The following is a 42174-nucleotide window of genomic DNA, read 5'->3' as shown; positions in this document are numbered from 1 at the left end:
ATAACCTACTTTACACTACCTGCTATTATATTTCTTTGTTATATTTTATGTAGACTCTTTGATTAACCTTAAGTTACCACATATAGTGTGTAATTACAATATTAGAATTTTATTAGTCTATTGATTATTTTGTGCTTCTTATGCAATTTTAACCAACTAAATATCACCAGTAAAACTCTACAGATACATTATGTTAATATAATATTATAGGAGGTAATATAATGGACAATAATATCATTATTTTGACAACAGGAATATTCGTTACAATTGTTTTGATAAGTTTCTATAGATATAAAAACATCCTAATATTTAATAAATATTTTTCACTAGACCTATATGAAGGATATAACTTAGATAAAATCTATCACATCAAGATAACAGGTAAAATTATCCCACAGGTTACATACCTAGACATTCCCTTTGATAGCATATCCATTAAAATTAGAACAAAGGCCATAGTTGGAGAAATACATCATAACAATATCTCAATAGAGCTCATATCCCCTAAGGATCGAAAAAGGGTGATATATCTCATTAAGAAAAGCTATATTCAAGCAGTTAAAGCCTATATGAAGGAAATTCTGAAGAATAACAAAGAAGAAATAAAACTGATTAAGCTTTCAGAAAAGCACCGACCTAAGGTTAGCAAACTAGCCTGCAACACCTGCAAACACAAGGTTCAATGCAAAATCACCTTCAATGTATGTAACTATCAAAGGGAGGCCAATGATCCTATACTGAAGAAGGGAATCATTATAGACTGCCCATCAGTAAAAGCTGGTATAAATAATCTCCATAATCATAATTAGTAAAGCCTGCATTCAAGATGCAGGCTTTTTGATTGAAACAAAGTATTCAAGATGCAGACTTCTTAATCCTATTATAATTTCTGTCCTTGAATTCCGATTTTTATTTTTGTAAGCTCCACTGCTTTACCAGATCTTCTTATGGCTGTTTCTGCTGCCATAACAATCCCTTGACAGCATGGAACCTCCATATAAGCTACTGTTACAGATTTTAGATTGTTCATCTCAATAATTTGAGTAAGCTTATCTACATAAAACTCAAGATCATCAAGCTTTGGGCATCCTACAACTACAGCTTTGTTCTTTAATAAATCTAAATGGTAGTTGGGATATGCAAAGGGTACACAATCTGCTGTAATTAGAAGGTCTGCGTTTTGAAAATAGGGTGCATTAACAGGTACAAGCTTTAACTGTACAGGCCATTGCTTTAATTGGGGTTTTATTTTAATCTCAATATCACCACTTGAAACCCCTTCAGCCGCAGTAGCTTCTGAATCCTTTGAAAAATTCATCATTCTGCTGCCTGGGCAACCGCCCCCATGGTGACTATGTCCATGATGACCTTGATGATGATTATGATTACTTTGTTGCTGAGGTGTAAAGGTTTTTCCTTGACTCTTTAGAAGCTCCTCTACAGCCTCCTCATCAAACTCGTCTGCTTCCCTTTCAACAATTTTTAAAGCATCCTCTGGACAATGTCCTAAACAAGCCCCTAATCCGTCACAGTAGATATCACTTACCAGTTTTGCTTTTCCGTCTATTATTTGAATGGCTCCTTCTGCACAATTAGGAACACATAGGCCACATCCGTTACATTTTTCCTCGTTAATCTCGATTATTTTTCTAATAGCCATTTTAACTCTCTCCTTTTTATTTTTATCTTAAGTATATATTACTGTAAAGAAGTCTATAAGTATGTGATAATTCGCACAAAAAACCGTGAAGTACATCACATTTCCGTTAAAGCTACTTTAACATTTTACCACAAAGGGGACAAAACCGTACATCATCTTCGAATTCTTCTCTGCAGCTACTACAATAGTTGATGTTTTTTATGCTCCTAATTAATTTTTCTATGCTTTCTATCTCATTTTCCATAGCTTCTATGTTATGAATTAGCTCCACCACCTCTGATCTTGATACCATATTCATTTTTCTGAATCTACTATATACATAATGTCCTAGCTCCAATAGCTTTTCTTCAATTTCTTCCTCTCTTTTCCTAATACTCATGTTTAGTTTGCTTACCTCCATCATTTGAGAGGAGAGTTTGGAAATGGATTGGGTTGTCTTGGACATTGATTTTGATATTTTATCTATAAAGGCCATCTATATTACCTCCTTTCTATATAAATATTCTCCTTGACCTTAAAGGGTGAAGGAGAAGGAAAATGAAGAATTGAGAATTAAGAGTGAAGAATTATAAAAACAAAACAAGGTTGAAGTTAAACTTTAACTTCAACCTTGTTTTAAAGTGTTTTCAATGTTTAAAGAGTTAATGTTGTAGATGAACTTTAGCAACGCATATTTCCAGACTGTTCAAAAGACCATAGATTCTAGGCGCAAGAAAAACCAGCCCCGGAGCTTATATAGTAATAAGTGAGGAGCTGGTTTTTTGAAGTAACAACGAAGATGTGGGTTTTTCAACAGTCTGATTATATTACTAATGTTCCGTCCTCTTGCTCAACCATCAATAATATCCTTACTTGGTCCCCTGTATCGGCATCTATATAGATTAGAAAGTTGTCTTCACCAAATTGAACTTTAAATTCATAGCAAAGAACTTCTTTGTTGCCATTGGTTGGAATGATGGCTAAACGAGTGCTTTCTATTTCTGCTGAACTAGATAGCCTCTCCTGGGCCTCTTCCTCAGTTAACTCAGGTTCGCCTATATTTCTGTCATGATGATTCACTAGGTATCCCTCTGTTTCAAAGCCTATGACATCTCCATTATCCAAGGCTACCTTAACCTTCATTAGGTCTGTATAGATAATTACATCCTCTTCCTTAGTAGCAAAATTGATAACCATTTCACCCTCTGCTGCCATAGCATAGGTTGCCACCATATTCTTATATCCCTGCTCTTGAAGAAATTCCTCCGCTATATCCATAGCCCTTTCTCTATCTAGCTTACTTTCCCCAATACTTCTTGGATTTAAATACCATATGATTTTACCACCAATTTTACTGACAGCCGCGGAAATCTCGCCATTATCCTCATTTCTATCTGCCCTTAAATAATAGCCATGAATTTTTGTATTTTCTATATCACCAATGATCCTAGGAGTGTCAATATCTGCCTTCTCACCAAAGGTCTCCTCAACAATCCTTATGGCATCTTCCTCTGTGATCTCTTCTCCTGTCAATTTGGGCTTTATGTCCTTCATATGGGCAGAAAAGGGGCCATCGTAGATTAGCTCAGGATAATCCTGCATTCTTTCTTCAAAATTGATAAGGTTCATATCCTTCATCTGATCACTTACTTTTTCTAAGTCTCTATTTCCTACTCTTCTTAAATCTCCAAAATTTACTCCTCCTGAAACCACCTTTTGCTGCATCTCAAACAATTCCTGAGCAAGATTGTTTGAATAATTTTGGAGTTCCTGCAGGGTATTCATTTCCTCATCAGATAAAACATAACCATCCAAAGCCTTATTGGCCATGGCAGTACAATAATCCCCTACCTGACTTAGAAACTCTTCTGTTTTACGGATGGTAGCATGATGAAAGGGAAGCTGAGTTAGCTTTTCTTGAGCTATATAAGCTTGCATATAGGTACCACTTAAGTATTTAGCCATATCTTTACTGGATCCAGAAATCATAGCCTTAGATAAGTCCACCTGTAGATTTTCAACATGCCCGATCATTTCATAAAATTCCCTCTGGAATTGCATGTCTAGGTATGTATGATAATCGATTTTCTCTCTGTATTGATAAAATCCCCAAACACCAACAATCACCAGAGCTAATAGCAATACTAAGGGTAATGTATACTTCCTCATATTTCTCCTCCTTTAATGGGCAAAAACATGCTTGCCTATTCTAAGTGTGATTTTTCTAGTCCAAATCCATCTGCTGGTGGCAGTGGCAGGATTCCAGAAATAAATAGCGCCTCCAGTAGGATCCCATCCATTTAAGGCATCTCTGGCAGCCCTAAAGGCTTCATCATTGGGTGCTTGATTTATGGCTCCATTTTTTGTTGGTTCAAAGGCACAGGGCTGATAAACTACTCCTGCCATTGTATTTGGAAAGGCTGCATTCCTAATTCGATTCAGAATAACTGCACCAACTGCCACCTTTCCCTCATAGGGCTCTCCTTTAGCCTCGGCATGGATCGTTCGGGCCAATAGGTTGATATCATCGCTTCTAGAAACCCCTCCGCCGGTTGGTGTGGTAGGTGCTGGGGTTTGTCTAGCCATTCCCAAGGCTGCCCTTGTTTGAGGCCCAACCACGCCATCAGGACTTAAGCCATTGGCTCTTTGAAAGGCTATTACTGCTTCGTAGGTTTGCTGTCCATAAATACTACTAATAGGTCCATCATAATAACCCCATCTTTGTAATCTGGTTTGCAGTTCTCTAACCTCATTGCCTCTTGAGCCCCAAGCTAGGTTCTGGGCCTTTATTCCATTGAAAACCATACTAATGCTTATAAAAAACACCAGTATAATGATTGCTACTGTAAAACCCTTTCTTTTCATCTAATAACCTCCCATTACTTAATAGATAGAATCAATAAAGTTAATCATATTTTTATCTTTAATGGGTGAATTTATCCATGAAAAAAACAGATGCTTTAAACAACATCTGTTTTATGGGTTGATACTTTTTATAAAATTGAATGTTAAATAACAATTTACATAATTGAAGAATGAAGAACTTAGAATGTAGAATGTACGTAGAAATTCTGAACTAAATTTCTATTTCATACTTTAATTATCAGTAATTCCTTTAAATAATTAGTTCTTAATTCTTAATTGTTTTTAAATTACAATCCCAAAAGGACGCTGGCGACATTAAAATATACCACCAAGGCAAGGGCATCGACGATGGTTGTGATTAATGGACCTGCCATGATGGCGGGGTCAAGATTCAGCTTTTTAGCAACTATAGGGAGGGTTCCTCCAACTGCCTTGGCCATTACAACGGTTACTCCTAAGGTAAAAGAAACAATAAAGGCTATAGTCACATCACTTCTTACCAATATCAACATTCTTAGCATATTTGCAAGGGCTAGGGTGAAGCCTACAACAACACTAACCCTAAGCTCCTTCCATAAAACCTTCAGATAATCAGTAAGCTCTACTTCTCCAAGGGCTATCCCCCTTATGATCAGTGTAGAGGATTGAGAACCTGCATTACCAGCAGTGTTCATAAGTAGAGGCATAGCAGCAGCCAGCACTACAAAGGATTGCAATATATTTTCAAATCGAGTAATGACAGTGCCCGTTAAGGTAGCAGCGATCATCAGGATCATCAGCCATAAAATTCTTTTCCGGGCCAGTGCAAATACTCCAGTTCTTAGGTACTCCTCTTCATTGGGAGACATAGCCGCCATCTTTTGAAAGTCTTCAGTGTTTTCTCGATCTATAACATCTACGATATCATCAATGGTTATAATTCCTACAAGACGATTCTCTGTATCTACTACTGGAATTGTGATTAAGTCGTATTTTTTGAAAAGAGATGCTACCTCTTCTTGATCATCAAGGGTTGAAACAGAAACAATATCCTGATTCATTATATCTGAAATTAATAATTTTTCATCGTATAATACCAGTTTTCTTAATGATACGATTCCTTCCAGCTTACGCTTATCATTAATAACATAGCAGGTGTAAATAGTCTCCTTATCTACTCCCGTTTTTTTAATATGAACTAATGCATCCTTTACCGTCATTTCCTTCTTTAAATCCACATACTCTATGGTCATTAGACTGCCGGCAGAATTTTCTGGGTAATTAAGAAATTGGTTGATAAGCTTTCTTTCTTCTTCCGTTACATTTCTTAATATTTTCTTAACTACATTAGAAGGCATTTCCTCCAAAAAGTCTATCATATCGTCGAAAAATAGCTCCTCTATAATTTCGTTCAGCTTTGTTTCATGAATTGCCTCAACAATATCCTTTTGTAAATGAGATGATAGAAAAGAAAAGACATCTGTTGCAAGATCCTTTGGAAGTAATCTAAAAACAATGATGCCGTCCTTTTTATCAAGCTCATCAATAATTTCAGCAAGGTCAACAGCCATCATATCCTTAAGTTCTTCCCTAAGGACTGAGAACTTTCTCTCGGCTATTAGCTCAAAAACTCTTTCATACATTATACTCACCCCTCTAAAATATAAAAATTACAAGAGGAATACTCCAGTTGTGGTGGTAGTATTCTTCCTCTGTTCTTCTGTGCTTTTACCAATCCGCTGGGGGAAGGAATCCAATTCCACCACCTCCTTTAAATGTATTAAAAGTTAATTTTATCTCGTCGCATATTGACGTTTAAGATTAAGCCGATTGCCATCATATTGGCTAGCATAAAAGTACCCCCATAGCTAACTAAAGGCAAGGGTTTACCAGTTACCGGCATTAGTCCTATGGTCATGGCAATATTGGCGAAAATATGAAAGGCCAGCATAAAGGTATTCCCTATAACAAGGTATGCACCAAAATCATCCTTTGCTTCTCTGGCAATAGCAATGCATCTAAATAACATGATTGCATATAGTAATATCAACACTGCCACCCCAATAAACCCTAATTCTTCTGCTATAACGGAAAAAATAAAATCGTTGTGTCTTTCCGGCAGAAAGCCGTACTGAGTCTGACTTCCCTTAAATAGACCTTTTCCAAAAATCATACCAGAACCAACAGCAAGCTTTGACTGTAGAATATGGTAACCGCTTCCCATAGGATCCATTTCTGGATTCATAAATACCAAAATTCTCGTTCTCTGATAGTCCTCAAGTCCCATCCATATAAAGGGTAGGCTAATAATGCCCAACAAACCGCTTATTAAAATATGCTTATACCTTAGACCTGCAACAAAGAGCATACCAAAGGAAAAAAACGCAAAGGCCATTGTTGTTCCGAGATCTGGCTGAATCAATATCATCACCATCGGCACTGCCACAAAGGCTCCAATTTTTAGAATTGTTGATACCTGGTGGATGGTATCCTTATTATCCACAATAATCTTGGCAAGGCATATTATAATTCCTATTTTAACGAAATCTGCCGGTTGAAACTGAAAGCCTGCAATTCTTAACCAACGATTAGCTCCCCAGGTTTCTTTACCCTTACCAAAAATAAGCACCGCCAGCAACAGTCCATTACAAAGAATATAAATTGGTATATAAAACCTTGCAAAGGTATTGTAATCAAAAAACATGATGAAAATAATGGCAATGATTCCTAAAATAATGGATGATATCTGAGTCTTAATAAAGCCTTGGCTACCCCCTACATAATTATGGGTTGCACTACCGATCATTAATACACCAATCACACATATTAAAGCTATAACAACGATTAATGTAAAATCTATTTTTTTAATCAATCTTCCATCAATCTTCATAGGAGTCCACCTCACTTATATACCCAACTACAGAGAAATAAATAGTTTTTCATGCATTAACTAAAAAACACCATTACAGATAATGGTGGGAGGATATACTAAATATGGCAAATAATAATATTCATTTATCATTATATTCACCTAATAAGTATCCTTACAACCCCCATCTTTAATAGGAATTTCAAAAAACCTTTATGCAGTAAAAAACATCCTTAACATTATTAGTTTACTTTAATTTATACCCCTTTGCAACCCTATTATTATTTCTAGTTATAGCCATAAATTCTTTCTAAAAAATAAAAGCGAAGCTTTACGCTTCGCTTTTATTTTTGGTGTAGGTTAATTATCTACCCATATTTCTTTCAGCATACTCTACTAAACGCTTAGTAATTGTTCCACCTACATAACCATTTTGTCTTGAAGATAAGTTACCTTTGTCGATTCCATCGTAGTTAGAAATACCCAATTCACTTGCTATCTCTATTTTCATTTGATTTAGTGCTTGTCGAGCTTCGGGAACTACGATAGTGTTTCTACCTGTTCTGTTTACATTAGTAGTTGTTCCTGTTTGACTAGTTGCATTAGGATTCATTTAACGTTCCTCCCTCAATTTTTTTTTTTTTGTAGCTGTCGTTAGCTACACTAGTATTATTTGTAGTAATGAGGGTTTTACACATTGTAATTTTTACTACACATTTCAATTTTTTAATGACTTTACACATTATGGTTTAGATGTAAAACTATAATCGAAATTAAATATTACTGCTATCTATCTGGTATTTTCAAAAAAAATTTTGTTTTATTAGCAAAAAATCATTATATATAGTCCTTTAGAGTTTCAATACTATTGATGATAATGGTTTTGCTTCCAACTAAGGTTATTACTCCGTGATCCTGTAACAAACTCAGCTTCCTGCTTATTGTTTCCCTTGTAACACCTATAAAATTGGCCATATCTTCCCTAGTTAATGGTATATTGATTTCAACGGAATTTTCTCTTTCATGACCAAATTCTTTAGATAGATCCAGGAGCATTTGGGCTATTCGAGATTCCACTTCCTTTGTTCCAAGGCTCTGAACTAACTTTTCTAATTTTAATAGCCTACTTCCTACGTTTTCCAACAGCTTAATGGAAATACTATGACTAGAATCTAGAAGCTGCAAAAAATCGTTTCTTCTTATAAGACAGATCTCCACATCTTCTATAGTCTCAACATTATAATTTGCTTCTTCTGCCTTAATAAGGCAAAGCTCTCCAACAAAATCTCCTACACTTAATATGTATAATATTTGTTCTTTACCCTCTCGAGTATATTTAAACACCTTTATTTTTCCCTGATTTATTATATATAACCCTTCAATTATATCCCCTTGTAAAAAAATCATTTCTCCCTTACTATAGCTTCTTCTATTGATTAACTCAGTTATTCTACTCTGTTCTTTTGAATCTAAACCAGCAAATAAAGGAACCTTACTAGTACATCTTCCATGAAGACAGCTTTCACAATTGCATACACTTTTCACCTTTAATCCTCCCTCATTTATTTCACTTTATTAATTCTCTTTAATTATTCATTATTATTCTATCATTCTCTATAGAAAATTTCACTTTTTTAAAAGCTAATTGGATATTCAGCAAAAAAATAACCAGAGATCATCTGGTTATCAATAATTTCAAACTTAATTTTAAAGACTAAAACTTAAAGGATCCTGTTCCTCCCAGTAATACGATAAATAGGACAAACACTAGGATTAGATTCTCATCTAACTTGCCCCAGAAGGTGCCTGCGTTTCCAAATAAAAATATTAATACAATGATAAGTATAAGCCAGCTGTTATTTCCCTTGCCAAAGCTTCCAAAATTACCTAAGAATGAGCTTAGAAAATCATTTTTCTTAACCTCTGTCATTCTATATTCACTCCCTTTTTATAATATAAAGACCTTTATTGATATAATATGAAGGGAGTTCAATAATGTGATAACTATTTTACTAATTTTCTTCACTTACCAGATAAATATCCTTTATTAATTCTTGTAACTTTCCTTGATGGATTACATAGTATCCCTCTTGGGTCATGTAGCCAGGTAGTATATGGGAATGAATACTTTCCTTGGTCATAGTAGCTACTGCAGTAGACAGTTTTGCAATCTCTGATACAGATAAGCTGGTATCAACATGTCTAATTGCCGTTGTAAAAACCACCGGCAGCTTATAGGAGAAGGATTGGTTTATTGCCTCCTTCATAAAGCTTTGTATTTCCTTTAGTCTGCCGACATCATCCCCACGACTATAGACATCTCCTTCGTTTCCTTTAATATATCGAATATATTTTAAGCTATCTCTCCCATTTAACTTATGGGTTCCTGGCTTAAAGTCAATCACCAAAGCCTGATAGGGATCCTCATATCGCATAGGTTCCTTTATGGTTACAGTAACACCGCCAATAGAGTCTATAATACTCTCAAAGCCTTTATAGTCAACGACAATGTGATGATCTATTTTAACATTCTCTAGAAGATCAGCCACGGCTCCCTTTAAGCCTGCAATTTGAGCACTTCCATAAACATCCTTTAATTTATCAATATTGCTATGGTTTCCACCCTTTAATCTATAGTGGGTATCTCTAGGTAAAGTAAAGACATCCACTTTGTTTTTATCTAAATTATAGGAGGCAAAAATAATGATATCCGTTTGATTTTTTTCAACACCTGCAATGACAAAGTTTATAATCTCATCCTCCGTTGGTGTGACAGGCTGATTACTAATTTGATTATCTTCTTCTTTGATATTGTTATGGACTTTTACATTTTCTTGACTAGGGCCTCCATCTCCAGATAACGCGGTATAACTTATAAAGGCTGATAAGAAAGCCAAGGTTATACAAGCAGTTATAAATATTAAGGCTTTAACGAATCCCTTTTTCATATGTATCTCCCCTTCAGTAGACTCTAAAAAAAGCAAATTATCATTTTTATTATACCATAGGAAGTCGATTTTTGTATTACAAAAAAAAGAGCTATTTAGCTCCTTTTAACATCTCTTGTTGATAAATTCTATGGGCACTATATAGCTTATTAAAGCCAATTATGGCAGTTTGAATTTCCTCACATCGGGGTTCCCATACAGTAATCCTTTGAAAAAAATTAATATATTTGTCCCATTTCCTATTTTTAAGTTGAATAAGCCTCCTATTGATGAATATGGCCATCACAAACAACAATAGGGTAATAAGTAACGAATCAATTTCAAGAAGGAACATAAGGGAGTAAAGGATTATAAAAACACTTACTAAATTGGTTCCACAGCGTTTGTTAAACCTAGAAGAGCTGGTAACTAGCTCCTCAGTTATGATTCCATGGTTTATATAACAATTGATGACCTTGTGCTCTGCACCATGATAGCGTAGTAGCCTTGCTATTTTCCTTCCAAACAATAATACCATAAATATGGAGGGGATAATGAAGTACCACTTGTTTACCTCTGTACTTAAAGTTGACGGTATTTGTAGAATACCCTCCAATGAGTAAAATAGAATCGTGAATAGGATTAAACACTTCATCTTTATATCAAAAACCATCCACTGATAATGCAAAATAGAAAGGAACTTGAATAATTTGAATTTCTCCAATCTTTTTAACCATCTGGGGGTCAATATCCAATTAATTTTAAGCTTCCTTTGATTATTTTTTAGTATGGTCTTTACCTTAAAGGTATCTCCAAAAAAGGTTACTCCATTTATGTGGGCAAAGCCGCCAATTTTCATTAGTATCCCATCCCTCATTTTATTATACCTTCACAATACATAATTATAGCAAATTACTACATTTAAAGGTATGTAATTTCATTTACTTTTTAATTATATGCCATATATAAAAATTGTATAAGTTCTAAAATATTCTTTATTTATTTTGAGTAGGGGTATAATAATGTTAAATAGGAGGTGCCTTATATATGAGCTCTATAAATGTATTGGTTGATGAGCATAAGAAAATACTACGTATGCTGAAGGTTGTTAGAACATTATCCCTACATACCTTTAATACCAAGGAAGTATATGATCAAGATTTCTATCTGGCAATAGACTTTATAAGAAATTATGCCGATAAGTTTCATCATGGCAAAGAAGAGGATATTTTATTTGACTACATGTCCTCAGAACTGGGCCAAGCTATTAAAATAGGACCTATTTATGGTATGCTGGCGGAGCATGACTTAGGCCGTTTATTTATCAAAAGCCTAGAGGATGCCCTTAAGGCTGCTGAAGCTGGTAATGAAGAGGCTAAAGTAGATATAGTAGCAAACGCCATTTGTTACACCGACCTACTCCATAGGCATATTGATAAGGAGGATAATGCCATCTTCACCTTTGCAGCATCAAAGCTTTCTAAGGAGAGTCTTGATAAAATGAATAAGGATTTTGAAGCTGCAAGGGATCGGTTAAAAAGCGATGAGGTGGAGAAAAAATACACCTCCATACTGGAAGACTTAGAAAACTACGTAAACAAGCTGTGATTATTTTGACTATCAAAGAAGGTAGATATTATTAAATATCTACCTCCTTTATATTTTACAGGCTATTAGCCCACTTTCCACAGCGGTCTCCCCACATGGCAACCACTTGTTTTTCCATTTCAACCTTTATAACTTCACATTTATTTGAACAGCCTCCGCATTCAAAGGCTGATGGTTCGAAGCTTAAATCAGTAGCCTCGAAGCCTCTAAATTTTGTTGGGCAATTGGATTCTTCAACATACTCTCTGGCCAGTATTGCTGCTCCTATGGCACCCATGATATTGTGATGCTTTGGTATAATTACCTCATGGTTAATTTCCTTTTCAAAGGCGGATTTTATACCCTTATTGGCTGCAACTCCTCCTTGGAATACAAAGGGAGCCTCTAGTTTCTTACCTCGGCCAAGATTATTAATATAGTTTCTCACCAAGGCCTCACAAAGCCCTTTTATGATTTCTGCCTTTGAAAACCCAAACTGCTGCTTAGCAATCATATCTGATTCAGCAAATACAGTACACCTTCCTGCAATCCTTACGTCTCTTTCTGCTGTGAGGGCTAAATCACCAAACTCCTCAATAGGGATTCCCAAACGCTCTGACTGATGATCTAAAAAGGATCCTGTTCCAGCTGCACATACTGTATTCATGGCAAAATCCACAACCATTTGGTTTTCTATTATGATAATTTTTGAATCTTGTCCACCTATTTCAAATATGGTTTTTACATCAGGTACAACATGGGCAGTAGCTGTAGCGTGGGCAGTAATTTCATTTTTGATAACATCTGCACCAACCATTGTGCCTATTAGCTGACGTCCACTACCAGTACTTCCTACACCCCTAATCCTTCCATCCTTAGGAAAGGCTTTATGTAATTCCTTTATCCCCTTCTTAACGGATTCTAATGGTTGTCCATTGGTTCGAGTATAGGCACTATAAAATACTTCCCCCTCTTTATCTATTAAAACAATATTGGTGCTGACGGATCCTACGTCTATCCCAAGAAAGAATTCCTTCACCTATTTCATCCTCCAAATCATGATATTTTTTTCATCCTCTTACCTCGGATTAAATCTATAAATGCCTCTACTCTAGTTAAGTTATTTGCTGTTCCTGTTTGTTCATCAATGGATAGGGTTAATACCGGTATATCATACTGTTGAGAGATTTTGGGGATAATGCTTTGAGACACCAGCTCAGGTAGACATCCGAAGGGCATTAAATGAATTACCCCATCAAAGCCCCTTTCACCATAGTCGGCAATATGACCAACCGTCTGCTTGGCATGACCTCCAATATTGATGGGTATGAAGGGCTCCCCTGCTTTTATGATGTCAACCTCATGAGTTTTGTTGATGAAGCTGGGTAGTGCATTATAGGCAACCCATTGAGATAGATATTGAGACCTTTCTACCTCTGCACCCATGTTCCCCAAAAGCTCCTCCATTTTCATATTTATTGAGGCTTCCATAACAACATAAATTTCGCCAACAATTCCAATCCTCAGTTTTCGATCTTCCTTCACCTCATAGGTTTTTATGTCAGCTAGTCTTTTCCTTCCTTTATCATAGGCAGCCATAACCTGGACCTTATTTCTTACTGTATCAAAATCCTTTTGAATGCTTTCCCATACCTTCGTGGTTTCTCCTCTTTTTACTTCATAGGCCCTAATACGCTGAACTTCCTTTTCAAGAATATCCAACTTATTGATCATTAAATAAACCAACCATAAGGATTTTATAACCTTGAGCCAAGAGTTTTTATCCTTAAGCTTTTTAATATTTGAATAGAACTGTTTAAAGTCTCTAAACATGGAATTAAAGACAATAAAATCTACTGTATGGCCCTTTTCCTCTAGAATACGTCTATGGACCTGCTCATAAAAACCTGCCCTACATGGGCCATGTCCACCGGAGGTTACTAATACCTCAGCTCCTGCTTCAAGGGCTTCAATATAGCTCCCCATAATTACTTTCAGGGGAAAGCAGGCAAACTCTGGGCTATATTTCACTCCAAGGTTTATTGTACGCTGACTAGGCTTTGGTGGCATAATAACCTCATGTCCCAGCAGCTCCAGTAGCTTTTTATAAACGATGGTGGTGCCCATGTATGGAAATGATACCTTCATTAGCTATGCACCTCTTCTTGTTTTCATTTTTTTTCTTTTTATCATATCAACAAAGGCTTCTATCCTTGTTTGTAGATGGTTTTCGCCAGAATGCTCATCCACTCTAATGGTCATAAAGGGCTTTGCATAGTTGGTTGAATCGATTTCCAAAAGCTTACCGAGCATAGAATCTGGGCCACAACCAAAGGCAGTTACATGGATTACTCCATCAATCTCCTCATCCTCGTAAAAGGAGTATCCGGCTGCTAAAAGTTTGTCGCTAAAGGTCCAGAAAAGATTTTTTGACATTTTTTTAAGCTGTTTATTTAAATCCTTCTCCTCCATCATCTCAAAGGTCTTTATACTAACATCCATACTTTGAAGCTTCTTTACTAAATCCATACTAATGTATGGATCATATAAATTGTAAACGTATCCTAGAACCCCAATTTTTACAGGATTTCTGTTAGTGGCTGTTATGTGATTTTCTGGCTTGTTTAATATCATATCAGCGGCTTCTTGGGCTGTATGACCCCTTAAGGAGGAGTTTCTAAATTCCAACCAAACCTTTTCAGCTTTCCCTAAAGCCAGTTTATTGGCCTTTGGAGAGACACCAAACCTTTCTTCCATAAATTTAAAGTTTTTATATTCTGCTATGTTATCATTTTGTGCGTGAATCATCGGGATTAGCATTTTGTCTTCTACTCCATCAAAGGAGTGTCTAATCATATCTGGTAAGCCCATAAATTTAGGGCAAAAATATTGACCCTTTAATATAGACACAAATCTGGGTGCATAGATATAATCTACCCCCATATCTAATAGCTTTATAAAATGTCCTATATATGCCTTTACTGGCACACATAGCTCTGGTACTGAGTTTTTCACTCCCAAATCGATAATTTCCTTTGAAGTATCTGGGGTAGTTACAACCTCTATTCCCAATTCTTCAAAATAAATTTTCCATAGGGGATAATAATAAAAATACAACAAACTCCTTGGTATTCCGATCTTCACCCTGCTAACCTCCATTAATAGGTATTTTCTTTATTGTCTATCTTATTTGATGGCAAAATTGCCATATCCTATGTGTAAGAATATATAGATATTCCACATAAAATTTCTTAATCCTCCAATTACAAAAGTTAAATTTTTATAATGAATCTGGCAATTTAATGGCATTTATTGTATCTGAAACTTGTATTCATCACTAGCTATTAATTATATTAGCAATTTTTATAAATATTTCTGATTCTATTAAATCTCTTGTTGCCCTCTGAGAGTTTGTTGCCCGATTTAATTCTTCCTGAGATAATGCATAATCATTGGCTCCAATTATGACTTCAGGAAGGGGTAATATTTCATATACGGGTTTCCCCTTACTATAGTATTTATGAACCCATGTAGGTGTATAGGTTAGTTCTTTTAACCTAATGTCCTGGGTAGTGATGTTCTTAGATAGAGTTACGTTAACAATTATTCCATCCTCAGTTCTAGGATTTCCAATGGTTTCTAGCCTCTGGTTGGATATGAAATTCCCCATTGAATAGACCACCACCGTTTCATGTTCTCCATCTTGGGTTTTAATAATTTCAATTGGTTGAATTACATGGGGATGACTTCCAAATAGGATATCTACGCCATAATTGGCAAGCTCTTTGGCAATCTCCCTCTGATAATGGCTTGGCCTTTGATGGTATTCATGACCCCAATGGATGTAGAATACAATTATTTCTGCACCCCTTTCCTTTAGGATCTCTATCCTCTCCTTCATTAAAGGCAAATCCTCCTGTAACCTCTCATAGCTAAAGGTATCAATCAAGGCTTCGGCTTCACTAGAAAGTAGGATACCATTAATGGCTGGTCGCCCTCCAACCATTGGAGTTTCATAGGTATAGGCTGTTAAACCAACCTTTATCCCCTTGATATCTATTATGGCAAAGCCTTCCTCGTCAGCAGTTCTTCTAGTACCAAAGGTTAATAAATTCCTTTCCTTTAAAACTTCAACAGTTCTTATGATACCCTTTTCTCCTGTATCATAGGTATGATTATTTGCAGTGGCCAAGCCATCAAAGCCAGCAGACTTAAGGGCATCTGCAAGGGCATCAGGAGTATTAAAGGCTGGATATCCTGCATATTCCACCTCCGGCCCCCTAAAGGTTGTCTCTAAATTCCCCAGGGCAAGGTCTGCTTCTCTAAGATAGGGTGCAACATACTGAAAGTTGTTGTGAAAATCATAGTTGCCAGTTATAGGATTAAACTGAGCCGGGATTTGGGGACTATGGACCATAATGTCCCCTACACCGCTAATTTGTATTTCAATGGTTTCGGGGGGATTGTATACCCTTGGCTCCCTTATTTCTTCAGGCTTTTCTGGTTTTTCCAACTCTTCTACTGATATCTGTGGATTATCTGTAGGAATTCTTTCTTCTTGTCTCCACCAGATATACAAAGAAGCAAAGGCTATAATCAAGGTTAATGACAATATTGCCAACCTACTCTTCTTCATATGACAGTCTCCTTATGGTATGATTTATCTGACTGTTATATCATAGTTGGTAAATTTTAACCACAATGGCTACTTTATCTATATTTTTTCCAGCATCATCTAATAGCCGCCTGAAAAACACCCCTTCATTTAAAGTCTTTATAATGTACCACTATAATAGACGAAATTTTTATCAAAAAGTCTTCAAAAAAAAATCCCTATTGGGATTTTTTTATATTAAATTGCCTTTGGCTTTGTATGTCTTAAGGTTCCGATGGTTTTTTCAAGGGCTTCCTTTATCTCCTGTAGAGTAATTAGCTTGTCGGTGGCTTCCTGCTGATCTATTCGATCTATGATGGTTTGAAGGTCAACTTCAGCATAATATAATGCCTTTTTATGAATTTCAGACATCTTATCCTTATAAAGACTTATGATTCTTAACTCTCTTCGATCTTTGGTATGAATCAGCCATTTGATTCCATAGTAGGATCCAAAGCCCAATAAAATTGTAAATAGAATCCCCGATAAATAGCTTTTCTTATTTCCTTTAAGCCTTCCGATACCCATAATTCCCGTAATTAGTCCTAAGGGACCTAGTCCTCTAAAGGAACCCGAAAAATATAGGGCAGTTAGGGGAATTCCAATTGCAGAAGCCTTTGCCAAGGTGGACTTCACGAGGCTTCTTTTCGGTCCTTCTCCTTCATGATAAAAGTCTTCATCCTTTTTTAATTCCTCTTCTATAAATTGAAGCTGTTCCCTTGTTATCTCAAATAAAATAATCATCTCATCAAGGAGCTGGTTTTCTTCTTTGGTTTCGACATAATCCGCTTCTTTAATAATTAGTAAGTCCTTTATTAAAGAAAACCTTAGAATATTCCTTTCTTGATCTGATAAGTCCGTTAATACCGAATTAGCCAATAGCTTTATATTCTCCTTGTTTTCAGAAAAAATAAAATCAATCAGATTTTCCCTCTTTCCTGAGGGAAGCTTGATATTTGCTATAAGTCTATAAAAGGCAGCCATTTTTAATTGATTGATTTCTCCATCTACGATAACCATCAAGGAAAGTAGCTTACAGTAGTCTAATTTTATTTTAGATGGTAGCTTTTCTAATGGTCTTATAGTTAGTTTTCCCATACCTTCACCCCTTATATCACACTATATGTTTATAGTTTTCTTTTATCCCATTTATACTTTACTAATCATTTTTTAATGTAGGCAACTTAGTTTAAATATTAGAGTTTTTTATTAGTCTAGCTTACCCCCCTCAATTTTTAGATCACCCTTTGAGTAATGGCAGGCAGCCGAGATAGCCAGTGTTATTCCCTTAGCGATGGCCTTCAGTTCCATAGCTGGCATACCCTCCTTGTTTATAACTTGCTGAGGAATAAAGGGGATATGAATGAATCCTCCTTTTATGGGTAGCTTTTCTGTGGCGATATGATGAAGGAGCCCGTACATTAGATGATTACATACAAAGGTGCCTGCAGTATTTGATACGGTTGCTAAAATATTATGCTGTGAAATTTCATGAACTATCGCCTTTATAGGTAGAGTTGAAAAATAGGCAACAGGCCCTTCCTTATATATAGCCTCATCAATTGGCTGATTACCTTCATTATCAGGAATTCTAGCATCATTTATATTGATTGCAACCCGTTCAATGGAGATTTCTTTTCTTCCTCCAGCTTGACCTATAGCTATAACGATATCAGGCTTGATCTCAGATATTTTCTCATAAATCACCTTCAAGGAGCTATAAAAAACTGTCGGAATCTGTTGCTTTACGATTTCAATATCCTCTAGTTTATCTGGTAATAGCTTCAACACCTCAGTAGCTGGATTTAACGCTTCACCACCAAAAGGATCAAAGCCTGTTACTAATACCTTCATCACGGAGTCCCCCTTTTTTATACTGTTAGTTAAACCATATTTTCATTTCTCTTTCTGCTGAAGCCTCTCCATCAGAGGCATGGATAATATTCCTTCTTATACTGTTGCCATAATCTCCCCTTATGGTACCGGGGGTGGCCTTTATTGGATCCTTGTCTCCAATCATAGTCCTAGCCATTTTAATTACATTATTCCCCTCGATTACGAAGGCAACAATGGGTCCTTCCATTATGTAGTCTAGAAGCTCTTGGTAAAAAATCTTTCCTACATGCTCTTTATAATGTTCCTTTATCATTTCTATAGTAGGGGTTAAGAGCCTAAGGTTTGTAATTCCAACGTCTCGCCGTTCAAATCTCTGAAGGATTTCTCCAACCAAACCCCTTTTAACTCCATCAGGCTTGATTAATATCAGGGTTTTCTCCATATCATCCCTCCTCTAATAATTGAATATTCTATCCATAATAAGGAAATTTATGTAGTCAATTAGCTCTTTACTCTTCATTCTTAATTCTTAATTTTAAATTCTTCATTCTTCATTCTTCATTCTATACTTATTACTTATTACCTATTACTTATTACCTATTACCTATTACCTATTACTTAACACTTTAATCCATTTCCACCGTATTGACCACAGGCTTCAGCTGCCCACCTGCTACCAATTTCCATAGCTCCTGCTATGCTACCTCCCTTAAGGATTTCTGAGATATATCCTGCTATGTAGCTATCACCAGCCCCTAAGGTATCTAAAACTTTACATTTTACAGCACTACATTCATATATTCTCTCACCATCATAGACTCTACTTCCTAATTCCCCCAACAAAAAGACAATCTGCTTTCCACCTGCGGCATACCCTTCCTTCATTAGACTTATTTCATTATCTCCAAAGGTCTTACTTGAAAAAAAAGCATAATCCACCCACTGTACGGCATCCATTATTAATTTTTTATTTCTAAGGATAGAAAAATCAAAGGATGTGCTTCCTTTCCCTTTCATATCCTTTAATTGAGAAATCAAACCACCCATAATGGAAGAGTGAATATGGTCTTGGCCCTTAAGAAATGAAATTTGATGGTTATTTAATCGAAAATCCTCCAGAACCCCCAGCTGTAGCCCTTTAAATATCCGTTCTCCATCCTGTAACTCTACTGTTGATATAGGGCTTCTACCCTTCACTATGCTTATATGATTGGTTTCTATATTGTATTCCTCCAATGCCTTTAGGAGTTTTTCTCCATCTGTATCGGTGGCAACAGGACCTACAAAGCTAAGATTATAGTCTACCTTCCTTTGAAGACTTATAATAAAATTCAAGGCATTGCCCCCTAAGAATCTGTTATTTAAATTGGTGTAATCATCAATCATATAATCTCCAACAGCAGCTATTTTCACAACACCAGCTCCTTATGGTCTATAGTCAATTGCTATTTTTTTGTTAGAAAATATAGATTTGCAGAAGGATCTCAATCTAGACTCTAATTTTTTTGTTTTCATGAACCCCATTAGTAGACAAAAGCTTATCTATTAGATGACTAATTCCATCCTCCTCATTGGTGGTAGTAACACAGTCGGCTATTTCCTTTACAATTTCCTCAGCATTACCCATAGCAACGCCTAAGCCAGCATACTGGATCATGGAAATATCGTTTATATTATCTCCAACAGCAACAACATCACTAGCTGGTATCTTCAGTATTTCACATACTTTTCTTAGGCCATTGCCCTTTGTTGCGAGTCGATTAAGAACTTCAATGTTTTCCCTACCGGAACTGGTTATCTCCACTTCTGCTATTACCTTTAACTGATTCTTAAGATCTTCCAGCCTTTGTATGTCATTGGAATGGATAAAAAGACTGGATATTTTACCTAGTTTATTTATATAGTTCTTAAAGTCAATTCTTTTATGGGTACCATTCAATAAAACTGACCACAAAAGTTGGAGGCCTTCTGCCATAGGGTTAAGATTTTTATACTTTAGATAACCCCTAAAAACCCTCAGCCTCTCTCTATAGCTTCGAATAAAGGTATAGTGGGGGTCAGTACCATGAAAATAGATTCCCTCATTCTCTAATAGTTTAATCACAGTTAACAATGTTGAATGATCAATATATATTACATCAACAATCTCATCTTTTTTATTTCGTATTACAGATCCATTATTGGTTATTAGCCAGCAGTCGATACCGATGATTTTCAAATAGGGTTTTAAGGTTGCATAGGGTCTACCGGTGCTAATAACAATTTCCATTCCCATTTGGTGGGCTCTTCTTAGAGCTTGTATATTTTTACTAGATAAGCTTTTATCATTCTTCAGCAAGGTACCGTCCATATCCGTTGCAAGGATTTTATATTCCATTAAGATCCCCCTCCTGTTCCTAGTAATATTATAGCATTATATTACAGAATAAATATAAAAATCTATTACCATCTTTGTTTTAAAACCCATGAAATTGGGTACAGTATTTAATAGATTTAAGGTGTTCTATTTAAAGCTATAGATGATTACAATAAATCTACTATAATTACAGGAGGGAATTAAGATGATTTCAGAGAGGATCGTAAATGAACTAAATGAACAAATCAAGCATGAATTTTTTTCTGCAAATGCCTACCTAGCTATGGCAGCCTATTGTAAGGAGCAGGATCTAGATGGTTTTGCCAACTTCTTTATGGTTCAAGCCGAGGAGGAAAGATTTCATGCCATGAAATTTTTTAATTTTATCAATGAGTTAGGGGGTAGAGTTAGAATTAGTGGTTTTGAAGAACCAAAAAATGACTTTACATCTTTAGAGGAAGTTTTTAATGAAGCTCTAAAGCATGAGAAGCTGGTTACCGATCGTATTAACCTATTAATGGATTTAGCTATTAATGAAAAAAACTATGCCTGTAAAAGCTTTTTAAATTGGTTTATTGATGAGCAGGTTGAAGAAGTATCTATGTTTACAACTCTACTTAATAAGCTTAAGCGTATAGGTGAAAACAGCTATGGTATTTATATCCTTGATACAGAGCTGGCATCCAGAACCTTTACCCCACCTGCAGGAGAATAACCTTACATAATTCACACCATATAAAAAGGGTCAGATTTCTGACCCCTTTTTTCTTATTTATCCTTTGCTACCTCAACACTGATTTTTCTACCCTTTATTTGGTTTTTCTTCATGGCCTTAATTACTTTCTTTTCTACCTCTCGAGGAACCTCAACAAAGGAAAACTTATCATACATGTCAATAACCCCTACAGAATTACCACTTATTCCAGCTTCATTGGCTATGGCCCCTAGGAGGTTTCCAGGATTGATTCCATGTCTTTTTCCAATGTTAAAGTATAGCCTTACCATACCGCTCTTAGCTGCAGGCTTTTTCTTCTCAATTTCAACCACTGTATCCAAAAGCTCTATTTCATCCTTTTTCATATACATCTTTAATAATGCAGCGCCAATTTCAATAGAGCTATGGCTTTCTGCTAGCTTTTCTATAAAGTTCATATATTCACTTAGGCCAGATTTTTCGATGGTAGAGGTTATGCTGGCTGCGATTTGCTCTTTACGCTTTTCAACAATATCATTAACGGAAGGTACATTTCTTCGAATTAATCGAGCTTTAATATACCTTTCCAGCATCTTCAATGTTCTAATTTGTCTAGGTGTAACAAGAGTATAAGCTAGCCCAGCTTTTCCAGCCCTGCCTGTTCTACCTATACGATGAACATAATATTCAAAGTTCTCAGGTAGGTCATAGTTAATAACAAGAGCTACGTCATCTACATCAATACCCCTTGCTGCTACGTCTGTAGCAATTAGCATGTCTATTGTTCCATCCCTAAACTTCTTCATAACCCGATCTCTTTGGCTCTGCTTTAAATCTCCATGTATACCTTCAACAGAATATCCACGATTTTGAAGCTTTTCGACCAGCTCATCGACACCCCTTTTGGTATTACTAAAAATCATCCCAAGCTCAACCTTTTCCATATCCAAAATTCTTGTTAATGATTCTAGCTTTTCATGGGGTTTTACCTCAAAGTAATATTGAGTAATTTGAGGTACAGTCAATTCCTTATGGGTAACCTTTACTGTTACTGGTGAGGTCATGTAATTTTGTGCAATCATTTCGATTTCCTTAGGGATGGTAGCTGAAAACATTAATGTTTGTCTGTTGGAGGGCATTTCATTTAAGATAGCTTCTATATCCTCTAAGAATCCCATATCCAGCATCTGATCAGCCTCATCCATTACTACTCCAGAAATATTGTTTAGTTTTAAAGTTTTTCTTCTTATATGGTCCAATATTCTTCCAGGAGTACCAACCACTATTTGAACACCCTGCTTTAAGGCCTTTAATTGCCTTTCTATAGGTTGTCCCCCATATATTGCTAAAGTTCTTATTCCGTGCTTGTATTTAGCAAATTTCTTTACTTCATCAGCAACTTGAATTGCCAGCTCTCTGGTGGGGGTTAATACCAACACCTGTACCGAATTGTTTTCAGTACTGATTCTCTCGATCATGGGTATACCAAAGGCTGCCGTTTTACCAGTTCCTGTTTGAGCTTGCCCTAAAACGTCCCTTCCCTCATATACAATGGGTATTGCTTGCTGTTGAATACTAGTGGGGGTTTCAAATCCCATTTCTTGTATAACCTTTAAAATTTCCTTACTAATACCTAAACTTTCAAATTGATTCATTATAAACTTATCTCTCCATTCTTTTATTTAATACGCATAATTATATCTTTAATATACCCATATGTAAACAATTAAAAAACTAAATACCTATTATAGTTGATTTTGCATATTATATTCTTAGTTTCGCAAATAAAGCCACCCCTTGGGTGGCTGAACTCTATAATCGTTGCATTCTATATGTTAAATACGATTATAACTTAGTTACGTTGGCTGCTTGGAAGCCCCTTGGACCTTCAACAACTTCGAATTGAACTGTTTGTCCTTCTTCTAAAGATTTGTAGCCTTCTGATTGAATTGCTGAATAATGTACAAATACATCATCTTCTCCTTCAACAGAAATAAATCCAAATCCCTTTTCACCATTAAACCACTTAACTGTTCCTGTCTTCATTCTTGTTTCCTCCTAAAAAAATTATTTACAAGTTTAAAGTTACCATGATTGCTAGTCTTTGTCAATAATATTGCCAAATATAGTAATCATTTTTTAGGTTTTATTGTCCATAAACCTAATATCCTATAAATATAATATCTCCCAAAGATACCTTTTATATACCTTTATGTATGTATAGGATTATTTAAGGAGCAGGAATAAAATCCTTGCTCCTTATCCATCTACATTTTATTGTGCTCAATTAGATCAATTGTTCCAAGTACCACATGGGCTAATCCAAAACCGATGATTCCTGCTGCAACCATTGGCATCATGTTACTTCTATCCTGCTTCATGCTCATGCCTTTTAAGGCAACTCCTGCTGCGGTAACGCCAGTACCAAGTATTGTGGGAACCATTCCTTCTCGCACATGTATTCCTCCCTTGTAATTGAGTTTTTGATAATGTAGACTGTTTTTAGTTTTACACCTTATAGTTTTTTTATCCCTCTATAAAAAAGATTATATAATTTTTCTTCATAAAAAAATCTCATCTCCTTTTATATTGTAATTCCTATTAACATAGTTATACGAAGGAGATGAAACTTCTAGTTTTGGATTTTATGGTAGGTGTGTCTATTTTAATTCTCGAAATAAAATATCCTCAGGGCAATCTAATTCTTTGCAGATTTTTTCAATATTTTTATCCTTTGGAATTCTACCCTCATAAATCCATGCTTGGACTGTCCTTGGTGAAACACCTATTCTCTCAGCCATATCACTGACTTTAATATCATCTGCAAACATTAATCCCAGCATGTATCGGTTTTTTACTTCCCATTTTTTTAGTCTTCTAAATCTCTTCTTTCTAATTCCTTTACCTAATACTCTTCTGGCTCTTTCAGCAGCAGTTTCCATATTATCCCCTTTCTACCAAATTATTTTAAAATTATCTTAAATTATTGACAGTTTATTTTATTTTATTCATAAGAATTTTCTTATGTTATTCTGTCATTAAGATTATTCAAAATAAAATGTAAAGGTGATCATCTATTTACTATATAACAACATCTGTAATAGCTCCAGTCTGGGAGATTTTGAATTTTTGATCCATTTTACTATATGTATTTGTTGTTATTGTAAAGCTGTCCTGCAAAATGAAAGCACCATCTATAAATAGCTTTAATGTCCAGATTCCACTGGGAACCTCATATCCTATGAGGTTAAGCCAAAACCACATTACAGTTGGTTTACTAGCTTCCTTTTCAGAAGTATATAAAATATTTTCACTTGAATAATGAAAATCTCCGTTGGGTCGAAACCATAGGAGGCTTATGGTATGGATTCCAGTAACATTTGTAAACTCAAATCTTGATACTACTCTTTTAGTTGTTTGCTGAAAGATCCTTTTATGAACCTTTGGAGTTGATTCATGAACTTCATCAGATAAATGATACTTTTCAATGTTCACAGTGTATTTCTCAGTATTAATCAATTTTTCTCCTTCACTATTAATGATAATGACAGAAGCTAATTCGCCATCATCTTTAGGTAAATATAAGTTGGCCAAAGGATCATTTAAAGGAATAAGATTGTTAATTAAGAACTTATACCTATATTCGCCAGGCTGCAAATCAATTTCAGTACTCCATACTCCCTTTTCATTTTTTTGAAGAAAATTTAACCCGCTATTCCAGTTGTTAAAATCACCAATTAAAGATATTTTGTTAATAGAAATATAGTCCTGCGGGTCATAGTAAATGGTATGTTTCATATATCCAATCCCCCTATCAGTAGCTTATTTCTTTGTTCCTTCTGTTTTTTTTAGTTCTACATTTATTTCATTAGAAGATTTATAATATTTTCTTTTTGTAATTCTTCTCTCGTTCCTTTTCAATCATTCTTTCATATTTTTTTACATCTATATTATACTTTTGGATTTTTTCTTGCACATTTTTGTCAAGTATGGAGTAACTATTATTTTTTAACAACTCCATATAATGCACCTTTGCTTTTTCAACATTGCCTGTTTTTTCATAATAGTTGGCTATACGCAGGTGATATTGAAATATAACCGAATCAACAGCTATCTCCTTTGCTTTCTCAAAATATTTGTAGGCTTCATCATAATCTCCCACCTCAGTATAGTAATGGGCCATTGCTAGAAAATAACTGAAATTTTCGCCATGAGTCTCCTTGATTAATTGTAGATATTTATTGGCATTTTCAAAATCCTTTGCGTGAGTATAATTATAAAATATTGGATAATACATAGATTTATCTTCATCTAAGTTATATGAAAGAAGGTAATATCTTATAGTCTCTTTATAGTCACCCAACTGAGAATATAAACTTCCTAGCTTATAATATATATGACTGTAGTATGTTGAAGTCCATTCTTCATTCAAATCTTTAACCCCTAAGGCTTTAATAAAATATTCTTTTTCATGTTCTATATGTTCTTTGCCATAAGCACCATAATCGTAGTATATAATCCCAGCTGTATAGTATAATTCAATTAAAGTTTCAGGTGAAGTCTCTGAATTTATCCTTTTCTCTGCCTCTAAAATATATTTTTCTGCTTCTCTATAATTTTTTATCCGTTCATAAACCATGCAATTCCAATATAGGCATCAACATTATTAGGATCCCTTTCAAGGATGTGTAGATAGGTAATGTATGATTTCTTTATCTCATTGTTATTAAAATAATCTTTTGCAATTTCTAAGGTATCTTCTATGGAATGCTCATTTGAAACAACCCTTTTCTTTAAGGTGGACAGTTCAAAGCCCTCCACAGGTGTATCGGTGGTAAATACATCTATAAATATTGAAGCTATAAATACAATAACTAATATGAAAGCTGTTAATACTGTATATTTAAGTACCTTTAACATCTAACTCCTGTCCCCTTGTTTTGATTTCATTTATAATATTTTCTTGCTATAATTCTTCTCTCTCTCTTTTTCAATCATTCTTTCATATTTTTTTATATCTATATTGTACTTTTGGATTTTTTCTTGAAATATTGTATCATTGACGAAGTACATATTATTTTCATAGAATTTTATATAATGCTCCTTTGCTTTTTCATAATTGCCTATTTTTTCATAATAATTGGCTATGCGAAGGTGATATTGAAATATAACCGAATCAACAGGTACCTCCTTTGCCTTTTCAAAATATTTGTAGGCTTCATCATAATCCCCCATCTCAGTATTGTAATGGGCCATTGCTAGGAAATAACTGAAGTTTTCGCCATGAGACTCCTTGATTAATTGTAGATATTCATTGGCATTTTTAAAATCACCAGCATAGGTATAAGAATAAAAAATGGGATAATACATCGATTTATCTTCATCAATGTTGTATGATTTAAGGTAATATTTAACTTCTTGTTCATAGTCCTTTAATATAGAATAAGTAATACCTAATCTATAGTAGATATGGCTGTAATATGCATTAATCAATTCATTATCTAAACCTTTAACAATGAGGGCTTCGTAATAATAATCTCTTTCTTTATCCAAGTACATATTTCCATGATATTTACTATAACTTCCATAAAGTTGTCCTGCAGTAAAGTATAATTCAATCAAGGTTTCGGGGGATGTCTCGCTATTAATCCTTTTCTCTGCCTCTAAAATATGTTTTTCTGCTTCAGGATAATTATCAATTCTCTCATATAACCAAGAAATTCCAATATAGGCATCTACATTATTAGGATCCCTTTCAAGGATGTGTAGATAGGTAATGTATGATTTCTTTATCTCATTGTTATTAAAATAATCTTTTGCAATTTCTAAGGTATCTTCTATGGAATGCTCATTTAAAACAACCCTTTTCTTTAAGGTGGACAGTTCAAATCCCTCCACAGGGGTATCGGTGGTAAATACATCTATAAATATTGAAACTATAAATACAACAACTAATATAAAAGCTGTTAATACTGTATATTTAAGTACCTTTAACATCTATTTCTCTCCTTCTCTTATGGGTAACCAGAGTCTGAACTCAGACTCTGGTTTTGTGATATTATGTAGGTTAATAGGCAGAAAGGATTTGATTGCCACTGTTTATTGAAGCTAGAGGTTGCATAGGTTTTGGACTTGGTTTAGGGATAGGAGCAGGTTGGGTTTCTTCCTCTGCTGCTACTGCTATTCCTCCCGACCCAGCTAGTATTGACCCTCCTGCAAGTAACCCTTGACCCAATGCAGATGCTGCTAGCTTAGATACTACCATTGCACCCCCTATTAGGGCACCTGTCAAAGCTAATCTGTCAACATTGGTTTCCACCTCAAAGGAAATTGTAGAAGAAGTATTATTATAGTCTGTAGGGTTAGTAGTTAAGCTAAGACTTAGACTATGGTGTTTTGGCATAAGGGGTGCAATTATACTATTCCCCCTTTGTCCAAAGGATAGATTCGTGGCATAATATTCATTTGAATTTGCAAGGTTTATGCTAGCCTTACCATCACTCGTAAGCTCTGCACCAACGCTGATTTGTCCATGAATATTAGTTTTATTAGATAATCCTACTTTCAATTCCTTCGAATTTCCTGTAGCCTCAACATTCAATCCTCCATTTTGTGATGAAACACCTAAATCTGTTTCAATAGTCCCAATATTGTTTCCTAGGCTAGTGTTTACCATAATATTTCCATTACCACTGGTAACTGATGATGAAACAGTGACTTTTGAAAAATAGAGGTCTATTTCTATAGGCTTTTGATAAAGAGTATGGCCGATGGTATTTGCTGACATAGCGATTACATCATTCATACCACTTTGCACTTGAGAAACAACTTCATTTGTTCTATCATGTGCTCTACTTGCTATATCTACAGTTCGTTCAGTAAAATTATCAGCTACACGTTTAATAGTATTAACAGTGCTATCATATACTTGAGAAACAACTTCATTTGTTCTTTCATATGCTCTGTTTGCTATATCTGTAGTCTGAGCTGTAACTTTATCAACTGTGTGTTTTACTGTGTTTACAGCACTGTTATATGCTGTAGTAGCCTCCTGCTTTACAGTATTAATTGTTTTGGTAGCAGCTTTACTTACACTATCTGTTGTTTGTTTGATAGTTGAAGCTGTGCCCCCAATGGCTTTTGCAGTACTTTCAACTATTCTTGAAGCAGTACTTTTAGTCGTTGTTGCACTAACTTTACTATTAACTTTAGCTGTTGGTGTGGCTACTCTGCTGCTATTTCTACTATAAACTGAGGCGCTATAGCTTTTAGCTTTAATCACAGGCATCTAATTCCCCCTTTTCTAAAGTTTAAATTAATTAAAAGAAATATGAGCTGCAGCAAATTTTCTTTACTTAATTGTACATATTTTGCTATATTTTGTCAATTATTAACTAAAAAAATCAAAACTACCCGCTTAGCGGGTAGTTTGTTCAGCCCTATAAGGGCATGTTACACGCTTGAGCCTTAAGGCTCATTGAAAGGTCCGCCATTTGCTTACGCTCACAAGCTGCTGCTAAAGCAGCTTTTTTATTTTTTTTCCTTCTTATTCTTCTCTCCTGTGAATGGATCTACGTATTCCATTAAACTTAGTTGATCATTTGCTATATCTTCTTGTAGTTGATTTTTCACATATTCTCTTATTTTTTTCTCGTTGCGGCCAACAGTGTCAACATAGTAACCTCTACACCAGAAATGCCTATTTCCATACTTATATTTTAGGTTTGCATGACGATCAAATACCATTAATGAACTTTTTCCTTTCAAGTAACCCATTATACTAGATATACTGTATTTGGGTGGTATTGCTAGCACTAAGTGAACATGATCTTTACAGGCTGTGGCTTCAAGAATTTCTATTCCCTTTTGGCTACATAATTTCCTAAGTATATTTCCTATATCTTTTTTTATTTTGCCGTATATCGCTTGTCTTCTGTATTTAGGTGCAAAGACTATGTGATATTTACAATTCCAGCTAGTATGTGATAAACTGTTTCTATCCATTTCGGATCCTCCTTTTGATTAATTAGTTTTGGTTGGCGAACCAATTTAATTTTATCAAAAGGAGGTAAAAAAAACTTGCTCATAGCTAAAGCTTTTTGGAACCCCCGGTCGAACCGGGGGTTTTCAATATACAATGAAAAAACACTGTTTAATTACAGTGTTTTTATATAAGTATCCATTCTCTCATCTTTACTCCTTTATAATCCCTTCCTGTTTGGCACAGTCTTCACAGTATATTTTCTTTGGTCCACCATCAGCTGATAGGATTTTTCCGCAATTCCTACATTGTACACAGCAGCAGGTAAACAAATCACCCTTTTTAGCTACTGGTTTGCCATTGAAGTCATAGCCTAAAATTTGCACCTCTACACAATTATCCATTCTTACACCTCCTAGTAATCCCTCTTAATATATACTATGAAGGTAAGCTTCAAAAAGAAAATATTTAATTACCATTTTTAGGTATTTGTTTAATTATGTTTTAATCTGCATTTTTATAAAAAAACTGTTTTTAAATAACCCTTATTCTGTTATGATATTTAGGGTAGCATTAAAAATAAAAATTGAGGTGAATTCATGACTAAGGATTTTAATCGAGGTTGGGTAGTAACATTGGCTGGTTTAGGTGTAAATTTAATGTTGGGTGTATTGTATGCATGGGGAGTTATTTCAGCAGCCTTAATAGATCAGTTGGGCTGGAAGGCCACCATGACCCAAATACCCTACATGGTTGCTTGTGCCCTTTTTGCCCTTTCTATGGTTCCTGGGGGAAGACTTCAAGATAAACTGGGACCAAGGCCTATTATTATGGCCTCTGCTGTATTGGCTGGAATTGGTTTTATCTTCTCAGGGCTATTCTTAACAATTATTGGATTAACCGTTTTTTATGGGGTTGTTTTTGGTGCTGGAATGGGGATAGGCTATGCTGCTCCAACACCAGCTGCAGTAAAGTGGTTTAGTCCTAAAAAAAGGGGAGTTATTTCTGGAATTGTTGTCAGCGGTTTTGGTCTGGCACCTGTTTACATCGCCCCCCTTACTACAAAGCTTCTTTCAACCTATGATCTAAGAACCACATTTTTCATACTTGGAGGCGGATTTTTTGTATTAATTATGCTACTGGCTCAGCTCATTAAAAATCCCCCAAAGGATTATGTTCCTTCAGATATACAGGATTTAAAGGAGAAGCCTAGTGTAGCTTCTAAAAGCAACAAAATTGATTATAACTGGAGAGAGGTAATTAAGACAAGGCAATTTTATATCCTTTGGACGATGTTTTGTTTTGGTACCTTTGCTGGATTACTAATCATAGGTCAATTGGCAAAGATTGGATTGGAACAGGCCGGCATGAAAAATGCCTATATGTTAATAGCCCTATATGCCTTTTTTAATTTTTCTGGTCGAATCGGCTGCGGAATTATTTCAGATAAGCTTGGGCGTATGAAGACCTTATTCTTTATGTTCTTACTTCAGGTTACAGCCTACGTATTCTTCCCAAGCTTAAATACCCCTATAAGCTTAATGACCGGCATTGCCATTGTAGGCTTTACCTTTGGAGGAATGCTTACCATCTTCCCATCTGTAACGGCTGACTTTTATGGCCTTAAAAACTTTGGTGTGAATTATGGATTGGTTATAACAGCTTGGGGTATAGGTGGAGTATTCGGTCCCCTTATTGGTGGCATTGTAAGAGATGTAACTGGCACCTATGGATTAAGCTATGTGATCTCAGGAGCACTAAGTGCCTGTGGAGCTATACTAACCCTATTTATTAAAGCCCCACAGGAAGCTGTAGATTTAGAAGCTACCAATATAGTCGTTGAAAAGCAATAAAAGATCAAAAGCAGAGAGTTTTCTTATTAAAATACAAAGTCAGGATGTTGTCGGCATCCTGACTTTTATAATATTTGCCTTTTTACTTATTGTAATTTATAACAATCATTCCTGCGGATTTAAACAGACAAAGCTTCTATAATACTCCACTAAATCTTCATCACAGCAATAGTCATTTATTCAATCCTATAATTATCAGACATATGTCCTATTTTTTATTCTCTATGTAAGCTATACTACATGTAAGGGGTGAAACAACATGAAAAAAATCAACAATCCTCAATTATTAAGTACATATTTAGAAAAATATAATATACAATCGGTTTTTACTTCAGATATGCTTCAGTACATGGAGTTATTTGAGTTTCAACGGGGCCAAAGCATTTGTAAGCCTATGGATGAAATGCCATACTTCTATTTTCATGTAAAGGGAAAATTAAAGGTTTATGCAATGGCCGATAATGGAAAATCTGTTCTCTTGAGGTTTAATAAACCCCTTAGCATTCTTGGAGATGTAGAGCTCCTGGATGAACGCCTAGTAAAGTGCTATGTAGATTCATCGGATAATTCCCATCTTATTGGTATTAGATTAGAGCACCTCCACAAATATGCCTTTGATGACCCGGTTTTTTTAAGGTTTATCATAAAGAACCTTAGCTATAAGCTCTACACAATTTCCAACGCCAGCTCAATCAATCTTCTTTTTCCATTGGAAAACAGGCTAGCCAGCTACTTATTATCTATAACCAGTGATGAGTATGATAGTAGAGTGAAAGAAATTAAGACCAACAATCTAGGGGAAATGGCAAGTCTTTTAGGTTGTAGCTATAGACATTTGGCGAGGGTAATTAAAGCCTTTGAGAATGCAGGGATCGTTAAAAATGAAAAGAAAAAACTCACTGTTTTAGATTTTTCAAAATTAAGGGAATTGGCAGGTGATAATATTTATGAGTAAAAATTTCAATGGACTCTTAATCCTTCTTTTGTTTATGGGGTTAATGAATAGCGGAATTGTTCTAATTAATGGAATGCTGGCCCAATACACCAACTTATATTTAGCAGGCCTTATGGTTCATATAATAGGCCTTATACCAGCCTTTATACTGTACCTGATCTTCGATCGTAGTAAATTCAACCTATGGAAAAGCACCTTCTTAGAGGATAAAAAGCTTTTTATAGGTGGCTTTATTGGCTCATTAATCCTAATTATTTCTGCCTTTAGTATGGGCACGGTAGGGGTTTTTATCACTTCCATTTCTATGGTGGCAGGACAATTTTTATTATCGGTAATAGTTGATACTAAGGGCCTTTTCGGATTTAAAAGGGTTACCCTTGGTTATAGAAAAATTAGCGGAATCATCATTATTATTCTAGGAATTATTTTAATTTCTATTTAGGAGGATCATACTATGGCAATATTGGCAATCATACTTGCAGCAATAATGGGGGGATTATTTATCATTATAAGATCTTTGAATATGATGCTTGGCAACTCCATTGGTATTTATGGATCTAATTTAATGAATCATCTAACAGGGACAATTGGCAGCTCTATCATTTATCTAATGGTAATTGTAACAGGAGTTCAAAAATTTCAAAGCTATGAAAACATTCCTCTATATGCTCTAATGGGGGGAATCATCGGCTCTACCTTTGTAATTCTATCGAATTATTCCTTTTCTAAAACCTCAGTGGTTACCTCCACCATACTACTCCTTTGTGGTCAGTTTATTAGCTCCTTAATAATTGATATTCTAATTTTAGATATTGAGATTAAGCCAACTGCCATCACCGGTGCAATTCTCATTATTATTGGGGCTATTTTGTATAGCTATAAATCTAAAGACACCCTTTATGAGTAAGCTTTTCTTATACATTAGAGTAAAATAATAGCAAAAAACTTTACAATGTGATTGAAATCATTTTGGTTGATGGAAATTGGGGTATTATTAAGTTATAAAAGGATATTGGAGATGCTATTATGGGTGAAAGAATTTATTATCTTCCTCTTACTTCCTCCCCTTATTCCTCAATGGAAGTAACAGAATCTAGGTAGAATCATAAGATATAACATAGTATTTTATTGGAAACTACTTAAATAAGGGGGGACCTTATGCTAACTGAAAAGTTTGTTGAGATTAAAAATATATCCATGAACTATCATACACTAGATGGAGAAACCGAAGCCCTAGACCATCTCTCCTTTGATGTAAATAAGGGGGAAATTATGGCTATAGTGGGACCCAGCGGTTGTGGTAAATCTACTATCCTATCGATCATTTCAGGCCTTTTAAAGCCTACATCTGGAGAGGTATTAATTCATAGAAAGGTAGTTGAAGGTACCAATAAGTCAGTAGGTTATATGTTTCAAAGCGATCATCTATTTAGATGGCGTAGTATATTAGAGAATGTGCTAATCGGCCTGGAGATACAAAAAAAATTAAATGAAGAAAACATTCATCGGGTTCACAAGCTTTTAGACACCTATGGCTTAAAGGAATTTAAAAATCATTATCCAAATCAGCTTTCTGGTGGTATGCGGCAGAGGGTTGCCCTTATCCGTACCCTAGCAATTGAGCCAGAGCTATTATTATTGGATGAGCCCTTTTCCGCTTTAGATTATCAAAGCCGTTTAGCTGTAAGTGATGATATTGCAGAGATTATTCGTAAGGAAAAGAAAACAGCCATTATGGTAACTCATGATATCGCCGAAGCAATTTCCATGTCCAATAGAGTGATTGTTTTAAGTAATAGACCAGCAACCATTAAGAATATTCATGATATCCAGCTTACCTGCGAAGGAGAAGCAAACCCAATTAAATGTAGAGAGGCTCCTGAGTTTAGGCATTACTTTAATAGAATATGGAAGGAGCTGGATGTTTATGTTCAATAAAAAAACCACTGCTACGGTTGATTATTCTAAGGGACATGTAGCTTATCTGAAGGCAGTTAAAAAGCATAAGCTGATGGTTAAATTGTGTCAGGTGGGCTTTTTAATTTTATTTATACTATTATGGGAAATAGCAGCCACCAATAAGTGGATAGATGCCTTTTTCACCAGCAAGCCTTCCTCTATCGTAAGGTTAATCGTCAATCTATCTAGGGATGGCTCAATATTCAAACATACGGCCATTTCAGTTTTTGAAGCCTTAATGGGCTTCGCCATAGGAACGGTTTTAGGAACCTTCCTTGCAATTCTCCTTTGGTGGTCAGACTTTTTTGCAAAGGTTTTTGATCCATATCTAGTTGTACTGAACGCACTACCAAAGATTGCCCTAGGCCCTATAATCATTATTTGGGCAGGAGCTGGAATGAGTGGAATCATTGTCACTGCCCTAACCATATCCTTAGTGGTTACCATCCTTTCCACCTATAGTGGATTTAAAGAGGTGGACGAAGAAAAAATAAAGATGCTGAAAACCTTTGGGGCCAGTAAACTACAAATTCTACAGAAGGTTATATTCCCAGCCAGTATTCCCACAATGATCAATACCATGAAGATTAATATTGGTATGACTTGGGTTGGTGTTATCGTTGGAGAGTTCTTAGTTTCTAAGGCAGGTCTTGGCTATCTAATTGTATATGGTGGTCAAGTATTTAGACTCGACATCGTAATGGCTGGTGTTATCATTTTAGCAATAGCTACAGCCCTTATGTATCAACTGATTGTATTTTTAGAGAACCGCTTCTTAAAGTGGAGACAATAGATTAAACACCTGTTTTAGCAGGTGTTTTTTATGTATTTAATTTCTTCAAAAGGGAATTCTAATAATTGATAATTTGGATTTAGGAGGAATTCCATTATGGAAGAAGCTACAAGATTAAGATTACCTGATTTTCCAGAGCCCTATTGGTGGACATCAGTTAAGCTACCAGCCTTTAAACCCCTTAATAAAGATATTAAAGTGGATGTTGCTATTGCTGGTGGAGGTATGACCGGGATCACAGCAGGGTATTTATTAGTTCAGGCAGGATTAAAGGTTGCAATATTAGAATCTGGAAAAATACTAAATGGCACTACTGGCCACACCACAGCTAAAATTACACAGCAGCACGCATTAATATATGATGAGCTAATCTCCCATATTGGTCAAGAGGGAGCTAAATTATATTATGAAGCCAATCTTAAGGCCATGAATTTCATTACAGATATGATCAATAAAAATGATATTAAGTGTGGCTTAACTCAAGAGGATGCCATAGTCTATACCAATTCGGACAAATATATAAACAAAATATCCAAGGAGTATGAAGCTTATCAAAAGCTGGGAATAGAAGGAGCCTATATAGAAGATTTGCCTATTCCAGTGGATCTGAAGGCTGCGGTGGTGATGAAAAATCAATATCAGTTCCATCCCCTCAAATATCTAAACCACTTGGTGGATGACTTTGTTAACAAAGGGGGGATGATTTTTGAAGAAACCACCGCTAAGGATATTGAAAAGGACAATAGCTTAAGAATTAGAACTAAGAATGGCCATGCAGTAGATTGTAAGCATATTATATGCAGTAGCCATTATCCCTTCTTCGACGGCTATGGTCATTACTACGCCAGGATGCATGCTGAGAGATCTTATATAGTGGCTATTAAGCCAAGATCCCATTTTCCTGGAGGCATGTATATAAATGCTGAAGACCCCACACGTTCCCTTAGATTTGTGGAAAATGGTAATGGCGAAAGATTGGTTTTAGTGGCTGGAGAAAATCATAAAACTGGAAAGGATAGTAATACCCATGCTAACTATGAAGCTCTAAGGGATTTTGGTGAAAAAATCTTTGGTATAGAAAAGGTTTTAAATATGTGGTCTGCCCAAGACCTTACTACCATAGACAAAATACCCTATATTGGTGAAATTACTAATGAGAAGAAGAATATTTATATTGCTACGGGTTATAGAAAGTGGGGAATGACCAATTCTACGTCTGCTGCTCTAATAATTGCTGATGCTATTTTAGAGAAGGAAAATCCATTTGCATATTTGTTTAAGCCTACAAGATTCATTGCTGATCCCAGCATAAAGAATTTCATAATTCAAAATACTGATGTAGGAATAGAGTTTGTTTCTGGTAAACTTAGTATTATCACAAAGGAACCTAAGAATCTTAGAAAGGATGAAGGTGGAGTTGTAACTGTAAATGGCCGTAAGGCCGGAGGTTATAGAGATTCTGAAGGTCATCTTCATGTAGTTGATAGTACCTGTACCCATTTAGGTTGCGAAGTTAAATGGAATAGCGGAGATAGAACCTGGGATTGTCCTTGTCATGGATCAAGATTCTCCTTTGATGGAGAAGTAGTGGAGGGTCCAGCAATGAAGGCCCTAGAAAAGATAGAAGTTGAAGATAAAATACTAATTGAGAAGTAAACACACCTCTCATCAAGACTATCAAAGATTGCTGTTGGCCCATAATAAAAAAAACCACACTAGATGTGGTTTTTTATTTCATTTTTACTGAGTAGATATCCGAAAACTCGATCTTTATTTTATCAATATTCCTACTAAACATCTCCATTTGAGTTTCCTCATCCTTTACAGTTCCATCAGTAGGTAATTCAACTATAAATTCAGTTCCCTTTCCATATGTACTCTTAACCTTCAAGCTTCCTCCGTGGAGCTCCACTAAGGATTTAGCAATTGTAAGTCCTAATCCACTACCCTCATGGTTTCGAGTCAAGGATTTATCTATTTGATTAAAACGTTCAAATATTGTCATTAGCCTGTCTTCAGGAATACCTATTCCTGTATCTCCAACAATTATAGAAATTCGATTCTCAACCTCCATCATTGAAACATATATTCGATCTCCACAGTTTGTAAACTTAACAGCATTTGATAGAAGATTTAGCATAATTCTTTCTAATGCATTAGGGTCAAAGACCATTACTCTTCTTTCGATACTGGTTTCAAAGGTTAACTGTATATTTCTACTTTGAATTAGATTACCAACAGATTCCGTTATTCCTTCAACCACCTCTACAATATCCCCCTTAACAAACTTAAGCTCATAGTAGTTGGCATCTAATTTTGTTATGTCAATTAAATTGTCCACCTGTTTAATGATTCTATTACAATTCTGCCTTAATACTCCCATCCGCTTTCTCATCTTTTCGTTATTTTGTGAGTTAATCAAATCCATCTCCATAAGCTGGAGAGTGCTATATATTAGATTAATGGGTGTTTTTAATTCATGGGATAGGTTCGCAAAAAACTCTGTTTTGATTCTATCATATTCGATTGCTTCTTTAAGAAGCTCCTTTTCCACTTTTATTTGCTCCTCAAGAACCTCCCTTTGTTTTTTATCTCGGATATCCCGGAGTACACTTAATACCAAGGGGTGATTATCATCAGGGAAAGATACAGAAGTTACCTCCACATCAACCTCTGTACCCGCTATATTAACAATCTTATACTTTTTTGTAGGGATGTGGTTGGTTTTGTTACTCAAAATCCTCATAATATCCTCTATAGCCGATTCATAGCTTTTAGGGGGTATAAATTCTGCTAATTTTTTGCCGATAATTCCCTCAGGCTTAGCTATTCCCAATAACTCAGCCCCTTTTTCATTACAATAATAAAATTTGTCTTCATCATGAACATAAACAGGATCTGGCAAAAGCTCAACTAACTTTCGATATCGCTCTTGACTTTTCTTAAGGTTTTTTTCAGAGCGTCTTCTTATTTCAATTTCCTTCCTCAATTCATCTACCATCTCGTTTAATCTAAAGAATAGAAGTCTGTAGGGTCTTCTTAGACTTGTTTCTACAATCCCCTTATAAATCATGTAATATGATACAAGTTCTAGAATATGAGCCAATATATAACATGCATTCATCCTCACCGATACGATAAAAAGCATTTCAGATACTAATCTTGAAAGGAGAAAGCTTAAGATATAAACAAAGGTGTTCTTATGAAACATTTTCTTACAATTAAGATATACAGCTAAATTAATTGCTGTTATGATTAAGCTGAATACATATAATATGAGTCGGATGGTATCATAGTTTATACCCTCTATACTGCTAGGGATTATGATCTGTCCTATGCAGAGAAATGAAGTAACAAAATAAATCATAATTGCAATTCTCAGTTTAATATTTTTATTCAGAATCAAAAGGGTTAATAAAAACCCTAATGCTACAAGCAAACTCTCCAATGCCCTTATTGGATAAATGTTTAGTATCTGATTGTTCTCAACTATGCCTACATAGGTAAGTAAATAAATGAGTCTGATGATACCCGTAATACCATAGGAAATACCCAAAAACAAGATGTAATCCTCTAAATTAATAATATAGGTATTTAGTACAATGAATAGAATCATAAAGCTAATAAAAACTCCAAAAAACTCAATTATTGAAAAAAACATCATCCCATTTTTTGTATTAATAAAAAAGAGTACTGAAGATAATAGAAAAATCACTATCATCTCTATAATAGGTGTAAAGTCCTTTTCATTATGGATTTTATCCCCCATAATACCGTCGTCCTCCCAAAACAGTAGTTAATCTACTAATATATACTTAATTCTTCATGAAATGTTTGAATAATTCGGTAAAAATATGATTCACAAAAATATCTAAAACCTATTACTATAATTCGTTAAAAAAATATAGAGTCCTGCATTCCCATACAATTTTTTTCATATTTTGACAATTATGTCTTTAAGTGTCTAAAGGCTTTGTATTTCCCGGGTAATAGAACATATTCCTATAAAGTTTTACAAAAATAAACCCCTACAGGGCTAATCTTAGTTGCATAAATATATTTTCACACAAAAAAATAGTGAAGCCATTATGACTTCACTATTTTTATTTAAACCATCCTTTTTTCCTACTACTTGAAAACAACCCCCTAAGAATATTTAACAGCTGCAGAACCTCTCCTATAGGCTCTACAATATCTTCTGTAACCATCTGAGCTGTAGAAGCTGCATATCCTACTGTCTCTTCTATACTCTTCAAGGTTCCCTCAACATACTTCATTTCTTTGTTAACATTGAAGGTTATTTCTTCTACATTATGTAGAACCTTAGGAATTTCAGCTATAGAGTCATCGATGTTTTTTTCATTTTTATCAAGGATTTCCTTTGTTTTCTTTAGAATTCCATTTAGCTTTAATAGAGCCATTGTTAAAGCTGCTAAAGCCGCTATCCCTAATATAACTAGAATTACTACCATTAAATCATATAAATTAATATACATAAGTCACCGCCTTTTAATTCTTCTTTTGTAAATTACTCTCTATCAAAATCGTCCTCTGATATATCATCGGTAATTGCTGCATTTTCCCTTGCCTTCATCTTTTCCTTTAATATCACCATTTTTTCACCGATAACATCCTTTTTTTCATCATAAAAGTCCCCAAATTTTTCTTTTCCTTCTACGATGTTGTTTTGAATAACTTCCTTAGCCTTTTCAAGTTCTTCCTTTGCTCTTTTTCTGGTATTTTCCCCCTTATCTGGTGCATAGAATACACCAACAAGACCTCCAATAAAAGTGCCAAGAGCCAAACCCTTTACAAGTCCCTTTTTCCTTTCTACGGCCTTTTCACGTTTTCTTTTTTGAGGATCTAACATTTCTTTTAAGTGTTCTACTCGACTTTGAATATTTCTTAAATTCATGACCTCACTCCTTTATTAATTATTTCTAATTAAAATTGATCCTATGGCAATTATACCCAAGCCTATAGGTGCAAAACAACATTTCCTACATTCTAGAATATTCGATTCATCTTAAAATTTTCCTTTATTATGGTAAAAAAAAATCTAAGGCTTTAACATCCTTAGATTATTAACAATTATTTAGAAGTATAATCCATTTATTTCAAGTAATATGTTTCTTCTATAAACAATATAAGAAGCCTTTAGCTGTAGGATTTTATTAGCCATTTCAATTTGAAGACTGGATGCCAATCCGTAATCCTTCGCCTCCAATGCGTCCCTTATTCTAGTAAACAAGGACTTACAGGTTAAGCTATCCTTCATTAAGTAAGTTCTTAAGGCATTAATTTTTTCCCAATTTACCACATCTATATCTGTTACTACATCCTCTTCATGAAGCTTTTTGCAGTTCCTTACAATCCTCATGTCATAGGGGATAATTCTACCTGTAAGCTCTGTTATCCATTGGCTTAGGGTAGCAATTTTATAGGAATGGACTAATGAGCTATCAAAAACATCTCCATTATATAAAATCTTCATTTTTTCAGGGTAATTGTCAAAGGCAATTAAGTTCTCCCAGACTGTTGCTGGGGGCCTTCCGAAAAGTGTATTTCTTTCTTCCTCCGTATAATCTTCAAATACATCCTCTTCACTTCTATAGCACCTATCCCTTTCAAGGTATCCTTTCTCTTCACCTGCTGTCTTAGAGAACTCTACCTCTAGTTCTTTGCTGGTGAGTTTTTGGCTTGTGGCATATTCAATACCCTCCAGCATAGCTAGATAAGATGCACTTACATAAAGGTAAGTATTTGAATGGGGATTTGGTGCCCTAAGCTCATATCTTGTTGCAAGGGGATTTTTAATATCCCTCACTAAACCTACTAATACCGTTCTATTTCTCGAAGGAGATTCTGATGTATGTCCCACCGAAGCAACAATACACACTGGAGCTTCAAACCCAGGCTTTAATCGGTTAAAGGCATCGTTGGTTGCTGTTACAAAGGGATTAATGATTTCATAATTTTTTAGTAGCCCCATTAAAGCTCCCCATCCTATCGAGTTTACATAGTCAGCCTTCATATTTAGTGGGGCAAATAGATTCTTAACCTTTCCATTCTTTAGCTTTATACTAGCCCCCATGTGGGTATGCTTACCACTACCAGCCACCCCTTCAATGGGTTTTGCTCTAAATGTAACCTCTAGACCATGTCGCTCGAAGGTTTCTTCTATAAACTCCCTTATAAAAAGCTCATTATCTGCTGCCTGGAGGGCTGTACTATATTTCCAATCGATCTCCAGCTGTTCCATAACATGATTAAGTTTACCAGTACCGGCTATTTTGGCGGTAACACCCCCAACCTCCTTATGACCCATTTCTGGTTCAAAACCGTATTTTTCTAGCAATAGCATGGTTTCTTCAAGGGCTGTACGCACAGAGCCCTTAGTTCTTTTCCAATATTGCTCTTTAAGGATTTGAGAAGTGGATAGCTTTTCCTCGTCAGCATGATCTTCAGGGGTTTTCACCCAAAACTCCAGCTCTGTTGCCGCTGTTAATGAAACCTCTTCTATATCATCCTTTGAGGATATTCCTAGTTCCTCCAACAAGTGGGGATGCTTATGCAAAAGAGACATAACACACTTCTGAAAATGTTCAACTGTTCTTTTTAAAACTCCTCTAGAATCGACAAATCTATTATTATGCTCTAAAAAAGATGGAATTCGCAATGTACCAATTGGGTATCCCGTCTCTTCATCTATGTAATCATAATTGTAATCGACAAACCAGTTTACATCTACATCGGGTATTATATCTACCTTTGCATTGTTTAAAGTGGCGATCTCATGAAGGACAACGCTGGATCCATCTGTCTGGACTCCAACTTTTAAAAACTCCTCAACATCCTCTAAAAAAAGAGAAATAGGGATCTTTTCATCGGTATTATTACCTCCCAAATCCACCCCTACAAGAGATACAAATTTAATTGATGGATGGGCCTTTAAAATCTTTGTTAGGTGGTCTTTGTTGTGGGTCCATGTGGGTAGTGAGTATAGCATGGCTTCAGAAAGTAATGCATCAATTTCCTTTTTCATAAACTCCCTCCTTATTGCGAATATTTATTCTAATTATAGTTATAACGTTCGTATTAATGCGAAGTATATCATAGTAACCTGAATTTTAATATTGATTATACAGTAATTTTTTATGGTTGTAAACACTTCTTATGTAAATATATTAGTTATAATGTATATTTCCTCAATTGTAAAATTAACTT

General features: G+C 35.2%; 45 protein-coding genes. 10 read left to right on the top strand and 35 right to left on the bottom strand.

The features are described 5' to 3' along the window. The first annotated feature begins 221 nt into the window (after nucleotides 1-221). Entirely contained in the window at nucleotides 222-809 is a 588-nt protein-coding gene (locus tag F8153_RS09715) for a hypothetical protein (protein ID WP_151866170.1), read from the top strand. A gap of 71 nt (nucleotides 810-880) precedes the next feature. Here the strand turns inward: F8153_RS09715 and F8153_RS09710 are convergent, their stop codons facing one another. The 11 genes from F8153_RS09710 to F8153_RS09660 all read right to left on the bottom strand — a co-directional run bounded on the left by F8153_RS09710 (nucleotide 881) and on the right by F8153_RS09660 (nucleotide 11156). Further along, the gene (locus F8153_RS09710) at nucleotides 881-1660 is read right to left on the bottom strand and encodes an ATP-binding protein (protein WP_151866169.1); all 780 of its coding nucleotides are present in this window, start codon (nucleotides 1658-1660) and stop codon (nucleotides 881-883) included. A gap of 112 nt (nucleotides 1661-1772) precedes the next feature. After that, a complete protein-coding gene (locus tag F8153_RS09705) occupies nucleotides 1773-2135 on the bottom strand; it encodes a zinc ribbon domain-containing protein (protein WP_151866168.1) in 363 nt (120 codons plus the stop codon). A gap of 326 nt (nucleotides 2136-2461) precedes the next feature. Then, nucleotides 2462-3808, bottom strand: coding sequence for a germination protein YpeB (gene ypeB, locus F8153_RS09700; protein ID WP_151866167.1), 1347 nt, complete (start codon nucleotides 3806-3808; stop codon nucleotides 2462-2464). Between the two features lie 12 nt (nucleotides 3809-3820). Further along, the gene (gene sleB / locus F8153_RS09695) at nucleotides 3821-4504 is read right to left on the bottom strand and encodes a spore cortex-lytic enzyme (protein ID WP_151866166.1); all 684 of its coding nucleotides are present in this window, start codon (nucleotides 4502-4504) and stop codon (nucleotides 3821-3823) included. A 287-nt stretch (nucleotides 4505-4791) separates the two neighbouring features. Then, on the bottom strand, nucleotides 4792-6126 hold the full coding sequence (gene mgtE, locus F8153_RS09690; protein WP_151866165.1) for a magnesium transporter: 1335 nt from the start codon (nucleotides 6124-6126) through the stop codon (nucleotides 4792-4794). A 137-nt stretch (nucleotides 6127-6263) separates the two neighbouring features. Beyond that, nucleotides 6264-7373 carry a rod shape-determining protein RodA gene (gene rodA / locus F8153_RS09685; protein WP_151866164.1) on the bottom strand — a complete coding sequence of 370 codons (1110 nt, stop codon included), beginning with the start codon at nucleotides 7371-7373 and terminating at the stop codon, nucleotides 6264-6266. A gap of 343 nt (nucleotides 7374-7716) precedes the next feature. After that, nucleotides 7717-7965 carry an alpha/beta-type small acid-soluble spore protein gene (locus tag F8153_RS09680; protein ID WP_151866163.1) on the bottom strand — a complete coding sequence of 83 codons (249 nt, stop codon included), beginning with the start codon at nucleotides 7963-7965 and terminating at the stop codon, nucleotides 7717-7719. Nucleotides 7966-8189: 224 nt separating this feature from the next. Beyond that, nucleotides 8190-8897 (bottom strand): Crp/Fnr family transcriptional regulator, encoded by a 708-nt coding sequence (locus F8153_RS09675; RefSeq protein ID WP_151866162.1) that lies wholly within the window; start codon nucleotides 8895-8897, stop codon nucleotides 8190-8192. 169 nt (nucleotides 8898-9066) lie between these two features. After that, on the bottom strand, nucleotides 9067-9282 hold the full coding sequence (locus F8153_RS09670) for a hypothetical protein (protein ID WP_151866161.1): 216 nt from the start codon (nucleotides 9280-9282) through the stop codon (nucleotides 9067-9069). Nucleotides 9283-9364: 82 nt separating this feature from the next. Then, nucleotides 9365-10300: an LCP family protein gene (locus F8153_RS09665; RefSeq protein ID WP_151866160.1), complete on the bottom strand. Its 936-nt coding sequence runs from the start codon at nucleotides 10298-10300 to the stop codon at nucleotides 9365-9367. 91 nt (nucleotides 10301-10391) lie between these two features. After that, complete coding sequence (locus F8153_RS09660; RefSeq protein WP_151866159.1) at nucleotides 10392-11156, bottom strand: DUF1385 domain-containing protein; 765 nt, start codon at nucleotides 11154-11156, stop codon at nucleotides 10392-10394. Between the two features lie 170 nt (nucleotides 11157-11326). Between F8153_RS09660 and F8153_RS09655 the strand changes: the two genes are divergently transcribed. Beyond that, on the top strand, nucleotides 11327-11887 hold the full coding sequence (locus F8153_RS09655) for a hemerythrin domain-containing protein (protein WP_151866158.1): 561 nt from the start codon (nucleotides 11327-11329) through the stop codon (nucleotides 11885-11887). Between the two features lie 55 nt (nucleotides 11888-11942). On the opposite strand, the gene F8153_RS09650 is transcribed toward F8153_RS09655, so the two are convergent. From F8153_RS09650 to F8153_RS09610, 9 genes are all read right to left on the bottom strand, one after another. Then, the gene (locus F8153_RS09650; RefSeq protein ID WP_151866157.1) at nucleotides 11943-12905 is read right to left on the bottom strand and encodes an acyl-CoA dehydratase activase; all 963 of its coding nucleotides are present in this window, start codon (nucleotides 12903-12905) and stop codon (nucleotides 11943-11945) included. Between the two features lie 17 nt (nucleotides 12906-12922). Further along, nucleotides 12923-14014 (bottom strand): 2-hydroxyacyl-CoA dehydratase, encoded by a 1092-nt coding sequence (locus tag F8153_RS09645; protein WP_151866156.1) that lies wholly within the window; start codon nucleotides 14012-14014, stop codon nucleotides 12923-12925. A 3-nt stretch (nucleotides 14015-14017) separates the two neighbouring features. Then, nucleotides 14018-15010 (bottom strand): acyl-CoA dehydratase activase-related protein, encoded by a 993-nt coding sequence (locus tag F8153_RS09640; RefSeq protein ID WP_151866155.1) that lies wholly within the window; start codon nucleotides 15008-15010, stop codon nucleotides 14018-14020. 193 nt (nucleotides 15011-15203) lie between these two features. Next, nucleotides 15204-16502, bottom strand: a complete 1299-nt coding sequence (locus F8153_RS09635; protein WP_151866154.1) for a CapA family protein — start codon at nucleotides 16500-16502, stop codon at nucleotides 15204-15206. Nucleotides 16503-16718: 216 nt separating this feature from the next. Continuing rightward, nucleotides 16719-17618 (bottom strand): hypothetical protein, encoded by a 900-nt coding sequence (locus F8153_RS09630; RefSeq protein WP_151866153.1) that lies wholly within the window; start codon nucleotides 17616-17618, stop codon nucleotides 16719-16721. Between the two features lie 111 nt (nucleotides 17619-17729). Next, nucleotides 17730-18374: a pyroglutamyl-peptidase I gene (gene pcp, locus F8153_RS09625; protein ID WP_151866152.1), complete on the bottom strand. Its 645-nt coding sequence runs from the start codon at nucleotides 18372-18374 to the stop codon at nucleotides 17730-17732. A 25-nt stretch (nucleotides 18375-18399) separates the two neighbouring features. Next, nucleotides 18400-18798 (bottom strand): nucleoside-diphosphate kinase, encoded by a 399-nt coding sequence (gene ndk / locus F8153_RS09620; protein WP_151866151.1) that lies wholly within the window; start codon nucleotides 18796-18798, stop codon nucleotides 18400-18402. Between the two features lie 176 nt (nucleotides 18799-18974). Further along, nucleotides 18975-19769: a PfkB family carbohydrate kinase gene (locus F8153_RS09615; RefSeq protein WP_151866150.1), complete on the bottom strand. Its 795-nt coding sequence runs from the start codon at nucleotides 19767-19769 to the stop codon at nucleotides 18975-18977. A gap of 76 nt (nucleotides 19770-19845) precedes the next feature. After that, nucleotides 19846-20733, bottom strand: a complete 888-nt coding sequence (locus F8153_RS09610; protein ID WP_151866149.1) for a Cof-type HAD-IIB family hydrolase — start codon at nucleotides 20731-20733, stop codon at nucleotides 19846-19848. Between the two features lie 184 nt (nucleotides 20734-20917). On the opposite strand from F8153_RS09610, the gene F8153_RS09605 reads away from it, so the two are divergent. Continuing rightward, nucleotides 20918-21427, top strand: coding sequence for a ferritin (locus tag F8153_RS09605; protein ID WP_151866148.1), 510 nt, complete (start codon nucleotides 20918-20920; stop codon nucleotides 21425-21427). 53 nt (nucleotides 21428-21480) lie between these two features. On the opposite strand, the gene F8153_RS09600 is transcribed toward F8153_RS09605, so the two are convergent. The 11 genes from F8153_RS09600 to F8153_RS09550 all read right to left on the bottom strand — a co-directional run bounded on the left by F8153_RS09600 (nucleotide 21481) and on the right by F8153_RS09550 (nucleotide 29791). Beyond that, nucleotides 21481-23061 carry a DEAD/DEAH box helicase gene (locus F8153_RS09600; RefSeq protein ID WP_151866147.1) on the bottom strand — a complete coding sequence of 527 codons (1581 nt, stop codon included), beginning with the start codon at nucleotides 23059-23061 and terminating at the stop codon, nucleotides 21481-21483. 190 nt (nucleotides 23062-23251) lie between these two features. Further along, a complete protein-coding gene (locus F8153_RS09595; protein ID WP_151866146.1) occupies nucleotides 23252-23452 on the bottom strand; it encodes a cold-shock protein in 201 nt (66 codons plus the stop codon). Nucleotides 23453-23673: 221 nt separating this feature from the next. Further along, complete coding sequence (locus tag F8153_RS09590) at nucleotides 23674-23862, bottom strand: asparagine synthase (protein WP_151866145.1); 189 nt, start codon at nucleotides 23860-23862, stop codon at nucleotides 23674-23676. A 204-nt stretch (nucleotides 23863-24066) separates the two neighbouring features. Beyond that, complete coding sequence (locus F8153_RS09585) at nucleotides 24067-24348, bottom strand: helix-turn-helix domain-containing protein (RefSeq protein ID WP_151866144.1); 282 nt, start codon at nucleotides 24346-24348, stop codon at nucleotides 24067-24069. Nucleotides 24349-24487: 139 nt separating this feature from the next. Beyond that, nucleotides 24488-25204 carry a hypothetical protein gene (locus F8153_RS09580; RefSeq protein ID WP_151866143.1) on the bottom strand — a complete coding sequence of 239 codons (717 nt, stop codon included), beginning with the start codon at nucleotides 25202-25204 and terminating at the stop codon, nucleotides 24488-24490. A 79-nt stretch (nucleotides 25205-25283) separates the two neighbouring features. Beyond that, complete coding sequence (locus F8153_RS09575; RefSeq protein ID WP_151866142.1) at nucleotides 25284-26045, bottom strand: tetratricopeptide repeat protein; 762 nt, start codon at nucleotides 26043-26045, stop codon at nucleotides 25284-25286. Next, nucleotides 26027-26326: a tetratricopeptide repeat protein gene (locus tag F8153_RS09570; protein WP_151866141.1), complete on the bottom strand. Its 300-nt coding sequence runs from the start codon at nucleotides 26324-26326 to the stop codon at nucleotides 26027-26029. Before F8153_RS09570 ends, F8153_RS09575 begins: the two co-directional genes overlap by 19 nt. Nucleotides 26327-26356: 30 nt before the next feature. After that, the gene (locus tag F8153_RS09565; RefSeq protein WP_151866140.1) at nucleotides 26357-27403 is read right to left on the bottom strand and encodes a tetratricopeptide repeat protein; all 1047 of its coding nucleotides are present in this window, start codon (nucleotides 27401-27403) and stop codon (nucleotides 26357-26359) included. Between the two features lie 70 nt (nucleotides 27404-27473). Then, entirely contained in the window at nucleotides 27474-28694 is a 1221-nt protein-coding gene (locus tag F8153_RS09560; protein WP_151866139.1) for a hypothetical protein, read from the bottom strand. Between the two features lie 242 nt (nucleotides 28695-28936). Next, nucleotides 28937-29410 carry an IS200/IS605 family transposase gene (gene tnpA / locus F8153_RS09555; protein WP_151866138.1) on the bottom strand — a complete coding sequence of 158 codons (474 nt, stop codon included), beginning with the start codon at nucleotides 29408-29410 and terminating at the stop codon, nucleotides 28937-28939. 189 nt (nucleotides 29411-29599) lie between these two features. Further along, nucleotides 29600-29791 (bottom strand): hypothetical protein, encoded by a 192-nt coding sequence (locus tag F8153_RS09550; protein WP_151866137.1) that lies wholly within the window; start codon nucleotides 29789-29791, stop codon nucleotides 29600-29602. Between the two features lie 195 nt (nucleotides 29792-29986). Here F8153_RS09550 and F8153_RS09545 point away from each other — a divergent pair, with 195 nt between their 5' ends. The 7 genes from F8153_RS09545 to F8153_RS09515 all read left to right on the top strand — a co-directional run bounded on the left by F8153_RS09545 (nucleotide 29987) and on the right by F8153_RS09515 (nucleotide 36603). Further along, a complete protein-coding gene (locus F8153_RS09545) occupies nucleotides 29987-31240 on the top strand; it encodes an L-lactate MFS transporter (RefSeq protein ID WP_151866136.1) in 1254 nt (417 codons plus the stop codon). Between the two features lie 259 nt (nucleotides 31241-31499). After that, nucleotides 31500-32195, top strand: a complete 696-nt coding sequence (locus tag F8153_RS09540; RefSeq protein ID WP_151866135.1) for a helix-turn-helix domain-containing protein — start codon at nucleotides 31500-31502, stop codon at nucleotides 32193-32195. After that, the gene (locus F8153_RS09535) at nucleotides 32188-32637 is read left to right on the top strand and encodes a DMT family transporter (protein ID WP_151866134.1); all 450 of its coding nucleotides are present in this window, start codon (nucleotides 32188-32190) and stop codon (nucleotides 32635-32637) included. The genes F8153_RS09540 and F8153_RS09535 overlap by 8 nt, the downstream gene beginning before the upstream one ends. A 12-nt stretch (nucleotides 32638-32649) precedes the next feature. Next, nucleotides 32650-33102, top strand: coding sequence for a DMT family transporter (locus F8153_RS09530; protein WP_151866133.1), 453 nt, complete (start codon nucleotides 32650-32652; stop codon nucleotides 33100-33102). 251 nt (nucleotides 33103-33353) lie between these two features. Then, on the top strand, nucleotides 33354-34133 hold the full coding sequence (locus tag F8153_RS09525; RefSeq protein ID WP_151866132.1) for an ABC transporter ATP-binding protein: 780 nt from the start codon (nucleotides 33354-33356) through the stop codon (nucleotides 34131-34133). After that, nucleotides 34123-34947 carry an ABC transporter permease gene (locus F8153_RS09520; RefSeq protein WP_207707719.1) on the top strand — a complete coding sequence of 275 codons (825 nt, stop codon included), beginning with the start codon at nucleotides 34123-34125 and terminating at the stop codon, nucleotides 34945-34947. The genes F8153_RS09525 and F8153_RS09520 overlap by 11 nt, the downstream gene beginning before the upstream one ends. A 96-nt stretch (nucleotides 34948-35043) precedes the next feature. Further along, complete coding sequence (locus F8153_RS09515; protein ID WP_151866130.1) at nucleotides 35044-36603, top strand: FAD-dependent oxidoreductase; 1560 nt, start codon at nucleotides 35044-35046, stop codon at nucleotides 36601-36603. 73 nt (nucleotides 36604-36676) lie between these two features. Here the strand turns inward: F8153_RS09515 and F8153_RS09510 are convergent, their stop codons facing one another. From F8153_RS09510 to F8153_RS09495, 4 genes are all read right to left on the bottom strand, one after another. Further along, nucleotides 36677-38716, bottom strand: a complete 2040-nt coding sequence (locus tag F8153_RS09510) for an MASE3 domain-containing sensor histidine kinase (RefSeq protein ID WP_151866129.1) — start codon at nucleotides 38714-38716, stop codon at nucleotides 36677-36679. 334 nt (nucleotides 38717-39050) lie between these two features. Beyond that, entirely contained in the window at nucleotides 39051-39443 is a 393-nt protein-coding gene (locus F8153_RS09505) for a hypothetical protein (protein ID WP_151866128.1), read from the bottom strand. Nucleotides 39444-39475: 32 nt separating this feature from the next. After that, nucleotides 39476-39862, bottom strand: coding sequence for a YtxH domain-containing protein (locus F8153_RS09500; RefSeq protein ID WP_151866127.1), 387 nt, complete (start codon nucleotides 39860-39862; stop codon nucleotides 39476-39478). A 180-nt stretch (nucleotides 39863-40042) separates the two neighbouring features. Next, entirely contained in the window at nucleotides 40043-41992 is a 1950-nt protein-coding gene (locus F8153_RS09495) for a type I glutamate--ammonia ligase (RefSeq protein ID WP_151866126.1), read from the bottom strand. Between the last annotated feature and the right edge of the window lie 182 nt (nucleotides 41993-42174).

Origin of the sequence: Alkaliphilus serpentinus, from assembly GCF_009017255.1 — a bacterium.
Lineage (GTDB): Bacteria > Bacillota > Clostridia > Peptostreptococcales > Natronincolaceae > Alkaliphilus_D > Alkaliphilus_D serpentinus.
Note: the sequence above shows the minus strand (reverse complement) of the source record. Positions and strands in the feature narration are given on the sequence as shown.

Coding starts and splice junctions, on each gene's coding strand:
- F8153_RS09550 (WP_151866137.1), bottom strand. CDS start 29,791: ATGGATAATTGTGTAGAGGTGCAAATTTTAGGCTATGACTTCAATGGC.
- F8153_RS09515 (WP_151866130.1), top strand. CDS start 35,044: ATGGAAGAAGCTACAAGATTAAGATTACCTGATTTTCCAGAGCCCTAT.
- F8153_RS09525 (WP_151866132.1), top strand. CDS start 33,354: ATGCTAACTGAAAAGTTTGTTGAGATTAAAAATATATCCATGAACTAT.
- F8153_RS09500 (WP_151866127.1), bottom strand. CDS start 39,862: ATGAATTTAAGAAATATTCAAAGTCGAGTAGAACACTTAAAAGAAATG.
- F8153_RS09715 (WP_151866170.1), top strand. CDS start 222: ATGGACAATAATATCATTATTTTGACAACAGGAATATTCGTTACAATT.
- F8153_RS09560 (WP_151866139.1), bottom strand. CDS start 28,694: ATGCCTGTGATTAAAGCTAAAAGCTATAGCGCCTCAGTTTATAGTAGA.
- F8153_RS09710 (WP_151866169.1), bottom strand. CDS start 1,660: ATGGCTATTAGAAAAATAATCGAGATTAACGAGGAAAAATGTAACGGA.
- F8153_RS09630 (WP_151866153.1), bottom strand. CDS start 17,618: ATGGGAAAACTAACTATAAGACCATTAGAAAAGCTACCATCTAAAATA.
- tnpA (WP_151866138.1), bottom strand. CDS start 29,410: ATGGATAGAAACAGTTTATCACATACTAGCTGGAATTGTAAATATCAC.
- pcp (WP_151866152.1), bottom strand. CDS start 18,374: ATGAAGGTATTAGTAACAGGCTTTGATCCTTTTGGTGGTGAAGCGTTA.
- F8153_RS09575 (WP_151866142.1), bottom strand. CDS start 26,045: ATGGTTTATGAACGGATAAAAAATTATAGAGAAGCAGAAAAATATATT.
- F8153_RS09665 (WP_151866160.1), bottom strand. CDS start 10,300: ATGAAAAAGGGATTCGTTAAAGCCTTAATATTTATAACTGCTTGTATA.
- F8153_RS09580 (WP_151866143.1), bottom strand. CDS start 25,204: ATGAAACATACCATTTACTATGACCCGCAGGACTATATTTCTATTAAC.
- F8153_RS09600 (WP_151866147.1), bottom strand. CDS start 23,061: ATGAATCAATTTGAAAGTTTAGGTATTAGTAAGGAAATTTTAAAGGTT.
- F8153_RS09605 (WP_151866148.1), top strand. CDS start 20,918: ATGATTTCAGAGAGGATCGTAAATGAACTAAATGAACAAATCAAGCAT.
- F8153_RS09520 (WP_207707719.1), top strand. CDS start 34,123: ATGTTCAATAAAAAAACCACTGCTACGGTTGATTATTCTAAGGGACAT.
- F8153_RS09610 (WP_151866149.1), bottom strand. CDS start 20,733: ATGGAATATAAAATCCTTGCAACGGATATGGACGGTACCTTGCTGAAG.
- F8153_RS09670 (WP_151866161.1), bottom strand. CDS start 9,282: ATGACAGAGGTTAAGAAAAATGATTTTCTAAGCTCATTCTTAGGTAAT.
- F8153_RS09495 (WP_151866126.1), bottom strand. CDS start 41,992: ATGAAAAAGGAAATTGATGCATTACTTTCTGAAGCCATGCTATACTCA.
- F8153_RS09705 (WP_151866168.1), bottom strand. CDS start 2,135: ATGGCCTTTATAGATAAAATATCAAAATCAATGTCCAAGACAACCCAA.
- F8153_RS09570 (WP_151866141.1), bottom strand. CDS start 26,326: ATGTTAAAGGTACTTAAATATACAGTATTAACAGCTTTCATATTAGTT.
- ypeB (WP_151866167.1), bottom strand. CDS start 3,808: ATGAGGAAGTATACATTACCCTTAGTATTGCTATTAGCTCTGGTGATT.
- F8153_RS09585 (WP_151866144.1), bottom strand. CDS start 24,348: ATGGAAACTGCTGCTGAAAGAGCCAGAAGAGTATTAGGTAAAGGAATT.
- ndk (WP_151866151.1), bottom strand. CDS start 18,798: ATGGAGAAAACCCTGATATTAATCAAGCCTGATGGAGTTAAAAGGGGT.
- F8153_RS09540 (WP_151866135.1), top strand. CDS start 31,500: ATGAAAAAAATCAACAATCCTCAATTATTAAGTACATATTTAGAAAAA.
- F8153_RS09505 (WP_151866128.1), bottom strand. CDS start 39,443: ATGTATATTAATTTATATGATTTAATGGTAGTAATTCTAGTTATATTA.
- mgtE (WP_151866165.1), bottom strand. CDS start 6,126: ATGTATGAAAGAGTTTTTGAGCTAATAGCCGAGAGAAAGTTCTCAGTC.
- F8153_RS09545 (WP_151866136.1), top strand. CDS start 29,987: ATGACTAAGGATTTTAATCGAGGTTGGGTAGTAACATTGGCTGGTTTA.
- F8153_RS09655 (WP_151866158.1), top strand. CDS start 11,327: ATGAGCTCTATAAATGTATTGGTTGATGAGCATAAGAAAATACTACGT.
- F8153_RS09510 (WP_151866129.1), bottom strand. CDS start 38,716: ATGGGGGATAAAATCCATAATGAAAAGGACTTTACACCTATTATAGAG.
- F8153_RS09635 (WP_151866154.1), bottom strand. CDS start 16,502: ATGAAGAAGAGTAGGTTGGCAATATTGTCATTAACCTTGATTATAGCC.
- F8153_RS09680 (WP_151866163.1), bottom strand. CDS start 7,965: ATGAATCCTAATGCAACTAGTCAAACAGGAACAACTACTAATGTAAAC.
- sleB (WP_151866166.1), bottom strand. CDS start 4,504: ATGAAAAGAAAGGGTTTTACAGTAGCAATCATTATACTGGTGTTTTTT.
- F8153_RS09565 (WP_151866140.1), bottom strand. CDS start 27,403: ATGTTAAAGGTACTTAAATATACAGTATTAACAGCTTTTATATTAGTT.
- F8153_RS09660 (WP_151866159.1), bottom strand. CDS start 11,156: ATGAGGGATGGGATACTAATGAAAATTGGCGGCTTTGCCCACATAAAT.
- F8153_RS09645 (WP_151866156.1), bottom strand. CDS start 14,014: ATGAAGGTATCATTTCCATACATGGGCACCACCATCGTTTATAAAAAG.
- F8153_RS09530 (WP_151866133.1), top strand. CDS start 32,650: ATGGCAATATTGGCAATCATACTTGCAGCAATAATGGGGGGATTATTT.
- F8153_RS09535 (WP_151866134.1), top strand. CDS start 32,188: ATGAGTAAAAATTTCAATGGACTCTTAATCCTTCTTTTGTTTATGGGG.
- rodA (WP_151866164.1), bottom strand. CDS start 7,373: ATGAAGATTGATGGAAGATTGATTAAAAAAATAGATTTTACATTAATC.
- F8153_RS09595 (WP_151866146.1), bottom strand. CDS start 23,452: ATGAAGACAGGAACAGTTAAGTGGTTTAATGGTGAAAAGGGATTTGGA.